At 68.4% G+C, this 56,805-nt stretch carries 50 protein-coding genes (2 of these 50 running past the window's edge); 19 read left to right on the top strand and 31 right to left on the bottom strand.

Features of this window, described 5'->3' with window-relative positions; all coding sequences use genetic code 11:
* On the top strand, positions 1–44 hold the final stretch of the coding sequence (locus BLV63_RS12325; protein WP_066215660.1) for an AbiV family abortive infection protein. Its footprint begins 673 nt before the window's first position; only the last 44 of its 717 coding nucleotides appear in the window; its start codon lies beyond the left edge, outside the window; it ends in the stop codon at positions 42–44.
* Positions 45–151: 107 nt separating this feature from the next.
* Here BLV63_RS12325 and BLV63_RS18795 read toward each other — a convergent pair whose 3' ends face one another.
* Genes BLV63_RS18795 through BLV63_RS12305 form a run of 4 tightly spaced genes read right to left on the bottom strand, consistent with a single transcriptional unit; the run spans position 152 to position 2,976 of the window.
* Entirely contained in the window at positions 152–700 is a 549-nt protein-coding gene (locus BLV63_RS18795) for a DUF2510 domain-containing protein (protein ID WP_066215658.1), read from the bottom strand.
* 41 nt (positions 701–741) lie between these two features.
* Positions 742–1,941: a DUF3644 domain-containing protein gene (locus tag BLV63_RS12315; protein ID WP_254780554.1), complete on the bottom strand. Its 1,200-nt coding sequence runs from the start codon at positions 1,939–1,941 to the stop codon at positions 742–744.
* Positions 1,934–2,215 (bottom strand): hypothetical protein, encoded by a 282-nt coding sequence (locus tag BLV63_RS12310; RefSeq protein ID WP_139244688.1) that lies wholly within the window; start codon positions 2,213–2,215, stop codon positions 1,934–1,936. The genes BLV63_RS12315 and BLV63_RS12310 overlap by 8 nt, the downstream gene beginning before the upstream one ends.
* On the bottom strand, positions 2,212–2,976 hold the full coding sequence (locus BLV63_RS12305; RefSeq protein ID WP_066215650.1) for a hypothetical protein: 765 nt from the start codon (positions 2,974–2,976) through the stop codon (positions 2,212–2,214). Before BLV63_RS12305 ends, BLV63_RS12310 begins: the two co-directional genes overlap by 4 nt.
* A 422-nt stretch (positions 2,977–3,398) precedes the next feature.
* Here BLV63_RS12305 and BLV63_RS12300 point away from each other — a divergent pair, with 422 nt between their 5' ends.
* Positions 3,399–4,466, top strand: coding sequence for a CHAT domain-containing protein (locus BLV63_RS12300; RefSeq protein ID WP_066215648.1), 1,068 nt, complete (start codon positions 3,399–3,401; stop codon positions 4,464–4,466).
* Between the two features lie 710 nt (positions 4,467–5,176).
* On the opposite strand, the gene BLV63_RS12295 is transcribed toward BLV63_RS12300, so the two are convergent.
* From BLV63_RS12295 to BLV63_RS12275, 3 genes are all read right to left on the bottom strand, one after another.
* A complete protein-coding gene (locus BLV63_RS12295) occupies positions 5,177–6,136 on the bottom strand; it encodes a hypothetical protein (protein ID WP_074784276.1) in 960 nt (319 codons plus the stop codon).
* Positions 6,133–7,041, bottom strand: a complete 909-nt coding sequence (locus tag BLV63_RS12290; RefSeq protein WP_066215646.1) for a DNA-methyltransferase — start codon at positions 7,039–7,041, stop codon at positions 6,133–6,135. Before BLV63_RS12290 ends, BLV63_RS12295 begins: the two co-directional genes overlap by 4 nt.
* 2,557 nt (positions 7,042–9,598) lie before the next feature.
* Positions 9,599–10,051, bottom strand: a complete 453-nt coding sequence (locus BLV63_RS12275; RefSeq protein WP_254780553.1) for an Lrp/AsnC family transcriptional regulator — start codon at positions 10,049–10,051, stop codon at positions 9,599–9,601.
* A gap of 138 nt (positions 10,052–10,189) precedes the next feature.
* On the opposite strand from BLV63_RS12275, the gene pdhA reads away from it, so the two are divergent.
* From pdhA to metH, 4 genes are all read left to right on the top strand, one after another.
* Positions 10,190–11,536, top strand: a complete 1,347-nt coding sequence (gene pdhA / locus BLV63_RS12270; protein ID WP_082724232.1) for a pyruvate dehydrogenase (acetyl-transferring) E1 component subunit alpha — start codon at positions 10,190–10,192, stop codon at positions 11,534–11,536.
* Position 11,537: 1 nt separating this feature from the next.
* On the top strand, positions 11,538–12,632 hold the full coding sequence (locus tag BLV63_RS12265) for an alpha-ketoacid dehydrogenase subunit beta (RefSeq protein WP_066215640.1): 1,095 nt from the start codon (positions 11,538–11,540) through the stop codon (positions 12,630–12,632).
* A complete protein-coding gene (locus tag BLV63_RS12260) occupies positions 12,632–14,074 on the top strand; it encodes a dihydrolipoamide acetyltransferase family protein (RefSeq protein ID WP_066215638.1) in 1,443 nt (480 codons plus the stop codon). Before BLV63_RS12265 ends, BLV63_RS12260 begins: the two co-directional genes overlap by 1 nt.
* A 146-nt stretch (positions 14,075–14,220) precedes the next feature.
* Complete coding sequence (gene metH, locus BLV63_RS12255; protein ID WP_066215636.1) at positions 14,221–17,844, top strand: methionine synthase; 3,624 nt, start codon at positions 14,221–14,223, stop codon at positions 17,842–17,844.
* Here the strand turns inward: metH and BLV63_RS12250 are convergent.
* The 7 genes from BLV63_RS12250 to BLV63_RS12220 all read right to left on the bottom strand — a co-directional run bounded on the left by BLV63_RS12250 (position 17,834) and on the right by BLV63_RS12220 (position 26,209).
* Positions 17,834–20,749, bottom strand: a complete 2,916-nt coding sequence (locus BLV63_RS12250) for an ATP-binding cassette domain-containing protein (protein WP_066215635.1) — start codon at positions 20,747–20,749, stop codon at positions 17,834–17,836. The two genes, metH and BLV63_RS12250, sit on opposite strands and share 11 nt — an antisense overlap.
* Complete coding sequence (locus BLV63_RS12245) at positions 20,746–21,315, bottom strand: hypothetical protein (RefSeq protein ID WP_066215765.1); 570 nt, start codon at positions 21,313–21,315, stop codon at positions 20,746–20,748. The genes BLV63_RS12250 and BLV63_RS12245 overlap by 4 nt, the downstream gene beginning before the upstream one ends.
* Before the next feature lie 59 nt (positions 21,316–21,374).
* Complete coding sequence (locus BLV63_RS12240; protein WP_066215633.1) at positions 21,375–21,794, bottom strand: ATP-binding protein; 420 nt, start codon at positions 21,792–21,794, stop codon at positions 21,375–21,377.
* Complete coding sequence (locus BLV63_RS12235) at positions 21,784–22,116, bottom strand: STAS domain-containing protein (RefSeq protein WP_066215631.1); 333 nt, start codon at positions 22,114–22,116, stop codon at positions 21,784–21,786. Before BLV63_RS12235 ends, BLV63_RS12240 begins: the two co-directional genes overlap by 11 nt.
* The gene (locus BLV63_RS12230) at positions 22,113–24,083 is read right to left on the bottom strand and encodes a glycosyltransferase family 2 protein (protein WP_066215629.1); all 1,971 of its coding nucleotides are present in this window, start codon (positions 24,081–24,083) and stop codon (positions 22,113–22,115) included. The genes BLV63_RS12235 and BLV63_RS12230 overlap by 4 nt, the downstream gene beginning before the upstream one ends.
* A complete protein-coding gene (locus tag BLV63_RS12225) occupies positions 24,080–25,234 on the bottom strand; it encodes a PP2C family protein-serine/threonine phosphatase (RefSeq protein ID WP_066215627.1) in 1,155 nt (384 codons plus the stop codon). The genes BLV63_RS12230 and BLV63_RS12225 overlap by 4 nt, the downstream gene beginning before the upstream one ends.
* Positions 25,235–25,321: 87 nt before the next feature.
* Positions 25,322–26,209 (bottom strand): LysR family transcriptional regulator, encoded by an 888-nt coding sequence (locus BLV63_RS12220; protein ID WP_074784273.1) that lies wholly within the window; start codon positions 26,207–26,209, stop codon positions 25,322–25,324.
* Between the two features lie 64 nt (positions 26,210–26,273).
* On the opposite strand from BLV63_RS12220, the gene BLV63_RS12215 reads away from it, so the two are divergent.
* Both BLV63_RS12215 and BLV63_RS12210 read left to right on the top strand, forming a co-directional pair.
* Positions 26,274–27,572, top strand: a complete 1,299-nt coding sequence (locus tag BLV63_RS12215) for an MFS transporter (protein ID WP_139244687.1) — start codon at positions 26,274–26,276, stop codon at positions 27,570–27,572.
* A 282-nt stretch (positions 27,573–27,854) separates the two neighbouring features.
* Positions 27,855–28,265: a PIN domain-containing protein gene (locus BLV63_RS12210; protein WP_074784270.1), complete on the top strand. Its 411-nt coding sequence runs from the start codon at positions 27,855–27,857 to the stop codon at positions 28,263–28,265.
* 6 nt (positions 28,266–28,271) lie between these two features.
* Here the strand turns inward: BLV63_RS12210 and BLV63_RS12205 are convergent, their stop codons facing one another.
* The gene (locus BLV63_RS12205; protein ID WP_066215619.1) at positions 28,272–28,703 is read right to left on the bottom strand and encodes a pyrimidine dimer DNA glycosylase/endonuclease V; all 432 of its coding nucleotides are present in this window, start codon (positions 28,701–28,703) and stop codon (positions 28,272–28,274) included.
* Positions 28,704–28,933: 230 nt separating this feature from the next.
* On the opposite strand from BLV63_RS12205, the gene BLV63_RS12200 reads away from it, so the two are divergent.
* On the top strand, positions 28,934–29,386 hold the full coding sequence (locus BLV63_RS12200) for a hypothetical protein (RefSeq protein ID WP_066215615.1): 453 nt from the start codon (positions 28,934–28,936) through the stop codon (positions 29,384–29,386).
* A gap of 64 nt (positions 29,387–29,450) precedes the next feature.
* On the opposite strand, the gene BLV63_RS12195 is transcribed toward BLV63_RS12200, so the two are convergent.
* A complete protein-coding gene (locus BLV63_RS12195; protein ID WP_066215763.1) occupies positions 29,451–30,806 on the bottom strand; it encodes an RNA polymerase sigma factor in 1,356 nt (451 codons plus the stop codon).
* 11 nt (positions 30,807–30,817) lie between these two features.
* A complete protein-coding gene (locus tag BLV63_RS12190; RefSeq protein WP_066215613.1) occupies positions 30,818–31,195 on the bottom strand; it encodes a YciI family protein in 378 nt (125 codons plus the stop codon).
* Between the two features lie 307 nt (positions 31,196–31,502).
* Here BLV63_RS12190 and BLV63_RS12185 point away from each other — a divergent pair, with 307 nt between their 5' ends.
* On the top strand, positions 31,503–31,742 hold the full coding sequence (locus BLV63_RS12185; protein WP_139244686.1) for a hypothetical protein: 240 nt from the start codon (positions 31,503–31,505) through the stop codon (positions 31,740–31,742).
* 57 nt (positions 31,743–31,799) lie between these two features.
* Here BLV63_RS12185 and BLV63_RS12180 read toward each other — a convergent pair whose 3' ends face one another.
* Positions 31,800–32,912, bottom strand: coding sequence for a mandelate racemase/muconate lactonizing enzyme family protein (locus tag BLV63_RS12180; RefSeq protein WP_066215609.1), 1,113 nt, complete (start codon positions 32,910–32,912; stop codon positions 31,800–31,802).
* Positions 32,909–33,808 (bottom strand): hypothetical protein, encoded by a 900-nt coding sequence (locus BLV63_RS12175; protein ID WP_066215607.1) that lies wholly within the window; start codon positions 33,806–33,808, stop codon positions 32,909–32,911. The genes BLV63_RS12180 and BLV63_RS12175 overlap by 4 nt, the downstream gene beginning before the upstream one ends.
* A gap of 144 nt (positions 33,809–33,952) precedes the next feature.
* On the opposite strand from BLV63_RS12175, the gene BLV63_RS12170 reads away from it, so the two are divergent.
* Together BLV63_RS12170 and cspE are read left to right on the top strand one after the other, a co-directional pair.
* The gene (locus BLV63_RS12170) at positions 33,953–35,575 is read left to right on the top strand and encodes a PucR family transcriptional regulator (RefSeq protein WP_066215605.1); all 1,623 of its coding nucleotides are present in this window, start codon (positions 33,953–33,955) and stop codon (positions 35,573–35,575) included.
* Positions 35,576–35,713: 138 nt separating this feature from the next.
* On the top strand, positions 35,714–35,917 hold the full coding sequence (cspE, locus tag BLV63_RS12165) for a transcription antiterminator/RNA stability regulator CspE (protein WP_066215604.1): 204 nt from the start codon (positions 35,714–35,716) through the stop codon (positions 35,915–35,917).
* Between the two features lie 139 nt (positions 35,918–36,056).
* On the opposite strand, the gene BLV63_RS12160 is transcribed toward cspE, so the two are convergent.
* The 5 genes from BLV63_RS12160 to BLV63_RS12140 all read right to left on the bottom strand — a co-directional run bounded on the left by BLV63_RS12160 (position 36,057) and on the right by BLV63_RS12140 (position 39,632).
* Positions 36,057–36,506 carry an iron chaperone gene (locus BLV63_RS12160; RefSeq protein ID WP_066215602.1) on the bottom strand — a complete coding sequence of 150 codons (450 nt, stop codon included), beginning with the start codon at positions 36,504–36,506 and terminating at the stop codon, positions 36,057–36,059.
* Between the two features lie 94 nt (positions 36,507–36,600).
* On the bottom strand, positions 36,601–37,167 hold the full coding sequence (locus tag BLV63_RS12155; protein WP_066215601.1) for a GNAT family N-acetyltransferase: 567 nt from the start codon (positions 37,165–37,167) through the stop codon (positions 36,601–36,603).
* Between the two features lie 71 nt (positions 37,168–37,238).
* Positions 37,239–37,934 carry a response regulator transcription factor gene (locus BLV63_RS12150; protein WP_254780552.1) on the bottom strand — a complete coding sequence of 232 codons (696 nt, stop codon included), beginning with the start codon at positions 37,932–37,934 and terminating at the stop codon, positions 37,239–37,241.
* Entirely contained in the window at positions 37,931–39,079 is a 1,149-nt protein-coding gene (locus tag BLV63_RS12145) for a sensor histidine kinase (protein ID WP_066215599.1), read from the bottom strand. Before BLV63_RS12145 ends, BLV63_RS12150 begins: the two co-directional genes overlap by 4 nt.
* 7 nt (positions 39,080–39,086) lie before the next feature.
* Positions 39,087–39,632 carry a hypothetical protein gene (locus BLV63_RS12140; RefSeq protein WP_066215597.1) on the bottom strand — a complete coding sequence of 182 codons (546 nt, stop codon included), beginning with the start codon at positions 39,630–39,632 and terminating at the stop codon, positions 39,087–39,089.
* A gap of 184 nt (positions 39,633–39,816) precedes the next feature.
* Between BLV63_RS12140 and BLV63_RS12135 the strand changes: the two genes are divergently transcribed.
* The gene (locus BLV63_RS12135) at positions 39,817–40,425 is read left to right on the top strand and encodes a DUF1349 domain-containing protein (RefSeq protein ID WP_169795527.1); all 609 of its coding nucleotides are present in this window, start codon (positions 39,817–39,819) and stop codon (positions 40,423–40,425) included.
* Between the two features lie 22 nt (positions 40,426–40,447).
* The gene (locus tag BLV63_RS12130; protein WP_139244684.1) at positions 40,448–42,046 is read left to right on the top strand and encodes an FAD-dependent monooxygenase; all 1,599 of its coding nucleotides are present in this window, start codon (positions 40,448–40,450) and stop codon (positions 42,044–42,046) included.
* On the opposite strand, the gene BLV63_RS12125 is transcribed toward BLV63_RS12130, so the two are convergent.
* The 4 genes from BLV63_RS12125 to BLV63_RS12110 all read right to left on the bottom strand — a co-directional run bounded on the left by BLV63_RS12125 (position 42,018) and on the right by BLV63_RS12110 (position 44,995).
* A complete protein-coding gene (locus BLV63_RS12125; protein ID WP_066215593.1) occupies positions 42,018–42,848 on the bottom strand; it encodes a class I SAM-dependent methyltransferase in 831 nt (276 codons plus the stop codon). The two genes, BLV63_RS12130 and BLV63_RS12125, sit on opposite strands and share 29 nt — an antisense overlap.
* Positions 42,849–42,919: 71 nt before the next feature.
* Positions 42,920–43,162: a DUF6457 domain-containing protein gene (locus tag BLV63_RS12120; protein WP_066215591.1), complete on the bottom strand. Its 243-nt coding sequence runs from the start codon at positions 43,160–43,162 to the stop codon at positions 42,920–42,922.
* Position 43,163: 1 nt separating this feature from the next.
* Positions 43,164–43,784: a molybdenum cofactor guanylyltransferase gene (gene mobA, locus BLV63_RS12115; protein WP_066215588.1), complete on the bottom strand. Its 621-nt coding sequence runs from the start codon at positions 43,782–43,784 to the stop codon at positions 43,164–43,166.
* Positions 43,781–44,995 (bottom strand): molybdopterin molybdotransferase MoeA, encoded by a 1,215-nt coding sequence (locus BLV63_RS12110; RefSeq protein WP_066215585.1) that lies wholly within the window; start codon positions 44,993–44,995, stop codon positions 43,781–43,783. Before BLV63_RS12110 ends, mobA begins: the two co-directional genes overlap by 4 nt.
* Positions 44,996–45,164: 169 nt before the next feature.
* On the opposite strand from BLV63_RS12110, the gene fdhD reads away from it, so the two are divergent.
* The 4 genes from fdhD (at position 45,165) to BLV63_RS12090 (ending at position 52,660) form a co-directional block, all read left to right on the top strand.
* Positions 45,165–46,034, top strand: a complete 870-nt coding sequence (gene fdhD / locus BLV63_RS12105) for a formate dehydrogenase accessory sulfurtransferase FdhD (RefSeq protein WP_066215583.1) — start codon at positions 45,165–45,167, stop codon at positions 46,032–46,034.
* 121 nt (positions 46,035–46,155) lie between these two features.
* Entirely contained in the window at positions 46,156–47,661 is a 1,506-nt protein-coding gene (locus tag BLV63_RS12100) for an OFA family MFS transporter (protein WP_066215581.1), read from the top strand.
* An 81-nt stretch (positions 47,662–47,742) separates the two neighbouring features.
* The gene (locus BLV63_RS12095; protein WP_066215579.1) at positions 47,743–50,172 is read left to right on the top strand and encodes an FdhF/YdeP family oxidoreductase; all 2,430 of its coding nucleotides are present in this window, start codon (positions 47,743–47,745) and stop codon (positions 50,170–50,172) included.
* A 136-nt stretch (positions 50,173–50,308) separates the two neighbouring features.
* Positions 50,309–52,660 (top strand): FdhF/YdeP family oxidoreductase, encoded by a 2,352-nt coding sequence (locus tag BLV63_RS12090; RefSeq protein ID WP_254780551.1) that lies wholly within the window; start codon positions 50,309–50,311, stop codon positions 52,658–52,660.
* A gap of 91 nt (positions 52,661–52,751) precedes the next feature.
* Here BLV63_RS12090 and BLV63_RS12085 read toward each other — a convergent pair whose 3' ends face one another.
* Positions 52,752–53,369, bottom strand: coding sequence for a GNAT family N-acetyltransferase (locus tag BLV63_RS12085; protein WP_082724230.1), 618 nt, complete (start codon positions 53,367–53,369; stop codon positions 52,752–52,754).
* The gene (locus BLV63_RS12080; RefSeq protein WP_066215577.1) at positions 53,369–55,501 is read right to left on the bottom strand and encodes a penicillin acylase family protein; all 2,133 of its coding nucleotides are present in this window, start codon (positions 55,499–55,501) and stop codon (positions 53,369–53,371) included. The genes BLV63_RS12085 and BLV63_RS12080 overlap by 1 nt, the downstream gene beginning before the upstream one ends.
* 142 nt (positions 55,502–55,643) lie before the next feature.
* Between BLV63_RS12080 and BLV63_RS12075 the strand changes: the two genes are divergently transcribed.
* Positions 55,644–56,768 (top strand): PQQ-dependent sugar dehydrogenase, encoded by a 1,125-nt coding sequence (locus tag BLV63_RS12075; RefSeq protein ID WP_066215575.1) that lies wholly within the window; start codon positions 55,644–55,646, stop codon positions 56,766–56,768.
* Between the two features lie 9 nt (positions 56,769–56,777).
* Here the strand turns inward: BLV63_RS12075 and BLV63_RS12070 are convergent, their stop codons facing one another.
* Positions 56,778–56,805, bottom strand: partial view of an APC family permease gene (locus tag BLV63_RS12070; protein WP_066215573.1) — the final stretch only. 1,385 nt of this gene lie beyond the right edge of the window; the window shows 28 of its 1,413 coding nt (coding positions 1,386–1,413); its start codon lies off the right edge, out of view — the gene reads right to left on this strand; its stop codon occupies positions 56,778–56,780.

Genomic DNA, 56,805 nt, shown 5'->3' with positions numbered 1-56,805 from the left:
GCGGTGCGTGCTTCCAGGCCGGCGAGGAGCCTCCGGTGGACTGAGGCCGCGAAAAGGTTGACATTAGTAGACGGCGACGGCTTCTAGTTCGACGAGCACCCGGCGTCGGTGCAGGCGATGCTCTGAGCAACGACCCTGCGAGTACACCGCATTACTGGACGTGCTGAGTCCAGCTGCGGCCGTCCCACCATCGGATGCGACCCTGGCTGTCGTGGTACCAGCCTGCGGGGACAGCGGGGGCAACCGCTGCAGCCTGCATTGCCGTCGGCTGGAAGTGATCGGTCCAGGTGCCGCCGTCCCACCACCTCAATAGTTCCGGGCGTCCGTCCTGGTACCAGCCAGCAGGAGGCAGCGAGCGGGGCGCGGGAGGTGCCGGCGCTGCCGACAGCATGGTCGTCGACTGTGGCAGCTCGGATGAAGCTTCGTCCCCACTTTCGTCTTCGGCTTCGGCGTCGGAGCTCTTCTTGCCGAAGATCTTCAACGTGCCGATGACTAGGGCTGCACCACCTGCGATGACAACGGCGTCTTTGAGGGTGAATGGCGTGCTTTCGCTTCCGCCGTAATCCTCGGCATCGGATGTTCTTGTGTAGCTGTCGCAGTCGCAGTCGTACTCGCGGCACTGGTACTCGTGCCAGCACCAGTGGTCGCAGTCGCATTCACAGCTGTACGAGTACTCATGCTCGCAGTCGTCATCCCACACGTCTTGACGGTATCCAGTGTCCTCCAAGGCCTCGCGAGATGTCAGCGTTGGTCAGCAGTCTGAGGTGCTACCGGTACATGTTTGAGTTGCGGCTCCATGCCGGTGAAATCGATAAATCCCTCTCGAGTCGAGCATTTCTTGATGAGGTGGTTCACATAGGCTCGCGTGTACCGATACGACTTCGTCGGTTCGTCGTACTCGCAGAAGTCGGAGTTCGTTCTTGCAGGATTCGGATCCCCGCTCGGGGGACGGACCTTCTTGCGCTTCCATGCAGCACTGAAGTGGTTGACGTTGAAGATGTACGGGAGTCCATTTTCGACCGCAGCTGCAGCGGGCTTGGGCAGGAGCCGCCCGAGGCCGGAGACGAGTAGCTTCCGGTCCTTGGTGATCACCTGTCCGCGCCGCCCGAGCTCAGCAGCGAACTCGCGTTCTTCGTCGGTCATATCTTCGTAGCGCGTGAACTGCATCGCGATTGCGTCTTTGTCTTTCGGTGCGAGCTCGACCATCGCTCGGAGACGGAACTCGTAGCGCGGGTCGCCTGTCACCTGTTCGTCGAGTCCTGCCTCGTAGTCCGTGACGAAGCTCTGGAGATCAGTGGGAAGCGTCTTGCGGAAGCGTCGAAGCGCCTGCTCGCCCTGGGGCGTGAACGTACCAACGAAGATCGGCAGGCGAAGCCGCAGAGCCAGTGACTGGTTCTCGCCGAACTGGTCGGTCAGTTCCGACTCATAGTTGACGAGCAGGGCGTGGGCATGGCCCGCGAGATTCAGCATTAGCGCCTCGTCTGCATGGGCGTGGCGATGTTCCAGACGATTCCGCAGCTTGATGAACAGCGAGATGTTCGCGCGCACCGGGTCCGTGTCTGCAGGCCAGCGTTCCTTCACGGATCGCTCGAGCTCCCACCGCTTGGGTTCCCCGTCGATCTTCACCAAGCGGTTCTTGAGCTTTGGATCCCAGTAACGGAAGTCCACGTCGTCGCGGATGAACTGGGCGTGAAGCAAGTAGAGCCACGCAAGGTGCATGTGGATGACGAAGCCCTCGAACGCGCGGGCCTCTGCGGAATCGTTGTATAGGCGTACCGCCAGGCATGCCTCTTCAACGCTCGCATCGAGCGTTGTTTGCCATCGTGGAGGTCGCGCCATAGCAGGAGCATATCGGCCGCTCGCAAACGAGCAGTATTCGGGAGTAATCCAGGTGCTGAAAACAATTGGCAACAATACCCAGTTGGCGTCCAGGTCAGTCAATGAAGTACTGAATCTGATCGTCGTACGCGAAGTCCAAGGTCTGTGGTGTTGAGGAGATCACCACGCCGGAAATGACAATCGGATCGCTCCGCCGGTACGTGCTGAAGAGAGCGCCTGTGCTGCTGAGGAAAGCAAGGAATTGGCGGCGGTGTGCAGGGCCGTTGATCGAGAGGCGTACCTGACGATCTGTTCCGGTCTCACGAAGGCGGGCGCATGACGTACCGCGCTGATCGTGATACTCCTCGATGTAGCAGGTCACCTTCGCGGTACTCATCCCGAATACCCGATCACGTTGCAGCGAACGATCTCGACGACATCAGCCGGCACGTCAGCAACTGCCAACCGATGCACCGTGCCGAGGCGCGGGTTGAACAGTCCGATGTGGGTCAACGAGTCGAACTCCAACAGGCCGGACTCCTTGCCCATGAGAAAGTACATCAGCACCTGCAGCGTGTGATCCTTGTTTGGCTTCGATGCCGAGACCTTGAAATCCCACAAGGTGTCCTCGGTCAAGAAGTCACCGTCTCCGCTGGTCACAAGCTCCGTGTACCCGCCGCGATCGCCCTCAGCGTGCTTTTCTGGATCTGCGAAGATGAAGCCGTCGCATGTGATCGGCCCGTGCTTCTTGAGGAACAAGCGGGCGCGCTCGACTATTGTGAGAATGTGCGAGGTCGTGACAGCATCCGGATCAAGCTGAGTGCTCTGCGGGTGGTAGAACTGCACGCCGACGCGCAGCCCGACGTCATAGGTCGCCAGTTGACACGCGACGCGCACGGCCGTCTCGTCCACGACGAACGACACTGCACCATGATCGTCCTGGACGCTGCCCAGCTCCCACAGCGCAGACCTCGCGTCAGCCGCGGCCGAGGAGTGCTCGGTGTGCTCGCTGATGCGCATCGCGCCCGCGATCGAGACCCCGAAGACGTCGACCAGTGCTGTGACGATGGACCGTTCATCCGGAGCTCGCCTCAGTTGAGCGAGCCGGGTCAAGTAGTCGACCGCGCTGCCAACGGAACCGCCGGGGAGGTTCTCCACCTAATGGTCGACCGCCCCGAGCCCGTCGTCGAGATGCGCCAGCTTCAAAAGCTTTAGAGGAAGCAGCCCGCCGCGAGGTTGGCCTACCTCGTTGTTGTACTTGGCGATGCGTCGTGTGACGGAAGTCATCATTACCCCACTATTTAGTTGTTGTTCAGTTGTGCGTCGTTACCTTTGTCCTCGGTGTAAGTCGATGCCCTAGGCTGTTTCGGGCCGCCACGCTTGTAGTGATGGTATGCGTGGCTCACCTCAGAGAGGCTGCCTAAGTTCTGACCTCTGACGAAGCGCCAAGAATGGACGGGGCTGATCAATACCTCACAAGTCCTGATTCCGATAGGCGCTCGCCGCCAGCCGGAGAATGTCGGTGGCTCGATCTAGCGTTGTAGGCGACACGAGAGCAAACGAAGCAGGAGCACGTCAGGATGAGCGCAAGTCAGTACCGTGGACAGTTGGACCGCAAGCGCAAGCAACGGATCGAAGCGGACAAAAAGGCGGGCGAGTACCGGTCGAAGGAGTCCTCGAAACGTGCTGATGCCGCTAGAGCAAGGCAGGCTGCCGCAAAGACCACGAGCAGTTCCACCCTCAGTAGCAAGTTGCGAGAAGCCGAGCGACGAGAGAAGGAAGCTGAGGCTGCAGGCAAGGAGGCAAGCCGCTGGCAGACCCGTGCGGCAGGCTACGCCAAAGAGGAAGCCGCGCTACAGACCAAGCTCTCCCGTGCCGAACAATCGGAGGCCGATGCCGCCGAGCGACATCGCAAGAACGAGCAGCAGCGGGCCGACCGTCGCGCGGCGGCTGAACGGGCTGAGCTTGAATCGAGGATCAGTGGTGCCGAAGTAGCCGTCAACACTGCGCTGCGTCACCTTCCAATGCCTAAACCCGAGAAGCTCCGAGTGCTCATGCTGGGTGCCTCCGCTGAGGGCGACCTCCGCGTGGGGCGCGAACAGAAGCGCATCCGCGCTGCCGTTGAGTCCGCGCTACATCGGGACCAAATCGAACTCGACGTCCGGCCTGCAGCAACCACGGCTGACTTGCTGGACGGCATTACGAAGTTCCGTCCTCACGTGGTCCACTTCTCGGGCCACAGTAACGATGACCTGATTGTCTTCGAGGACGAAGTAGACGAACTTCATGAGGGAGTGGTCGTGACAGCGCGAGCGTTCGCTCGAGCGATCAGCGCAACCGACGATCCTCCGCTCCTCGTCCTTCTAAACTCCTGCCGCTCCGCAGCCCAGATCGACGAACTAGTGGCACAAGTCGTACCATTCGCTATCGGGATGGCGGACAGCATTGAGGACGCCGATGCGATCAACTACGCCGCACAGTTCTATGCGGCAGTCGCAAACGGGCAGTCCATCAACTCGTCCCATCTGTCAGGTCAAGCCACTCTTAAACTTGCAGGCCTGGAGAGCGCCGACTTGCCGACGCTTGCCTGGGCACCCGACGTCGATCCATCAACCACGATCCTCGTCAAACCCGGGATCAAAGGCTGACTTCAGGTACACTCACGTGGACGCAGCTCCCAAGGTATATTCCACAGGCGCGCTCACGCTCCAAGCATCTCGTCTTGGGGCTGTTCGGCACTCTTCTTGCCACCGAAAGTGTGCACGCAAGGTCCGGGATTTCGACAGATTCAGCGGGAATCGGCGGGAACGGCCGATGCCCCTCGAGTCCTACTCCCATATGGGATCTACGGGTACTGAGAGCTCCCGAGAGAGATCCTGCCCATGGCTCAAGGGGTCGCAGGTTCAAATCCTGTCAGCCCGACAGAATGCCTCGATCGGAGTTAATTTCCAGTCGGGGCTTTTGTTGTTTCTAAAGCGCTGTACAACACTCGGACAACATGGCGAACGCTGGGCAACTTGAACGACATGGTCAGGGTCTCCCGCCCGACGCTTCGCTCCGGTTGTCCTTGAGGAGGGAGCGGTTTCCAGGTACCCGCCAGACACGCGACGCGACCTGCGCGAGAAGCAGCCCGATGGATCACTCGTGATCCCTGATGACCTGGTGCCCCGCAGGCTGACAGGACATGTGACGAGCTATCGACCGAAGAGCGGGACAGTGATCGGGAGTAGGTGCGTAAGTGCCTGCCGGTCGTCTCGATATTCTCGGCTAACCCAATTATAAAAGTGCAGATGCCCTCCGGTTCTAGAACCGGAGGGCATCTGTTGCGTCTGCTAGTTGCAGCTTCGTGTCCCTGCCATCAGAAAGCAGTTGCGTCCAAAACGGTCTCTCCCGACACCTCTGCGTCTACGTGAGGTGCAGATCTTACGAACTGCGGTAAGTCATCGACGTAGAACCGATCGATCTTGCTGATGTGCGCTGACAGAAGTGGGTCAGTCGCCATCTGCGGCAGGAGATCGCAGTAATACACACCATCGAGTGGGTTCAGCTTGACCGTATAGCCCTTGAAGTGACCGGGGAGAAACGTATTACTTGTGCGGTAATTTGGCTCCTTGCCTCCGCGCTGAACGTCGTTCAGGAAAATCGCAAAGTGAGGCGTCGGGACGCCCGTGAGTCGGTTGTACAAGAACTTGTCAATAAAAACCTTGTCGATCCGGTCTTTACTTGAAGTTTTCACCGAGCCAATCGCCTTCAAATCGCCTTTAACCTCGATCATCAGGTCGTGCTGATAATTCATTCCGAAAAGCTCTTCTCCGCCCTCGTCGGTAACGGGGATCCTTAAGACGCCTGACCTACACTCGATCCCGCAGGCCTCGATCGTTAATCCAATGAATCGCTCAAAAAGGTCACCGTTCACCTTGCGGGCCGTGTTAGATCGTGCTGCTGGCAGCGCATCAAGCGATGCGCCGATCGACTGCTGGCACGTGTAAATAACCCGGTTCAGCGCATCACGTTCCTCGGCTGACGCGCTGGTCCCGTCCATCACGCGGTCGAGAACTCCGTAGAACAGGTCAACGGCGGCCTCGAAGTCATCAGGTCCATAGAGCAGTTCAGTGTTGACCGGGCGGGTCAGTTGGAAATCCGCGTCACTCTTGAATTGAAAGAAGCGGTACTTGGGGTTGTTCCGGGCGACCAGCTCTGCCTGAAATCCCGACTGCGCGCGGTACTCCAGAAAACGCTTACTGAAATCCACGTAGTGCGCGATCGACAAGAACCTGGTCTTGTCAGTTGCCCATTCGCGCAGTGCTTCGGTGCTCATCGGATCGACTCCCTTCGTTGGGAGATAGTCCGGTCATAGTCAAACCACTCACGCTCAGTGCGAACTGGAATGCTCCGCAATCGCCCCGCGGCCCAGTTGTTGTACTCGGCGCTGAGATCGCACGTCAAGAACTTACGGCCGAGTTGAGCCGCGACAACTGCAGTTGTCCCCGAACCTGAGAATGGATCGAGAACGACGTCGCCGACAGCGCTTCCCGCAAAGATGAACTTGCGTACAAGCTCTTCTGGCTTCTGCGTTGGGTGCGGAGTCTTTTCGTTCATACCGTTGCAGGTTGTCGGCACCTCAATGACGTCCTTTGGCTTCGCCCCCATCGGATGCGGAGTCCAGTCGGCGCGCTTTTCCTGTCCCTTTCCAAAGGCTGAGCTGTCAGCTTGAGGATGTCCGGGGTAGCGCAGCGTGTGCGCCCCGTACGGGATCCGCACGTAGTCGATCTCAACAAGCCTCTGACTCTTCGACTTGCGAAAATGCAAGATCGACTCGTGCGAACGGCCCCAGTCGTTTCCGAGATTTGCCTTGTTCTTGTAGTGCCAGACCAGCCACCGGCATGCAGCAAAGTGTTTTGAAGCGGGGTGCTTTAGATCAGCCAAAATCTCTGAGAACCCACAGATATACAGGCTCCCCTTCGGCGTCAAGACTCGGCTTGCTTCAACAATCCACTGCATACTCCATGCGATGTAGGCCTCTTGTGACTCAAAGGTGTCCCAGTCAGCCTTCTTGATGTTGTAAGGCGGGTCCGCGAAGATCATGTTGATAGAGCCGGTCTCGAGCGACTTCAACCATGCAATCGAATCTCCTTGGAAGATCGTGCCTTCTGGGGCGATTACTTGAGGCTGAAATTCGCCCGCACCGAGGACCTCAAAATCCTCGTCGCCGCTCCGGTCCACGACTCTTCGTCCTGTGGCTTCCTCTTCGTCAAAGAGGGTGTTTAGTTTCTCACTTGTCCGGGTCAATCGTCCCTCTTCCTAGTGCGTCCGTTGGCCAGGTCGACCGTCTCGCCAGCCGCCAGCTATCCACTCCCAAGCTTACCTTCGGACACCGACATCACCTCGGAGCAGCGATCACCACGGGCATGCCAGCAGATCCACGATCGAGGTGATCTCCGTGCGCCTCCTACTAGTCCCGGCGACACGTAGTCCCCATCTGTCAGAGGTCGATGTGCACGCTGAGGGCAGACCCCGACGAGAGGAGGCAGGCGTGAGGGTTTGCTGAACCCTTTGGTGACAATGGTTAGTCAGGCAGCAATAGCGCGGGCAAGTCTCCTCGTGGCCTCGAACTCGGCGGGGTCAACTTCCCCAACCGGGCGTGCCTGCGCCGGAGGTGAGAACTCCGCTCGATCCATGTCGCGATCGCGGTCCGCAGTTCCTCCCACGTCGGCCGTAGCGCCTATGCAGGACGTTTTCTTGCAGCAGTGACAAAAAACTCACCATCGTCGCGCCTTCACGTGCTGTGCCAGCTCTGCCCATCGACCCGGCGATGCTTGTAGAGTGCCGCTTCCCGAGAACGAAATTGGCTGTATCTACTGCTGTGAACCACGTAGCTGGCGGTATCTCTGCGCAACGCGGCGGTCTTGTCTATCGCGTTCACGACGAGCCGGGCCTTCATCCACGAGTCGGTTGAGTAGCCGACGATCTAGTTCGTGAACACGTTCTTGATCGCGCAGAAGTAGAGCTTGTCACCGCGCGTCGGGTGCTCGGTGGTGTCGGTCAACTACAGCAGGTTCGGAACATCAGCGATGAACCCGCGTTGCACAAGGTCGTAATGCGCCTGCGGCCCCGCCTTCTTTCTCTCGCCGGGGGGCTTGCTTCTTCCTGAGTGTCGACCACCAGCCGTTCTCGGAGGTGATTTTCCACGCGGTCCGCTTGGACATGTCTTCGTCTGCATCGTCTGCGTCGCGTGCTTCGCCGACAAGGAACCGGTACCCCAGCTCGGCATCGTCACGGCGCGCGTCGAAGAGGGCATTCACGCGAAAGGCCTGGGGCAGGTCCGTGTCTGTAATCGGCTGGCGAACCCGCGGGGAATAGGGCTAACGAGAGAGGCACAGCACCCGACTCGTCACCTCGATGGAAATCCCGTCGGTGGCATTTGCGGTGTCTGAGCGGTCTTAGGCCATGTTTCCGCAAGACGTTTCGCGTGTCTGGGAGCTTCTTGGACTACCGCTGGGGACTGAACCCTACCTGCCCTAGGGAAAAGATCAGTGCGTCTAAGCGAGCATGCACGCCCGTAACCTTCGGTGCGGCCAGCGGTGCCGCAGTTGCCCGGGCAAACGCTCTGTGAATTTTCGAACGCGAACCGTTGTGGATCGAGAAACGTCGCTTGTGCTTCAGATCGAACTCCATCGGAATCATCTCGCTCTTCGTCATCTGCAAGCACAACCCGATCAGTCACTCGAACTGCGCGAAAGCATCAATATCCCATCTCACCTGACGCTGATACATTGCGTAGGGCGACCGAACAGGACCAGCTCAGCCATCAGCGTCTTATCCTTGAATTGGGCAAGAGCTGAGATCTCGTTGTCCATGGCGTTCGCGTCGCTATTTCGTATCAGGTCTGTGTAAGGAGCCATCTCCGCCCCAATCTCATCGATAAGAAGCCCGTGCTGGTCATCGTATCGATCGTTCGGTCCTCGAGTGGAGCCGCTGACGAAATACCGATCGATACGCTAATACAACGATTCCTTGGCAAATGCGGCCTTCCCAGTCTCGGTGTCACCGAACAACCAGATGCACTCAATGGACCGTCCGTCCGCCAGTATCCGAGCGCGCGACTGAGCAGCTTCACAGAGCAAACGAGCCGTCACCATGTCATCGATCTGGCGTATTTGCCGTCCGAGCTGCGAACTCGCGATCTGGGTCACAATCTCGACCCGGGGTCATCGACCCCTCGTGCAGGGTATCCAAAAAATGTCGGAAGTTTCGCCGTGACCTTCGTTCTATGCGCTCCGACCTCGAACGAGGCGAGTTCCGAAACGTAGTCAAAGTTCGCGACTACGCCGGCCGGATCCTATTAGTACCTCGACAGAGCATTGCCGCTTCCATCAGCGGCGACGTTGCGATTGAGCTCGAGGTGAATCTGACGAATGCTTCCCGCGATCGCGGGGTCAAATCGGTTCCGGCGGCGAAAAGTGCTTAGGTACCTTGGCGCCCGAGACGAAAATGAAGGTTAGGCCGCTGTTGTTCAAAACTTCTTCTTTACGTTGTTCCACTCTGAAATATTTGGCTGAGGTTGGCGTATTCGACGCGGCTGGGCATCACTTAATCGCCTGATGTTGGGCTGGATGAAGATTACCTCCTGCGCAACATGGAAACTGAGCGCGAGGAGTCGGATTTCACGATTTTTTGGATGGCGTGCCTCCGAGATTTCAAGAGAGTTCAGGATTTTTGATAGTGCACGTAGTTGACATAACTCGGCCTGGACGCAAGTCAAATGTTGGGCGTGCGCTCATCACCGCACCTCAACATCCTCAAACACCAAAAACGTCTGCGTATCCAGCACCTCCGGCATGTTCTGCAGCTGGTCGAATACCACGCGCCTCAGATCCGCGTTATCAACGGCTCGCACCAGCAGGATCACGTCGAAGTCGCCGCCCACCAGTGCCACGTGGTGGACTTCGGGGATGCCGCTGAGCTTCGCTCGTAGCTCCCGCCACGAGTGCTGGCGGACCTTGAGGGTCACGTAGGCGCTCGAGCGGAGGCCGGCCTTGAGCGGGTCGATTTTGGTGGTGAAGCCCGTGATGATGCCCTGGTCCTGCAGTTTCGCGATGCGGTTGTAGGCGTGCGCCCGGGAGACGTGCACCTTCTCCGCGATCGTCGTCACCGATTGGCGGGCATCCTCTGTGAGCAGCGCGAGAATGGCGCGGTCCACTTCGTCCACGGGACCTCCTGTGATCCAGCTCATATTCGACATTCCGTCTACAAGATACTCACTTTCGAAACCACATTTCCAGGATTCCGCCGATTCGTGGATACGAAACGATCCTCCGGACCATACTGATCCCAACACATCGCTGTCAGGACCATGCTGCAAGGAGGCATCATGACCATTTCCGTCAGCCCGCCCGGAGGCGGCCGGTCCGCCGAGGACACAGGCACCGCAGAGGGCGCGCCGGTTGCCGGCGCGGCTGCGCCCCAGGCCTCGACACAGGACGCGCCACAAATCACCTCGGCACAGGCCACCTCACCGCAAACCACCAGCCTCCAAGAAGCTGTCCAGAACTTCGGCATCAGCATCGAGGACTACCTCCTGCCCGTCCACGGCCAGATCCAGATCCTCGCCGAGGACGGGACGATGCTCCCCGAAGACCGCCGCGGTTCCAGCCCCGGCCACCAGTACCCCGTTCCGCCGGACGAGGAACTCCTCGAGGCGTACCGCAGGCTCGTCGTCGGGCGCAGGGTCAACGACCAGAACTCGGCGCTCGTCCGCCAGGGCCGTCTGGCCGTCTACCCGTCGAGTCACGGCCAGGAGGCCTGCCAGGTCGCGGCAGCGTTGTGTCTGCAAAAAAGTGACTGGATGTTCCCCACCTACCGCGACGCCGTCGCGGTCATGACGCGCGGCGTCGACCCGGTGGAGGTCATGACGATCTTCCGCGGCGACTGGCACGGCGGCTACGACCCGCACGCCCACCACGTGGGCATCCAGAGCACCCCGCTCACCACGCAGCTGTTGCACGCGGTCGGCGTCGCGCACGCGGCGAAGCTCCGTGGCGAGGACACCGTGGTCCTCGCGATGTGCGGGGACGGCGCCACGAGCGAGGGGGACTTCCACGAGGCCCTCAACTTCGCCGCCGTCTTCCGTCTGCCGGTCGTCTTCTTCGTGCAGAACAACCAGTACGCCATCTCGGTGCCGCTCGCGCACCAGACCGCGGCGCCGTCCCTCGCGCACAAGGCCGTGGGCTACGGCATGGCGGGGGAGCGGGTCGACGGCAACGACCTGGTCGCGCTCCTCGCCGTCCTCGACCGCGCCGTCACCCTGGCGCGCTCCGGTTCCGGCCCGCTCCTGGTCGAAGCGAACACCTATCGCATGCAGGCCCACACCAACGCCGACGATGCCACCCGTTACCGCAACCAGGCCGAGGTCGAGGCGTGGGCGGCGAAGGACCCGCTCAACCGCATGCGTCACTATCTCCGCGCCGCCGGGCAGCTCACCGACGACGTCGAGGCCGCCTTTGCGAACGACGCCGAGCAGGTGGCGCAGCGGCTCCGCGAGGGGCTGAGTGCGGAGCCCGACATCGACCCGCAGGACTTGTTCCGCTACGTCTTCACCGAGCCCACCCCGCAGCTGCGCGAACAGGCCGCCTTCCTGGCCGACGAGCTTGCCCGCGACGCCGAGGGCGCCGACAGCACGGCCAGCACAGACACCGCCGACACCCGAAAGGAGCGCTGAGATGAGCACCGTCGCAGAAGCGGCAGCGGCCCGGGCGGCCGCGACCGCCGGGCCGTCTGTTGAGGGACACAGCCCCGTGACCTTCGCCAAGGCCCTCACCACCGCCATGGCGGACGCGATGCGCGCCGATCCCGGCGTCGTCGTGTTCGGAGAGGACGTGGCCACGCTGGGCGGCGTCTTCCGCATCACCGACGGGCTCCAGAAGGAGTTCGGCGAGCAGCGTTGCTTCGACACACCGCTGGCGGAATCCGGGATCGTCGGCATGGCGCTCGGCATGGCCATGAACGGCCTCCGCCCGGTGATCGAGATGCAGTTCGACGCCTTCGCGTACCCGGCGTTCGAGCAGATCGCGAGCCACGTCGCCAAGATGCACAACCGCACGCGCGGGCGCATCACCCTGCCGCTCGTCATCCGGGTGCCGTACGCGGGCGGCATCGGCGGCGTCGAGCACCATTGCGACTCCTCCGAGGCGTACTATGCCCACACGCCGGGGCTCAAGGTCTTCACGCCGTCGAGCGTCGCGGACGCGTACCTCCTCCTGCGCGAGGCCATCGCGAGCGAGGACCCCGTGGTTTTCATGGAGCCCAAGAAGCTGTACTGGTCCAAGGAATCGGTGGACCTGGACGCGTTGCGAGAGGCGTTCGAAGGCGCTGCATCCGAGGGCGCCGGAGCCTCGACCGGCGTTCGCGAAGAGGGCCGGGCCGCCGTCGTGCGTCCCGGAACCGACGCGACGATCATCGCCTACGGCCCCGCCGTCCCGCCCGCGCTCGCCGCGGCCGAAGCGGCGGCCGCCGAGGGACGGAGCGTGGAGGTCGTCGACGTGCGGACCATCGTCCCCTTCGACGACGAGACCATCAGCGCCTCGGTCCGCAAGACCGGGCGGGTCGTGGTGGTCGCGGAGGCTCAGGGCTTCGCGTCCGTCGCCTCGGAGATCACCGCGCGCGTCCAGGAACGCTGCTTTCACTCGCTCGCCGCGCCGATCCGCCGCGTCACCGGCTTCGACATCCCGTACCCGGCGCCCAAATTCGAGCACTGGTACCTGCCCGGCGTCGACCGCATCCTCGACGCCCTCGACGACCTGCAGTGGGAGGACTGATGAGCCGCGAGTTTCTGCTGCCCGATCTGGGGGAGGGCCTGACCGAGGCGGAGCTGGTCCGCTGGCTGGTCGCCGTCGGGGACAGCGTCACGATCGACCAGCCCGTGGCCGAGGTCGAGACTGCGAAGGCCGTGGTGGAGGTGCCGTCACCGTTCGCGGGGACGGTCGCCGTGCTGCACGGCGCGGAGGGCGAGACACTCGACGTCGGCAAGCCGCTCATCAGCATCGACGAGGGCGGCGCGTCGGCCGCGCCGGTTCTGGAGACGGCCTCCGACTATCGCACCGAGGAGCGTGCCGGCTCCGGCAACGTCCTCATCGGCTACGGCACCTCGGGATCGACCGACGGCGGCCGGTCCCGCAGGCGCAAAACCGCGGCTCCCGCGGGGCTCGCCTCAGCCGGGGAGACGCCGCGGATCTCGCCGGCTCCGGCGCAGCGGGACTCCGTGGACGGCGCCGAAGCCGTCCGCGTCGTGTCCCCGCTGGTCCGCAAGCTGGCCCGGGACCTCGGCGTCGCATTGCACGCCCTCGACGGTTCCGGCCCCGACGGGCTGATCCTGCGGCGGGACGTCGAGCAGGCGTCGGCCGGTTCGCCCGCGGCCAGTGCCGCGGCCACAGCCGGTGCTAACGCCGTTGGCCCCGCCACCGCCACGGCAGGCTACGCCGCTGGCCAGGATGCCCCCAAGGGCGCCGGCGCCGACGAGCCGACCGACCACTCAACCGACCCCTCGACCGGCCTGCCGATCGCGGCCCGCACCCCGCTCCGGGGGATGCGGCGCACGATCGCTCAGGCGATGGTGCGGAGCCGCACCGAGATCCCCGAGGCGACGGTCTGGGTGGACGTCGACGCGACCGACCTCGTGGAGCTCCGCGCCGGACTCAAGCGGCGCGACCCGGAGAACGCGCCGAGCCTCCTGGCGTTCATCGCGCGGTTCGTGCTGGCCGGGCTGGCGAAGTATCCCAAGCTGAACACCCGGATCGAGACAGCGGAGGACGGCGGCCAGGAGATCGTCTCCTTCGACGGCGTGAACCTCGGGTTCGCGGCCCAGACCGACCGCGGACTCGTGGTGCCCAGCATCCGCGCCGCCCACCGCTTGAGCGCCCGCGGCCTGGACGGTGAGCTGAAGCGGCTGACCGGCGTCGCGCGTGATGGGAAGGCGAGCCCCGCCGACCTCTCCGGCAGCACGTTCACCCTCAACAACTACGGGGTGTTCGGCGTGGACGGCAGCGCGGCGATCATCAACCATCCCGAGGCGGCGATCCTCGGCGTCGGGCGGATCATCGACCGGCCGTGGGTGGTCGACGGGGCGCTCGCGGTGCGAAAGGTCGCGGAGCTCTCGCTCGTGTTCGACCACCGGGTGTGCGACGGCGGGACGGCCGGCGGCTTCCTCCGGTACGTCGCTGACGCGATAGAGAGCCCGGGCACGGTCCTGGCGGACCTGTAAAGACACGGCGGCGCGTTGCGTGCTCAGTTGTTGCGGGTCTGGACGGCGAAGACCCGCGACAACTGAGCACGCAAGGGGGAAACGGGCCCGCCGTAGCAGTCGGAAACACAAGCAGGCGTGACTCCGCGCGCCCGTAGTCTGGTGCCATGCCTCGTTTCGCGCTCGACATCGACTCCGTGCCCCGCCCCGTCCGAGCCCAGGCGCTCCTGGACGCCGTGAACCAGCGGGTGGTCATCGCGGACGGAGCCATGGGCACCATGCTGCAGGGCCGCGAGCTGTCGCTGGACATCGATTTCCAGGGTCTGGAGGGCTGCAACGAGATCCTCAACGACACCCGCCCGGACGTCATCGCGGACATCCACGACGCTTACTTCGCGGTCGGCATCGACGCGGTGGAGACCAACACCTTCGGCGCGAACTGGTCGAACCTCTCGGACTACGGCATCGATGACCGGATCGAGGAACTGGCCCGCAAGGGCGCGGCGATCGCCCGCGAACGCTCCGAGGCGGCGGAGGCGCAGGACGGCCGGATGCGCTGGGTGCTCGGGTCGATGGGTCCCGGCACGAAGCTCCCGAGCCTCGGCCACACCAGCTACGACCACCTCAAGCAGACCTTCGCTTTGCAGGCGGAAGGACTCATCGACGGCGGCGCGGACGCGTTCCTGATCGAGACCAGCCAGGACCTGCTCCAGACCAAGTCCGCGGTCAACGGCTGCAAGCAGGCGATCGTGAACCGCGGCGTCCGCCTCCCGATCTTCGTGGAGGTGACGGTGGAGACCACGGGCACCATGCTCATGGGATCCGAGATCGGCGCCGCCCTCACCGCGCTGGAACCGCTCGGCGTCGACGCGATCGGCCTCAACTGCGCCACCGGCCCGGAGGAGATGAGCGAGCACCTCCGGCACCTCTCCAAGCAGTCCACCGTGGCGATCGCCTGTATGCCCAACGCCGGTCTGCCGGTCCTCGGCGCCAACGGGGCACACTATCCGCTGACGCCAGCCGAGCTGGCCACCGCCCACGAGCAGTTCGTGCGTGAGTTCGGCCTGGGCCTGGTGGGTGGCTGTTGCGGCACGACGCCGGAGCACCTGGCCGCCGTCGTCGAACGTCTGGCACCCTTCCGACAGCCCGGCGCGGGCGGGCGCACGCCGAGCGAGCAGGACGCCGGCATCGCCTCGCTCTACCAGCACGTCTCCTTCGACCAGGACTCCTCCTACCTGGCGATCGGGGAGCGCACCAACGCCAACGGCTCCAAGGCCTTCCGCCAGCCCATGCTGGAGGAGCGCTGGGACGACTGCGTGGACATCGCGCGGGAGCAGATCCGCGTGGGCGCGCACCTCCTGGACGTCTGCGTGGACTATGTGGGGCGCGACGGCGTGGCGGACATCCAGCAGGTCGTGTCCCGTTTCGCGTCGGCCTCCACCCTCCCGCTCGTCATCGACTCGACGGAACCGCCCGTGCTGAAGGCGGGGCTGGAACTGATCGGCGGCCGCCCCGTCATCAACTCCGTCAACTACGAGGACGGCGACGGGCCGGAGAGCCGCTTCGCCAGGATCATGCCGCTCGTGAAGGAGCACGGCACGGCCGTCATCGCCCTCACCATCGACGAGGAGGGCCAGGCCCGCACCACCGAGGGCAAGGTCGCGATCGCGTCCCGCCTCGTGGATTCGCTCGTGGGGGAATGGGGCATGAAAGTCGAGGACATCATCGTCGACGCCCTCACCTTCCCCATCGCCACCGGCCAGGAGGAGACCCGTCGCGACGGCATCGAGACCATCGAGGCGATCCGTCAGATCACGGCCAAATACCCCGGCATCCACACGACCCTCGGCGTCTCCAACGTCTCCTTCGGCCTCAACCCGGCCGCCCGCATGGTCCTGAACTCGGTGTTCCTCCACGAGGCCGTCCAGGCCGGCCTCTCCAGCGGCATCATCGACGCCGCCAAGATCGTCCCGCTCGCGTCCCTCCCGGAGGAGCAGCGCAAGGTCGCGCTGGATCTCGTCTGGGACCGCCGCGAATACGACGCCGACGGCAACGTCACGTACGATCCGCTCGCGACGATGCTGGACCTGTTCGCCGGCGTCGACACCGCTGCGCTGCGTGACCAGCGCGCCGCGGAACTCGCCGCATTGCCCACGGGTGAACGGCTCCAGCGCCGCATCATCGACGGCGAGGGCAAGGGCCTCGAAGCGGATCTCGACCTGGCCCGCTCCGAGGGCATGACCCCGCTCGGGATCATCAACGACCACCTCCTGGAAGGCATGAAGGTGGTGGGCGAGCGGTTCGGCGCGGGCGAGATGCAGCTGCCGTTCGTGCTCCAGTCCGCCGAGGTCATGAAGAACGCGGTCGCCCTCCTGGAACCGCACATGGAGAAGTCCGACGCGTCCGGCAAGGGCACCATGGTGATCGCGACCGTGCGTGGCGATGTGCACGACATCGGCAAGAACCTGGTGGACATCATCCTTACCAACAACGGCTACAAGGTCATCAACCTCGGCATCAAGCAGCCCATCGCGGACATCATCGCCGCCGCCGAGGAACACGACGCCGACGTGATCGGCATGTCCGGCCTGCTCGTGAAGTCGACCGTGGTCATGAAGGAGAACCTCGAGGAGCTCCAGTCGCGGGGCCTGGCCAAGAAGTGGCCCATCATCCTGGGCGGCGCGGCCCTGACCCGCAACTATGTCGAGGACGATCTGGCCGGGATGTTCGAAGGCCAGGTCCGGTACGCCAAGGACGCGTTCGAAGGGCTGGCCCTCATGGAGCCGCTGGTGCGGGTCGCCCGCGGTGAGGATCCGGAGGCGGTCGGTCTTCCGGCGCTGAAGAAGCGGATCCACCGGGCTGGCGGCGGGCTCACCCTCACCGAGCCGGACGCCATGCCGGGACGCTCCGACGTCGCGACGGACAACGCGGTGCCCGCCCCTCCGTTCTGGGGCACCCGGATCGTGCGCGGCGTGGCCCTGGCCGACTTCGCCGCGTTCCTGGACGAGCGCGCCACCTTCATGGGGCAGTGGGGCCTCAAACCCGGCCGCGGCGAAGGCGGCGCCAGCTACGAGGAGCTCGTGGAGCGGGAAGGCCGTCCGCGGCTGCGCTACTGGCTGGACCGCATCCTGGCCGAAGGCATGATCGATCCGTCCATCGCCTACGGCTACTTCCCGGTGGTCGCCGAGGGGAACCAGGTGGTGGTCCTGCACCACGGTGAGGACCCCGACGGCGTGCTCGGCGTCCCGGGCCTGCTCGCCCCGGACGGCGGTTCTGAAGGTGCTTTGGGCACCGAGCGTCTGCGCTTCGACTTCCCCCGGCAGCGCCGTGACCGGCACCTGTGCCTCGCGGACTTCGTGCGCTCCCGGGAGTCCGGCCAGGTGGATGTCCTCCCGGTCCAGCTGGTCACGGCCGGCGCGAAGATCGACGAGTTCACGGCCAAGATGTTCGCCGCGAACCAGTACCGCGACTACTACGAGGTCCACGGCCTGGTCATGCAGCTCACCGAGGCGCTGGCCGAGTTCTGGCACTCCCGGATCCGGGAGGAGCTGGGCTTTGCCTCGGAGGAGCCGGCCGACAAGGAGGGCCTGTTCAAGCTGGACTACCGCGGCGCGCGCTTCTCGCTCGGCTACCCGGCCTGCCCGGACATGGAGGACCGTCGCAAGGTGATGGAGCTCCTGCACGCCGAACGCATGGGCGTGATCCTGAGCGACGAGCTCATGCTGCACCCCGAGCAGTCCACGGACGCGTTCGTGTTCCACCACCCGGAGGCGAAGTACTTCAAGGTGTGAGGCTCAACCGCTCGGCACGGTCCTCGGACGCCGTGCCGCGGCGGGAGCCGAGACGGGGCGCGGGCGCCGTGACGGGTTTCGCGCGCCGGAGCGCGGCGAGCACCGCCCGGCCCACGACGGCGATCCCCACCACCGTGGTGACGGCCCGCAGGGTGTCCCAGCCCGCCGTCGAGGTCAGCAGGGAGTAGAGCAGGAAGCTCCGGAGGTTGTCGAGCAGCGGCGCGCCCGGCAGGTAGGAGATGCCCGTCCCGGCGCCCACCGCGAACGGCCAGAACCACAGGTTCGTGAGCAGGCCGAAGAGGTAGGACGCCACCACGCCGTACAGGCCGAGCATCCACAGCTCCGCGACTCCTCGGACCCGCCGGGGGAGCAGACCCGCGCCCGCCCCCACCCACGCGCACGCGAAGATCTGGAACGGCGTCCACGGCCCGATTCCGCCCCACACCGCGCTGGACAGGGCGATCGTCGCGGCGCCGAGCAGCAGCCCGAACCGCGCACCGTAGGCCCGCCCGGCCAGGATCAGCAGGATGAACACGGCCTCGACCCCGCCGACTCCCGTGCTCGCCACGCGGACCGCCGACCCGACCGCGGCCAGCACCCCCAGCAGGGCCACGGTCTGCGCCGACCGCACCGAGCCGTCCAGGCAGATCACGACGGCGATCGCGGCCAGCGGCGCGATCGCCAGGGCCGCGTACGGGGTCGCAGCGGCGGCGTCCTCGGGCAGCGCCGTCGCCACCAGGGGCCAGCAGAAGGCGGCGAACGCCAGAAGGTTCGCCAGGAGCAGGGTGACGGCTTCGGCGCCGCGGGGGAGACGGGGGCGTCGGGCTCCCCAGGTGCGCAGGGTGACCCGGAGGGGTCCGGTGGGCCGTGAGGCGGGCGGGAGGGGGTGGGCCCAGAGCTGGTCGATCGAGGACGGCTCCGTGGTTCCCGCGACTCGGACCTTGTCGTCATCTCCGCCTGCGCCCTTGCTCTCCGCGCCGTCACCCGGCAGCGGCGTGACGCCGTCGCGCATCGGCAGGATCCGTGCGCCGAGCCCGTGGGCGAAGTCGCGGTCGTGGGTCGCGAGGAGCACCGCGGCGCCCGCGCCGGCGGCGGCTTCCAGTGCTGTGCCGACCGCTTCCCGGGCCGCGGGGTCCAGGCCGCGGGTCGGTTCGTCGATCAGGAGGACCCCGGGCTCGCCGAGGCTCTGCACGGTGAGGGCGAGGATGCGGCGCTCGCCGGCGGAGAGATCGCGGGGGTGCTCGCCGGCGTCGGGGATCCGGCCGCCCGCGCGGAGCAGCCGGAACCGATCCCAGGCGTCGCTCTCGGTGACGTCGCCGGGCGCGCGCCGCGCCGCGGCCCGGAGTTCGGCGCCGACGGTGTCGCGGGTGAAGAGGTCGTCGGAGGCGTCGGGCACGAGGGCGATCCGGACGCCGCTGGCGGCGACCGTGCCGCGGAGTTCCTTGTCGCGGTGCTTCCCGGAGAGCGCCAGGGCCACGAGAAGCGACGACTTCCCGGCGCCGTTGGGCCCGACCAGTGCCGTGAGGTGGCCCGGGTGCAGATCCAGGGACGCGTCGCGGAGCAGGGTCTTCCCGTGGCGCATGAGGGACAGCCCGGTCGCGGTGAGGACGGGCTCGCCGTCGGGCCCGGCGACCGGCCCGGTCACCTCGCCGAACGTGACCGCGTCTTCCGCCCTAGTCTTCAGGGGCGCGGTATCCGGCACCAGCACGCCGCCGGCGAGGGTCCACCAGTCGTCGGCCACGGACGTCAGCGCCCCGGCGCGGTGCTCTGCGACCAGGACGCACACCCCGTGCCGGTGAGCGAGCTCGCCGAGCACGGCGACGACGCGGCGCCGCGCGGACGTGTCGAGGTCGGCGAGCGGTTCGTCCACGAGCAGCAGCGCCGGTTCCTGCACGACGGCGGCCGCGATGGCCACGAGGGTCGCCTCACCCGCGGACAAGGTCGCCAGGTCGCGGTCCAGGAACTCCGCGACGCCGACGGCCGCCGCGATGTCCAGCACCCGAGCGCGGGCCGCCGGACCGTGGATACCGCGCAGTTCCAGGGCGAGGGCGATCTCGTCACGGACCCGCGTGGTGGCGAACGCGGCGCGGGGATTCTGGAGCACCACGCCCACGAGGCCCGCGGTGTCGCGGGGCGGGACGCTTGCACGGTCGATGCCGGCGACGCGCACGGTGCCGCTGAGGGTGCCGCCGTCGACGTGGGACAGCAGCCCGGCCAGGCCGCGCAGCACCGTGGATTTGCCGGAGCCGGTCGGGCCCGTGAGGACAGTCAGGGTCCCGGGCGCCGGCGCGAAAGCGGGAACGGTGATCGTCGTTCCGCCGATGCCGAAGGTGGCGTTCTCGGCCAGAACGGGTTCGACGAGGAGGGGCTCGGCCGTCCGGCCTCCCGCCGCGTCGTCGCCGGCGAAGCCGCGCAGTTCCAGCGCGGCGGCCACACGGCTCGCGTGCTCGAGGGTGCGCTCCAGGACCGGGACCAGGGCCCGCGCCCCGAACCGTTCACCGCGCAGGACGCAGGCCAGCCGCACCGACCGGACCGCGTCCGCCAGCGCGGGCAGGGCCGCCCACGCCACCACGAGCATCCGGGCGGCCCCGCGCAACGGGCCACGGCGCGCGAGCACCGTGAACCCGCGGCCCACGTCGACCAGCGAGTTGAGCAGCGCGAACGCCAGGATGCCCGCCGCGATCGGGAGGGCCGACAGGATCGCCTCCCAGAGGCCTGACCCGGTGACGGCCCCCAGGAAGGTGACCGAGGAGTACGGCGCCGAGAGCGGGAAGGCCGGCAGGTCGAGGAGGACGGTCCCGCCGTCGTCGGCTCCGTTGAAGAGGACGCGGTAGAGGACCCGCGCCACCACGAAGAAGGCGGCGAGGGCCGCCCCGGCGCGTAGCGGCGCGGGCCGGAAGGTCACGCCGCGGGTGCGGCCGGTGCGCCGTCGACCGTGAAGAGCAGTTCCAGGCTCTGGCCCGGGCTGACCTTCAGCGTGGCGAGACCTTCCTGCGCGTAGGCCCAGGCCCCGGTGGCCGGCTTGACCCAGAGGGACCAGTACGCGAAGGCGGCGGGCATCTTCTGGCACGGCTCACGGTAGGTGCCGCCCTTGTGGGCGATGTCGAAGTCGGCGGCGGGGACGCCGTTGACGCGGCAGACCAGTTCCTTCGGGTAGGCGGTGGTGCCGACCGTGGTCACCTTCGCGTCCGCGAGGACCTTCGAGGCGGCCGTGGGGCCGCTGACCGGCACGCAGACGGGGCCGACGTCGGCGGCGGACTGCTTCAGCGCGCCGGAGGACACGATCACCTTCACGCCGTCGCAGGGGCCATCGGCTGCTGCGGAGGCAGACGGAGCACCCGAGGTGGTGGACGGCGCGGAAGCCGGCGCCGACGAGGACGGCGCCGGGCTGGAACAGGCGGCGAGGGTGAAGACGAGGGCCGCGGCGGCGACAGCGCTCGCGGCGGCGGTGCGGAATGTCGTGGAAGTCACGTCACCAGGGTAGGGGGAGCGGGCCCGGGACGCGGAGGCCGTGGCGTTGTGTGACGAGGTCAGCGGGGTGCTGTGCCGAACGAACGGCGGAGCGTCCACAGATTTCCATCCTCCGTGCCGTCATGCCGGAACTCGTCCAGGACCGCGACGGTCAGCGCGAGCCCGCGCCCGGATTCGCTCTCCGCGTCGGGGAGTTCCGCCGACTCCAGGTCGAGCACGACGGCGGGCGCGGTGTCCCGCACGACCGCCCGCAGCTGCCCCTCGTCGGCGGAGAGCCGCACCTGCACCCGCACGCCCGGCTCACTGTGCTGGACGATGTTGGTCGTCACCTCGCTGACCGCCAGCATGAACAAGGTGCGGTCCTCGGCCGGCACGGAGGGTGCGCTGAGCCAGAGCGTTTCGAGGGCGTCGAGCACCTCGTCGACGAAGCCGGGGGAGGCCTCGCCCTCATGGATCACCGGCTCGCGGTCACCGCTCATCGAACGCCGTCTCCGGCGTCGGGTACTCGCCGAGCACGCGGTCCAGGTTCGTCAGCCGCAGCACGGAACGCACCGCGTCCGGCACGGCCGCGAGGCGGAGGTCGCCGCCCGCCACGCGGGTCCGCTTGAGTCCGCCGATAAGCGCGCCGAGCCCGGAGGAGTCGATGAACTCGGTGCGGGACAGGTCCACGACCACGCGGGAGGTCCCGTCGCCGATCAGATCCTCCACCGCGCGGCGCAGCAGTGGGGCGCCGGAGGCGATCAGCCGGCCGTCGATCGTGACGACCGCGAAACCGTCGTGGGCGGTGGTGGTGAGGTTCATGAGTCTCCTTCGGCGACGGTTTCTTCGGATGCTGCGACGACGGCGGCCGGCCCGCGGTACCGGGCAGCCTGGATGATGACGCTGAGGACCAGGAGGTCGTAACAGACCCAGGCCGTGTTCACGAGCGTACCCGTCCCGTCCGCCGTGCCGGCGATGACGCGGATCACACCGATCACGAGCGCCAGCACGAGCACCGCGATCGCGGTGAGCTGCGGCCAGATCTCCCGCCACGGGATGCCCCGGGTGTCCCGGCCGTCCTTCTTGGTCACGGCGAAACTCAGCGGGCGGCCGAAGGCGACATTCGCCACCGCCGTCCAGCAGGCGCGGATCCAGACGGGGAAGAGCGCCAGCGAGTACTGCTGGCCGCGCCAGGTCTTCATGCCCCGGGCCACCACGACGAACAGCAACTGGTTGACGATGAACGCCGGAAGGAACCGGGCGAAGAAGTCGCCGCTCCAGGCCGTCACGGGCAGGACGCCGAAGACCAGATAGATGACCGGGGCCGCGAGGTAGGCCAGCGCGGCGAAGCCGGAGAGGTAGCTCCACATCGTGGCGAAGTACATGAGCCGCTGCCCGCCGGACAGGCCGCGCTTGACCAGCGGATTGTCCCTGAGCATGACCTGGAGGGTGCCCTGCGCCCAGCGGAGCCGCTGCGTCAGCATGGTGCGCAGGTCCTCGGGCGCCAGGCCCCGGGCGAGGATCTCGTGGTGGTACACGCTCCGCCAGCCCTGGGAGTGCAGCTGCATGGCGGTGGCCATGTCCTCGGTGACGGAAATGGTCGCCATCGGCAGGATGGGCTGGGCCTCGGATCCGCGGTCGATCCGCAGCGCCTCCAGCAGGCGCTGCACGGCCTCGACCGCTCCCAGCGGAGACAGCTCCGCGGCGGCCAGCCGGTCGAGGCGGGTTTCGTCGACCACCAGCAGATCGAGTTCCGCGTCGCGCTCGATCGGCAGGCTCGCGATGACCTCCAGGTCTTCGCGGATGCCGGCGAAGTCGCGTGCCAGGAGGGACTGTGCGGAACGGTCGACGGCGTCGCTCAGGGTCGCGGTCGCCTCGGCCAGCGGGGCGCCGCCGAGCACGGCCTCCCGGGCGCGGACGATCTCCGCTCGCAGAGCACCGAGTTCGCGGCTCAGTTCCGGGTCGTCCGCCGCCCGGGCTTCCCGGCCGATCAGGGAGTCCGCGGCCTTCAGAGCCTTCAGGGTCGACTGCGTGACGTCCTGCACGTAGCCGACGATGCCGAGCCGCATGAGGGCCTCGCGGCGCAGCACCGCGTTGGAGCCGCAGAAGAACGCGGCGTTCCAGCCGTCCTTGCCCTGCTGGATGGGGCCGTAGAACAGGGGCGCCTGGCTGCCGAGCGGATCGGCATCGTCCACGTTGATGAACCACTGCGGGGTCTGGACGAGGGCGACCTCCGGGTCGTCGGCGAAGTAGCCCAGCGTGCGGTGCAGGATGAGCGGGTCCGGCACCTGGTCGGCGTCGAGGATCAGGAGGAATTCGCCGTCGGTCTCGAAGAGCGCGTTGTTGAGGTTGCCCGCCTTGGCATGGCGGGGCTTGCCGATCCAGTCGTCGGAGCGGGTCAGGTAGCCGATTCCGGCCTCCTCGGCGGCTCGCTCCATCTCGGGGCGGGCGCCGTCGTCGAGGATCCAGGTGGTGTGCGGATAGGCGATCCGCTGCGCGGCCCGCGCCGTGGCCATCACGAGCTCGAGGGGCTCGTTGTAGGTGGTGATGAAGACGTCCGCGGTGCCCTGGGGTTCGGACTGTGGCCGGGGCCGGTCCTTGGCGCGCCACATGGTGAGGGCGAAGAGGAAGGTGTCGATCAGGCTGTACGTCTCGGCGAGCACGAGCGGCACCGCGATCCACCACGCGGCCCAGTCCACCGAGGCGAGCCAGCGCCACACGATGTAGTTGACGCCGAGCAGCACCGAGAGGACGGCGAGGATCCTGATGAGGACGAAGCGCGTCGTCATGCGTCCCTCCGGATGATCAGCACGGTGATGTCATCGCTCGCGCGCTCGTCATGCGCCAGTCGGGATGCCTCCCGCGCGGCGCCTTCGGGACCAAGGTCACGGATGACGCGTTCGACATGCCCGAAGGGGTCCTGCGGGTCGAGGACGTCCAGCAGACCGTCGCTGCAGCAGACGAAGCAGTCGCCGGGCGCGAGGGTCGCGACGGCGGGCTCACGTTCCTTCGCCGTGCCGAGCCCCATGCCGAGCGGCAGTCCGAGCGAGCGCAGGTGGTCCCAGCCGCCGTCGGCCCGGATGATGAAGGCGAGACCGTGCCCGGCATCGACCAGTTCCACGCGGCCCGCGCCGGGATGGACGTCGGCGTGGACCGCGGTCACGAACATGCCCGTGTCTCCGAGGTCCTGCTCGACGAGGCGGTCGGCTTCGGCCATCGCCTCCGCCAGCGAGCGGCCGGGTGCGGTGCGCAGTGAGGCTCGCACGCCCGCGGCGACGAGTGCGGGCCCGGTGCCCTTGCCCATGACATCGGCCAGGGTCAGGCGCAGGGTGCCGTCGAGGAGCGCGACGTCGTAGAAATCGCCGGACAGGCGTCCGCGGGGTGAGACCGAGGCCGCGATCGTGTAACCGTCCAGTTCCGGATTGCTTTGCGGGCGGAGGGAGCGCTGGATGACTTCGGCATGGTCGAGCTCCTGGTCACGGGCCAGTTCGGTCTGCACCCAGAACGCGAGATCCCGGAGCAGAGCACCTTGGGACTCGCCGAATTCGCGGGGCGTGGTGTCGAGGATGCACAGGGTGCCGATGGGTTCGCCGCCCGGCGCGTGCAGCGGGTGCCCCGCGTAGAACCGGAGGTGGGGGTCGCCGAGGACGAAGGGATTCTCCGCGAACTCCGGCGTCGTGCTCGCGTCCTCGACGATCACGGTCGCATCCTGCCGGACCGTGTAGTCGCAGAAGGAGTCCTCGCGGGGCGCTTCGGCGCCGCCCAGGCCGATCTGGGATTTGCGCCATTGCCGGTCCCGGTCCAGGAGCGAGACGCTGACCATGGGGACGCCGAACATCTCCTTGGCGAGGCGGGCCACACGGTCCACCCTCTCGTCCGGCGGGGTGTCCAGGATCCCCATCCGGTCCAGTGCTTGCTGGCGTCGTGCCTCGTCGACCATGCAGCCCCCTTCATGTCTTACCTGAGTCTAGACATGTGCCGCGTCCCACGTCAGGGGCATGTCGTCGGGAATCTTCGTGGCTCGGCCTCAACCGCGGAACACACTGACGAACTCGTCCACCAGGGCGGTGCTCACTGGAGGCGTCACGACGCCGATCACGCGGTGCGCGGCGGGATGGTCGATGGCCACTTCGGCGACCTCGAGGCCGGATCCGAGGCTCGGCGGGAGGACGGAGACGCCGAGTCCGGCCGCCGCGAGGCCGCGTGCGTCACGTGTGTCGTCCACTTCGAAGGTGGCGTTCGGCAGCTCGCCGCGGGTCCCGAGAATCCGATGCACCGAGTCATGCAGACCGTACCCGCGGCGCAGGATGATGAGGTCCTGGGTCTTCAGCTCCGCGGCCGTCACGGGCCTGCCGCGGTGTGCGAACGGATGCTGGGGACTCATGGCGGCCACGAGCGGTTCGGTGAAGAACTCGACGGTGCGCAGATCATCGACGTGCGGCGGATCCGCGACGACGGCGAGATCCACCTCACCGCCCCGCACCCGGCTGATGCAGGCGGCCCGCGAGCCGTGGCTGAGTTCGAAGCGCACCTTGGGATGGCGCGCGGTCAGTCGCGCGACGGCCCGCGGGACGTAGGTCTCTCCGAGGACGTTCTGGTACGCCACGGAGATCACGGCGTCCTCCTGCCGGCCGTACGCCCGGGCGGCGGCGACGCCGTCCTCCACCCGCGCAAGGGCGCTCGCGGCCGCTTCCGCCAGGATGCCGCCGGCCTCGGTCAGACGCACCCCTCGTCCCACGCGCTGGAGCAGCGGCACTCCCAGGAGCTCGCCGAGCCGGGCGAGGGACCGGCTCGCCGAGGGCTGGGGTATCCCGAGTTCCTCGGCCGCGGCCGTCACCGAGCCCGTGCGGGACAGCTCGACCAGCAGTGGCAGATGGGGGAGCAACCGGCGCACGAGCAGAGGATTCATATCCATAGTGGATGAGTCTAGGGCGTATTGGCATTAGTCATACCCCCATTGCGTGAGTACCGTCGGGAGGGTGAGTCCTCCAACCTCTCCACCATCCGTCGTGGCGGCGTCCACGCCCGGCGCACCCGCCCCTGGTGACCATCGTGCGGATCCCGGGGGCGAACCCGCGGAGCAGCGCAGAGACCGCCGGATGATGGCGGCTCTCGTGGCGGCCGGCGTCGCGAGCTTCGCCCAGTTGTATGCGATTCAGGGGGTGCTGCCGGGGATCGCCCGGGAGCTGTCATTGAGCGCGTCGACGGCGGCACTGAGCGTCTCGGCCGCGACCACGGGGCTCGCGGTGGGTGTGCTGCTCTGGGCCGCGATCGCCGACCGGATCGGGCGACTGCCGTGCATGCGGATCGCGGTGGCCGGGACCGTGGTGCTCGGGCTGGCGACGGCCTTCGCACCCGGCCTGGAGGTCCTTCTTGGACTGCGGTTCCTCACGGGCCTCGTGGTCGGCGGCGTCCCGGTGCTCGCCGTCGCGTATGTGTATGAGCAGCTGGCAGGTGCCCGCGCGGCGGTCGCGGCGACCGTGTACATCTCGGGAACCACCGTCGGGGGAGCGCTGGGGCGGCTCGTGGCCGGACCGCTCGGGGCGTGGTTCGGGTGGCGGAGCGCCCTGCTCGGCGTGGGGTTGGTGAGTCTGGCGGCCGCGGCACTTTTCCTCTGGCTCGCTCCCCGGGAACGGGGAGCGCGGCCGGCGGGTGCTGAGAGGAGCCCGGGCCGCATCGCCGATTCCGAGCCGGTGCCGGGCCGCATCCGCCAGGCGCTCCGGGCCGCACCACTCGTCGTGCTGTATGTGCAGGCGTTCCTGGTGACGGGCAGCTTCGTGGCCGTGTTCAACTTCCTGACGTTCCGGCTCGAAGCGGCGCCGTTCTTCCTGCCGGCGGCGCTCGCCTCCCTGGTGTTCCTGGCCTATTTCGCGGGGACGGCGTCGTCGCGGCTGGCCGGACGGTGGCTCAGCCGCCGGGGCTTCGCGTGGACCAGTCTGTACGGCGTGCTCGCCATGATCGCGGGCCTCGCGATCCTGCTGGTCGACCGGCTGCCCGCGATCATCGTGGGCCTGCTGCTCTTCACCGCGGGGAACTTCATGTCCCACGCCGCGGCCGTCGCCACGGTCGGAGCCCGGGCGGGGGAAGGGTTCCGCGGACAGGCCAGCGCCCTCTACAACATCGCCTTCTACCTGGGCTCGTCCGTGCTCGGCTGGCTGCTGGGCCTCGCGTTCGACGGCGTGGGCTGGCTCGGGATGACCTGCGGCATCGCCGGTGCGCTGCTCGTCGTCGTGGTCCTCAACGTGGTGGGACTCCGGCGGGCGGCGGGCCGGGCCTAGCCCATGTCGCCAGCTCACCCCGCCCAGGCCATCGGCCTTCCGCTTCGCGGAACCGGATCGCCAGGAGCAACGGGGCGACGTCGAAGGTGCGGATGTTGAGGCTGAGCCGGGCGCCGTCGCGACCACCACACGATCGCCGCGATCAGCAGGGCTGCTGCGAGGAGGATCAGCGTTCTGAGCAGGATCGCCGGGGTCATGGCTCGATGGTACTCAGCCGCCGGGCGCTCAGCCCTGGGCTGTCCGGGTCTGGATTCGGCGTGCTGGATGCCGTGTACTGAACGCATGGACTCACGGCACACCCGCTTCGCCCTCGACGCCGTCACCGCCCGCCGTATCGTCGCCGAGGACCCCACCCTCGGAGCACGACGGGCCCTGGTCGGCCCGGCCGTGCTCCGCAGCGAGGTGCTGGCGTTGCTTTATGGCGAGGCCCACGCCGGACTCCTGGACGACAAGGACGCCCGGGCGCAGCTCACCGGTCTGGCGGCTCTCCGGATCCGCCTCTTGGGGGACCGCGTCAGCCGCGCCACGGCGTGGAGGATCGCACGGCAGCTCGGCTGGGACGACGTCCGACCGGCGGAATACCTCGCCGTGGCGTCCTTGCAGGCCGACGTCCTCGTGACGGCCGATGAGCACCTGATCGCCGCCGCGGACGGGATCATTCCGGTGGTGGCGTATGAGGAGCTGCTCGGCTGAACCGGCCTACGACACCCGCTCCCACGACTCCACCGGCCCCTCGACCACGGTGAACAGCGGATGCGGCACCGGGCTGCTCGCAGCCCACCGCTCGGCGTCGGCGGGGCTGCGGCGCTCCAGCTTGGCGCCCAGATGGGCCCACTCGTACGCCAGCTGGCCGCTCGTGACGGGGATGGCGCCATCCGGTATTCCCGGGCGAAGGATGCGGTCGGCGTCGAAGCGGTACCCACGTGCAGTCGCCTCGGCCTGGACCGCGCTCAGGTACGCGCCGACGGCGGCCAGCGGCTCGGCCGTTGCGCGGAACCGCACCAGTTGCGGATGGTTCTGATAGCCCTGGGTCCGGCCGGACAGCACGGCCTGTGCGAGCAGCGTCTCGCGCCAGCACGCGACGAGCCCGGCCCTGTCCAGTTGGCTGGGATGCACGGACCAGATCCTCACGGGTCACTCACCTCCCGGCGTCGGCGCGCGTCGCGTGAAAGGGTAGGTCGTCTGAAAGGGATAAGGGGGCGCCGGGGAACATGCTGAGAGCCTATCGGGCATCTCCGGCAGTCTCGTCCGGTCCAGCCGCACAACATGTCGGCCGAAGCGGCTCTTGTCAGGGCGGTGACTTCGGCGGAGAGTAGTGTCGCTGACAAGTGACGACATCGCACAGGAAAGCAGGTTCACGCATGGACACGGCCGCCAAGGAACGCGTCAAGGAAGCCCTCAAGGCGCAGGCACTCTCGGAGAACAAGGCTGTCGCGGACGACGCGGCGGCGGAACACTCCGCGGCCGAAGTCGACACCAGTTCCCCCATCGAGCCGGACGACCTCTCCCATTCGGACGAGGAAGGCGAGTTCGTCGAGCTCTTCCAGGGCGTGGAAGCTCACCAGAAGGAGCTCCTGGCGGCCATCGACGCGCTCGATGTCAGCGTGACGGAGACTGTGCGCCCGGGTGCCATCGTCGCGTACGGCGGAGACCACTATGTGGTGGGGGTCGCCTCCAGTTCCTTCGACTGCGACGGTGTCAGCTACGAGGGCATCGCCCCGGGGTCGCCCGTGTTCGACGCGATCCAGGGGCTGCGTGAGGGTGACAGCTTCAGCTTCCGCGGCGCGGATCACCGGCTCGACCTGGTGGTCTGAGGCTCCGGCCCACCGAGCAGGCCTCAGGCCGGTGATACACGCACCGTCGACCTCGTTCGCTGCTTCAGACCCTGCCTGACTGCTCCCGCTGGACCGCCTCCAGTTGAGCGCGGAGATGAACCCGCACCGGTTCGTCCGCCGTCAGGTGAAGGGCCCGCTCCAGGCATTCGGCGGCGGCGTCGAGGCTTCCTGCGCTTCTGAGCGCATCCGCGCGTGCGACGGCGTACGGCTGGAAACGCTCGCATTCCTGCGGATGCTGCTCAGCCAGTTCATCGAGGCGACGGAGGGCGGCCAGGGGTCCGTCCGTACGCCGGAGGACCGCGGCTTCCGCCACCCGGGAGCCCAGCGTCGGCGCCACGAGGTTCAGTGCGGCGTACAAGGTGCCCAACGCGGCCCACTCCGTCCGGCCGGTCCGGGCGCGGTCGGCGTGCACCGCCTGGATCGCGGCTTCCAGCTGAAACCGCCCCGGTGTGCCGCGATCTCCCGACTCGGAGGTCACGTCCGAGGCCCTCCGCAGGTATCCCTCGGCGCGGTGCAGAAGTGCGGTGTTCCAGGAGCCGGGGTCCTGATCCTCGAGCGGCACGTAGGTGCCCCCGACAGGTCGCGACAAGAGAAACGCGGCCAGCGCGGCCAGGGACCAGGACTCCGCGTCGTTGCCGAGGCAGTCGGCGGCGATCTCGGCGAGAAACAGTCCCTCGGACACCATCGGCCAAGGCATGGGATCGCCTTGAACCGGACGGCTCTGAACCGGGTCGCCCTGAACCGGGTCACCCTGAACCGGGTCGTCCTGGGCTGAGCCACCCTGAGCCGAGCCCGTGGTGCCGGCCGGCGCCGCGATGGACAGGCACCCGTACACCGCTTCCAGGACCGAGGGCAGCCTGGAGGCGAGTGCCTCACGACCCGGCAGCTCGAACGGGATCCCCGCGTCCCTGATCCGGCGCTTCGCCCGCACCAGCCGTTGTGCCATGGTGGCGGCCGGGATCGCGAAGGCGGCGCCGATCTGCGCCGCATCGAACCCCAGCACCGTCTGAAGCATCAGGGGTGTGCGGATGTCCTCCGCGATCGCGGGATGAGCGCAGGTCAGCAGCAACGACAACCGCCGGTCCGGGAAGGCCGTGCCCTCCGGTGAGTCCATTGCCGTCACCTCGATTCCCTCCAGCGCGGCTGCCAGCCGGTGCCGGGCGGACTTCCACTCGTCCCGTTGCCGGTTGCGCGCCACGGTGAGCAGCCAGCCTTCCGGGCTCGTCGGCACGCCGTCCACAGGCCAGCGCCGTAAGGCTCGTTCGAACGCGTCGGCCAAGGCGTCCTCCGCGAGGAGCACGTCTCCGGTGCCGGCGGCCAGGGCGGCGATCAGGCGGCCGTACGACGCGCGGGCGGCCAGTTCCGCTGCGGCCCGCGCGTCGGCGTCGTGTTCGGACATCGACCGCAGGGTCAGCCGTTCGGCACCCACACGCCGTCCACGGTATGGGTGGCGCCCGGCCGGATCTCGACCGCGCCCCACTGTGCCCCGGGCGCCTGGCCGGCCCACTCGAGGGCGGCGTCCAGGTCCGGCACATCCAGCACGAAGTACCCGCCGAGCTGTTCCTTCGTGTCGGCGAAAGGCCCGTCCTGGACTCGCAGTTGCCCGTCCCGGACGGTCACCGTGGTGCTGGCGTGGGAGGGCTGCAGCACCTCCGCGCCGAGTAGCACGCCGGCCTGCTGCAGGGTCGCGGCGTAGGAACGCATCGCCTCCTGACCTTGAGCCAGGACCTCCGGGCCGAGCTCCTCGGGGCTCATCTCCGGGTAATGCAGCAACAGGGTGTATCGCATGACTTTTCCTCCTTCACTCGATGGTGGCCCTTGGCGGGCTCAGCTACAAGACGATCGAGAGGCCTGTGGATCGACAGGCCGGAAGAATTTCCACAGAAGTTTCTCGAAATCAGCGCCCGGCTCCGACTCGGGATACTGTCGAAGGCGGAACGGCTTGAGCGACCAGCAGGCGGTCAGCAACAGGCGGACTGATAGGAGGCCGAGTGCGGCAGAGGGAGAGGGGAACCGTGGGACATCCCAGGACAGGCAGGAACCGGACCAGCGAGACAGTACGGGCACGGGTTCGGGCCGAGGCGGTGCGGGGAGCATGACCAGGACCTTTCGCATTCTGTATTTCGTGATCCTGGCGGCCGCCGTCGTCTTCGCGGTGGTCCGGGACGACATGTCCTTCTGGGGCCGGTTCCTCACGGTGCTGTTCCCGCTGTTCGTCGTGATCGTCAACGAGATCCAGCTCTGGCGGGACCGGAGGCGAGAAGCCGAGGTCAAGGCCCACGAGCAGCCCGGGCTCGCGAACGACCTGCATCACGCCTACCGCGAAGAGCGCTGACCGGCCGGGGGTGGGCCGGGGCCGAGGGTTGAACTCCAAGGCCGCCGGCCCGACCTCTCAGGCGGAGACCTCCCAGCGGTCCGTGGTGAGGTCTTCCAGCACGTCCGGATCGACGTCCACGCCGAGACCCGGCCGGTCGGACACCAGGACCTCCGGGATGCGGAACTCGAGGTTCCCCGGTTCGCGGGTGAACTTCACCGGACCGGACAGTTCCGTGGACACGATCGCCGGATGGGCGAGGGCCAGATGGTATCCGGCTGCGGAGGCGATGCTCGTCTCCAGCATCGATCCCACCTGGACCGAGAAGCCGGCGAGTTCGGCCTGTGTGGCCAGGCGGTGGCAGGGGGTGATGCCGCCGCTCTTCTGGAGCTTGAGGTTCACCATGTCCACGCTGCGGGCCTTGACGAAGCGGGCGAGGTCCGCCTGGGCCACCACCGCCTCATCCGCCATCAGCCGGACTCCGACCTGCGCCCTGATCAGTTCGAACCCGTCCACGTCGTCCGCCCGGATGGGCTGCTCCACCCAGTCGATTCCGAACGGCTCGAGTTCCCGGATCATCGCGATCGCCGTGGCGGGGTCGCCCCATCCCTGGTTGGCGTCCACCCGGATGGCGAGGTCGTGGCCGATCGCGGCGCGCACCGCCCGGACTCGCTCGACGTCGAGCCCATCGCGGCCGCCGAGCTTCATCTTCAGGTGACGGAATCCCTCGTCCCGTGCCTCCACGGCCTGGGCGGCCAGGGTGTCGGGGGCGAGGATGCTCATCACACGAGCGATCGTGGGGTTCTCCGGCTTCCGTCCACCGAGCAGTGCATAGACCGGGCGGTCCGCGGCCTTGCCCGCGAGGTCCCAGCAGGCGATGTCGACGGCGGCCTTGGCCGATCCGTTGCCTTTCAACGCGGCGTCCATCCGCTGGTGAATCGCGGTGATGTCACGCGGGTCCAGACCGAGGACCGCCGGCAGCAGCAGGGTGCGCAGGGCCTCCACAGCGCCTCCGGGAGTCTCGCCCGTGACGTGTGCGTCCGGCACGCTCTCTCCGAAACCGACCAGGCCGTCGTCGGTCTCCAGGGTCAGCACGATGCTGGGCATAGTGGCGTAGGTGTCGTAGGACACCACGAACGGTTCCTTCAGCGGAACCTCCAGCAGGGAGATGGAGGCTTTGGTGATCTTCATCGTGCGTTCTCCAGATCATCGAGCTTGGTGGACATGGTCGCCGGGGCGGGGGAGAGGCGGTACCAGCCGTCGCGCGTCACACCGTCGGCGGTCCGTCCCGCAGCGAACGCGGATTCGAAGACCTCCCTCAGCTCCCGGCGCCAGGCCGCGGCCAGGTCCGGACTCTGCGCGCGCAAGGCGACGATGTCCCGGGGAGCCCGAGCCCACAGCGTGTCCTCTGACTGCAGCAAGTGCGCCTCGCCGTCCGGGCCGGCGCCGAGGACGGTGGCGTCGAGGCCGGAGGGGAGCTCCACATCGCGGGGGCGGCCTTCGCTGCAGGCCACCGCGTCGTCGCTGGCGAGAGGCCACACGGCGACGAGGCGGTCGCTCTCGTCTTGGGCGTTGATCTCGTCGTCCATGATCCCGTAGAAGTTCCGGGTGTATTCGATGACGTGCGCGCCCAATTTGGCCAGGTTGAAACGGGCGTTCCGGCTCACGAGCGGGTCGAAGGTCCAGCTCATGGTCTCGATGCCCCGTTCCAGGCACCAGGCCCTCTGGTGTTGCTTGAGAGCGAAGCCCACGCCCTTGTCGCCGATGTCCGGGGCCACCCCTGCGATGAGCGAGTAGCTGCCGTGTTCCGGGGTGACGAGCGCGACCGCCGCACCGCAGACGCGGCCATCCGGCAGATAAGCGGTGGAGATGTTGCAGCCCGCGTGCGAGATGCCCCGGAGCACATCGAACGGGATGGGTGCGCCCTGTGGGGACATGCCCCAGATGGACACCAGGAGCGCCTCGATCTCACGATGGCGTTCGAGGTCATGCTCATCACGGACGGTCACACCGGCGGCGTCGGCGGCGGCTTGCGCCGCTCGCTGCGCCTGAGCCGTCAACGGATGCGGGGAGGAGAGGGAAGACATGGTTCCACTCTGGGGGACGATCACGCGATCCGGCTTCGGTGGAAAGCACTAAGATCGTCTCAATTCGTAGTGCTTCGCCACTAAGGAGAGACCGTCGCGGCAGCGCGTGCGGACATCCGACCGCAGCCAGATCCAGGAGAGCCCATGGAACCGATCGACCGCGCTCCAGCCGCGCGCTCCGTGCGCGACCTCACCGCGGTGCTGAACTCGTCCGGCCTGGCCGTGGATCATCTGGGGCCGGACAGGCCGCTCACTCTGGTGAGCCCTGTGATCCTGGACCCTCTGGAATCGCTTCAGGACGCGCCCGGAGGCCTGCTGCTCGGCGTCGGCGTCACGGAGGACGGGGCCACCTCCACCCTGCGGGATGCGGCGGATGCCGGCTACGCCGCCGTCGTGCTCAAAAGGACGGCGAGCCTGGTGGCGGAGCCAGACAGGGCCCGGCGTCTGAGCGCCGTGGCGGCATCGGCCGGCGTCGCCGTGCTCGTGGTGGAGGGGGAGCTGTCCTGGCGGCAGCTCGACACGCTGCTGGAGTCGGCCCTGGGCGCGGTCGCCGAGGCCGGCGGCGCTCCCACCGCGCTGGGCGCCGGCGATCTGTTCGCGCTCGCCAACGCCATCGCCGCGATGGTGGGCGGCGCCACGACGATCGAGAACCTTCAGGAGGAGGTCCTCGCCTATTCGACGCTGCCTGATCAGCCGATCGACCTGGACCGCCAGCAGGGCATCCTGGGGCGGCAGGTCCCGCATCTTCCGGAGAACGCCGCGCAGTACGCCTCGGTCTTCCGCGCTCGCGGCGCCGTGCGGATTCCTGGTTCGGGTGATGCGATGGGCCGGATGGCGGTCGCGGTCCGCGCCGGAAACGAGCCTCTCGGCTCCGTGTGGGTGGTGGACCCCGGCGATGACCTCCCCGACCACGCCGCAGCCGCCCTCGAACGCGCCGCCGACATCGCGGCCCTCCACCTCCTCAGGGCTCGCAGTGGCCGCGACCTGGCCCGCCTGCGACGCTCCGAAGGCCTGCGCCGGCTGATCCACGGCGACGACGACGCCCCTCTGGTCGCGCGCCACCTGAACCTCGGGCTGCGGCCGCCCTTCGCCGTGCTCGCCTTCGAGCCCGACCCCACCCCGGGCGCTGACGCCGTCACCCTGACCCGCCTGACGGACCTGGTGAGCACGCTGACGGAGTCGCAGCGCCGGGGGACATGGTGCGTGGAGGAGGACGGGGTGATCTACGCGGTGCTCGGCGAGGTGGGTGCGAAGGAACAGCCGGCTCTCCGCACCCTGGCCCGCCGCGTCATGGACCGTGCCTCCGGAGCTCTCGGTGTGACGCTCCGGGCGGCCCTGGGCGCGGTCGTGACATCGGTGACGGCCATCGCCACCTCGCGGCGTTCGGCCGATCAGGCGCTGCTGCTCCTGGACCCGGAGGGGGAGCGCTTCGTCAGCGCGTCCGATCTGCACAGCAGGCTGGCTCTGCTGGAGCTCGGCGCGTTCCTCCAGACGAAGGAGCAACTTTTCTCCCCGGCGGCTCTGGCCATGGTCCGTCATGACGACGACCATGGCAGCGAGTATTCCCGGACCGTCCTCGCGTACCTCGAATCGGGCCGCGATTCGGCGACGACGGCAGCCGCGCTCTCCCTGCACCAGAACACGCTCCGGTACCGGCTGAAGCGGGTCCAGGAGCTGTTCGGTGTGGATCTCCGTCACGCGGACGACGTGCTCCTGCTGTGGATCAGTCTCAGGGTGGTGCATCTGACAGGGACTCCTGTAGACTGAACATGTTGTTGTGTTTGGCATTTTGTATTTCAGTATTTGCGGTCCCCGGATCGCACCTTTCTGAAGCAACGGTGGAGAGCACCCCACACCGGAGGCCCGATCGTCGGGACCAACCTCCCCTTCAGTGAGGACTGAATTATGGCTACAGGTACAGTGAAGTGGTTCAACGCGGAAAAGGGCTTCGGCTTCATTTCCCCCGATGACGGCAGCCAGGACGTGTTCGCGCACTTCTCCGCGATCAACTCCTCGGGCTACCGCTCCCTCGAAGAGAACCAGAAGGTCTCCTTCGAGATCCAGCAGGGCCCCAAGGGCCCGCAGGCTGCAGACATCCAGCCTCTCTGAGACTCTCAGTATCCACCGCAGGGCCGGTTTTCACCGGCCCTGCGGTGTTTTAAGCCCGCGACGTTCTCAGCGGCGTGAGATTTCGCGCGCTGCGGTCACACACACGGCGCGCGAAGCCTCCGAGAGATGGCCGCCGGTCCTAGCCCTCCGCCGTCGCGCGTTTGACCAGCTCCACGATCTTCGCCTCGACCGCCGGCGTGAGCTTCGTGAGGGCGTACGAGGTGGGCCACAGGTCACCGTCGTCCAGGGTCGCGCTCTCCTGGAAGCCCAGCGTCGCGTAGCGGGCCTTGAACTTCTTCGCGTCCTGGAAGAACAGGACCGATTTCCCGGCCTTGTTCGCATAGCTCTGCATGCCGTACCAGAGCTTGGGGCTGAGCTGAGGCGCGTGTTCCAGGACGATCTGGTGGACCTTCTCCGCCAGGATCCGGTCCGGTTCGTCCATGGAGGCGATCTTCTCCTCGACTTCCGCCGCCAGTTCCTCCGGAGTGGCCTTGTTCTTGCCGCGTGAGGCTTTGACCTCCCGGGACCGTTCCTTCATCGCGGCGCGTTCCTCGTCGCTGAAGGCGGGGCCGCTATCCTTTTCTGCCATGCTTCGTCCTCTCCCGGTGGGGCTTTTTCAGCCTAGGCGACGGCGGCCCGGCGGGGAACGGACTCCGGCCTGGAAAGCGCCTGCGCGATCACCCTCAGCGCAGTGGCGAGGCCCGCCACTCGTCCTCCAGCATCGCGAACACGAGCTCGGTGGACCATTCGCCCTCGAACCATTCGTTCTGGACCAGCCTGGCCTCGAGCCGCATCCCGAGCCGCTCGGCCACACGCGCGGAGGCGGTGTTGCGCTCGTCGAGCCGGGCGACCATGCGATGCAGACCTAGGCCGTCGAATCCCAGGCGCAGCATCGCGGTCGCGGCCTCGGTGGCGTAGCCGAGCCCCGTCGCCTCAGGGGAGAGGATGTACCCGACCTCGCCGGCGCGGTGTTCGGCGCTGTGCCAGAAGAGGACGGCGTCACCCACCAGCCGTCCCGTCGCGCGCTCTTCGAGGGCGAGCGTGAGGGACTGGCCCGGTTCGGTCAGCTCGGTCCGGCCCCAGCGTCCGGCGATCCGGTCGGCGATGTCCTCCCGGGTCAAGGGGCCGTAGGGGACGAAGCGGACCACGTCCGGCTGAGATTTGTAGCGCAGCATGGGGTCGATGTCCTGGGCGGTCATGGGCCGCAGCAGGAGCCGGTCGGTGTGGACGGGATATTCGGGGCTCAGCACAGCTCGATGCTAGGCCTCAGCGCGTCACACACCCGGTCGAACGCACCAGCGTGCCTGCCTCGCGCCGAGGATCACGACCTCACGAGGGTGATCGCCTGGGCGCGGTCCCGCACGGCGAGCTTGGCGAAGAGCGAATTGATGTGGGTCTTGACGGTCGAAATCCCCAGGAAGAGCGTCCCCGCGATCTCACCGTTGCTGAGCCCGTCCGCCACGAGTGCCAGAACCTCGGCCTCCCGGCGCGTGAGCTGCGGGAACCGCGTCTGGAGGCCGTCGGCGTCGTCGACCGCGCGGGGAGGATCAGCGGGTGCGGCGGCGCCCTGGCTGAGGGCGGTGACCAGGACGGCGCTCACTTCCGGCGCGAAGGTCGACTGACCGCGGGCGACGGCGCGGACGGCCGCTGCCAGTTCGGCCCGCCCGGCGTCCTTGGTCAGATAGCCGCGGGCGCCGGCGGTCAGGGCGCGGAGGATCGACTCATCGTCGGCGAACGTGGTGAGGACCAGGACGGCCGTGTCCGGGAAGTCTGCCGTGATCCTGGCCGTGGCGCCCACGCCGTCGAGGCCGGGCATCCTCAGGTCCATGAGGACCACGTCCGGACGCAGCTCCGCAGTCCGGGCGACGGCCTCCTCGCCGTCCGCCGCCTCGGCGACCACTTCCAGACCCGGCACAAGGCGCAGCACCGTGACGAGGCCGTCCCGGACGATAGCCTGGTCATCCGCCACCACGATGCGGATCAGGGGTTCCGTCTGCGCGGGATCGTCGTGCGTCACAGCGCAGCCTCCGCGGTCACGACGAAGCGGTCGCCCTGGACCCCGGCCCGCACGGACGATCTGGGCCCCAGTGCCTCGAACCGCTCCCGCATGCCGGTCAGCCCGTACCCGCGGCCCGGGGAATCCCCGGCAGGTGACTCCGTGTCGGGGAGGGGGTTGGAGACGGTCAGGGTCACAGTGTCTTCCTTCCAGGTGAGCCCGGCCCGGACCGGCTCTCCGGGGGCGTGTTTGCGCGCATTGCTGAGAGCTTCCTGCACAGCGCGCAGGAGCGCGTCGGCCGTGCGGTCACTCAGCGGATGCGCCGTTCCGGTCTCGGTGAAGTCCACGACCCCGCCGAGGGATCGGTGCGCCTGCAGGAGCTGTTCGACGCCGGGAGTCACGGCGTCCAGCGCTGCGGCCTGGATGACCGCGGCTGCTTGCGGGTCCCGCAGTGTCGCGACGGCGCGGCGGGCCTCGCTCAGCCCATCGGACGCCAGACGCCTCGCGGCCGCGACCCGCTCGGCCGCCGCGGAATGGTCGCCGGTTTCGAGCAGGGCCTCGGCGGCGTCGAGCTGAAGGACGAGTCCTCCGAGACTGTGGGCCAGCACGTCGTGCAGATCGCGGGCGATCGCGACCCGTTCCGCGTCCTGCCGCATGGCCAGTTCCCGCTCCCGCAGGAGCGCGGCTTGGGCCTCCGCCTCGCGGAACTGCCGGCGGCTGAACCCCCCGACCGCCGCGAGGATCAGACCACCCATCATGGTCACGACGGCGGGAACCGAGGCGTGCACGGGCACCCCGCTCACGGCCACGAGCGCGCAGCTCACGAGAGCGGCCGCGACGCCCCGGACCAGCGGAACGGCCGGGGTTGAGATCACGATGAGGATGCCGATCGCGGCAGGGACCACCGTCAGGCCGTCGGTGGGCCCGGCCGACGCGGCTCCGGTGAGCGCCGCCACGAGTCCCAGCGGGACATCCGCACGCCGATCCCGCCAGACGAGACCGGACAGGCCGCGGACGGCCCACGCCGTCAGGGACAGCCCCGCGAGGATCGCCGCCCAGAGGGGCCGGCCGCCGTCGTCCCCGCGGAACAGGGCATCGCCCACCACGGCGCTGCCGATCACGTTCAGCAGCGGGGCGGACCAGCCTCGCGGTTCGTCGGTGTTCATAGGACTATCATGCGGCAGGAGCGCGGTTCGGCAGAGCCGACGCCTCCGCGGACTGCCGTGCCACGCGTCCCGCGAAGATGAAGGCGCGGGCGGCACGGTTGGCGGCCAGCATCAGCAGGATCACCCCGGTCGAAGCGGCCAGATGGGAGCCTGCCATCCCGGCCAGCACGTCCACGCCGACTCGCACCACGATCACCAGGAACCACAGCGCCAGCCCCAGGCCGCCGGTGCGTGATTCATACGTGGCCAGTGAGTCACCCTTGCGTCCGCTGCGGACGGGGGTCGTTAGACGACGGAAGGAGGCGATGCGCCCCATGGCGGCGCCGATCCCGAGGGAGATGACCAGCTCGACGACCAGCACCGCCAGATCCAGGGGACTCAGGGAGGACGGCGGGGCGGTGTTGAGCAGGAAGGCCACCCCGACGACTCCCATCACCAGCGGAGTGCGCCACAGGCGGCTGATGTCGACCGGCCGCCAGGTCATCTGGCGGTAGCCGATCCAGCCGATCAGCGCGAGAGCGAGGAGTGCGTTGCCGAGCATCTGCAGGGACATGGCCTTGCCTTTCAGGATCTGTGCCGGCAGGTCTTGCCGGTGATTCCAGCCTCCCGTTTCCGGGTCCCGGCCGGGACCACCCCGAGGTGGAACGGCGGGTGGAGATCCAGGGTGGAGGCCCGCGAGCCCTGACCCTCTCGGAGGAGGGGTGCGGTGGGAGGCCGAGCCGGGCAAAATGCTGTGCATGACGTCTTTCCGCCTTCCGGGTGTGCCCGATGAGTTCCGCTCCCTGCGTCCCGGGGAAGGGGAAGCAACCGTCGACGGCGGAACCGTCACCCTCCGCGCGGCCGCCGGAGACGATCTCTTCAACAGGCCCGGCACGGACTCCGTGGTCCAGAGCGCCACGGTCTTCGCGTTCCCCGTGGAGGGCGATTTCATGCTGGAAGCCGAGGTCGAAGTCGACTTCCGGGACTGTTTCGACTCCGCCGTCCTGGTGGGCCACCTCGACGGTCTGCAATGGTTCAAGCTCTGTGCCGAACTCGATGAGGTCGGCCGGCCCCGGATCATGTCGGTCGTCACCCGAGACCGTTCCGACGACGCCACCGGCGTCCACCTCCCCGCCGGACCCGTGCGGCTGCGGATCTCACGGGCGGGCACCATGATCAGCCTGCACTATCACTCCGAGGGCCGCTGGGAACTGGCCCGCTACTTCGGATTCCCCCTCACGGGATCCGAGGGCGGGCTCAAGGTAGGGATCGCCGTCCAGTCGCCCCGCGGGAAGGGCACGACGGCGACCTTCCGCCACGTCTCGTTCCGCCCCACGGGCGTCACGGACGTCCGCTCAGGCGAGTGACCGGCAACCGGCAGGAGAGGCGATGACACCAGAGATGACGCCGCGGCCGGAGCAAGAGCCTGCTGCCGGGACGCTGCCCACCGATGCACTGCCCACCGACGTCCTGATTGTGGGCGCGGGCCCCACCGGTCTCATGCTGGCGGCCTGCCTGCAGCGGCTCGGGGTGCGGTTCCTCATCGCCGACGCCAAACACGGGCCCACCCGGGAATCCCGCGCCCTCGCGTTGCAGGCCCGCAGCCTCGAGATCTACGACCAGCTCGGGCTCGTGCAGCGGGTCCTCAAACAGGCGGCGGTGGCCCCGGCCATCGCCCCTGGATACAGGGAACACCCCTTCGCGACCGTCAGCTTCGGCAACCTGGGAAAGGGCCTCACCCCGTTCCCGGGCATCCACATCCTGGAACAGAGCCGCAACGAACGGCTCCTCGTGGCAGCCCTGGAGGAGCGCGGGGATTCCGTCCACTGGGGTCACCGGCTGCTCGGTCTGGAACAGGGCGGGGGCGGCGTCACCGCACGGCTCGGCGGCGGCGACGGAGATGTCCGCCGGGTCGAGGCCCGCTATCTGGTGGGTGCGGACGGCGCTTCCTCGACGGTGAGGGAACTCAGCGGAACACCTTTCGACGGGGTGACGAACCCGGACACCTTCTATGTGGCCGACGCGCGCGGCGTGACCGGACTGGTCGAGGACGCGGTCAATCTCCGCTTCAGCGCCGGCGACTTCCTGCTCACCTTCCCCCAGGGAGCGGTGGGGCACCACCGGCTGATCGGCGTCGTCCGCACGCCCGACGGCGAACAGGTCACCGAGAAGGAGACCCGCCGGACGGTAGGGCGTGAGTTCGGTGTCGGATACCGGGATTCGAGCTGGTTCTCCACCTACCGGGTCCACCACCGCGTGGCGGCACGGTTCCGCTCCGGGCGGGTGTTCCTCGCGGGGGACGCCGCCCATGTGCATTCCCCGGTCGGGGCTCAGGGGATGAACACGGGGCTGCAGGACGCGCACGGCCTGGCCTGCGCGCTCGCTGACGTGCTCCTCCGAGGTTCCGGAGACGAGCGGCTGGACCGGTACGAGGCCGAGCGGCGGCCCGTGGCGCTGCGCCTCGTGCGGACCACGGACCGGCTGTTCAGCACCATCACGGCGGATTCGCCGCTCGCCCGCGTGATCCGCGCCGGGGTCCTGCCCCGCCTGGCGCCGCTGCTCGGACGGGTGCTGCCGCGCCTGGCACGTCGCGCGAAGCTGTATGAGTACGTCTCGCAGATCCGGATCCACTACTGGATGAGCGCCGACGCCCGGCGCCGGGCGAAGGGCCGTCGGGACCGTCTCATCGGACGGCGGCTGGCCTGGAACGAGGACAATTTCGCGGCGCTCCGGAGCCTGGCCTGGCAGGTTCACGTCTACGGTGCAGCGGATCAGGCGTCGCTCGACCGCATGGGCCGGGAGAGCGGCCTGCCCGTCCATCATTTCGAGACTGTGCGGAACCCGCGGCTCGTGGGAGGACAGGCCGTGCTGGTGCGGCCCGACGGTTTCGTTCAGGACGCGCGGAAGCTGCCCGCCGCCGTCGCGGACTGGGCCGTGCACTCGACCCGCGACCGGGGCGTCAGGATTCCTGCTCCGGGGACGGGCTGAGCGCGGTCACCAGGAGGGCGCTCACCGGCAGACGGAACTCGCCGTCGCCGAAGCGCTCGACCAGCAGCGACGTGACCGAGCCGAACAGCCGGTCCGCGTCCTCGGGGCCGTCGAGCACGAGGTAGTTGTTCGTCGGCGTTCCGAACAGATGCGACCGCGCGATGCCCGCCCCCGTCGTCGGCCCGCTCAGGTGTTCGATGGTCCGCACCAGGACGGATGAGAAGCCTGCGGCTTCCAGCTCGCCGGTCAGCAGGGGTGGGTCGGCCAGGGAGAACGGCACGCGTTCCAGGAACGACGCCGCCTCCTCCTGCCCCAGTTCGTGCAGGGACTCGACGATCGACCGCGGCACCGGATTGTGCTCCAGGCTGTCCCAGACCGTGAACGCGAACAGCCCGCCGGGTCTGAGGACCCTCGCCACCTCCTGAAAGGCCCGATGCCGGTCGGGGAAGAACATGACGCCGAAGGCGCACGCCAGCGCGTCGAACGACCGGTCGTCGAAGGGAAGGCTGAGGGCGTCGGCCTGGCGCCATTCCAGCGTGGCGGAAGCAGGCTGGAGGGATGCGGCGCGGGCGAGCATGGCCGGGTTGAGGTCGGTGGCGGTCAGCAGCGCCTGGGGGAGTGCGGACGCCAGTTCACGCGTGACGACGCCGGTCCCGGCCGCGGTCTCCAGCACCCGGGCGGGTGCCGCAGCGGCGACGGTGGCGGCCAGATCGCAGGCGAAGTCCTGGAACATCAACGGCACCAGGACCTCGTCGTAGACGGTGGGGATCGAACCCACGAATTCCTTGTCCTTGGCATTCATGATCCATTGTCCCGCCGTCGGGGCGACGGGACCAGACCTCCGCGGACCCGGACTTGAGAGCGGCGCGGGCGTCAGCCCTGATGCTGCCGGATGAGCTCGCGCGCGATCTCGGCGGCCTCCTCCGCCGAGGCGCCGCGTGCGACGGCGATCCCCACCAGGTACGTCGTGAGGGGGCCGGCGGGGCGGGTCACGCCATGGGCGGCGTCGCGGGTCAGATCGAGCAGGAGGCCGGTGGGGACATCGAGATCCCCGAGGTTCAGGGCTGCGCTCAGATCGCTGACCCAGGCGTCGAGTTCGGCGGGGGTGGAGCTCATGTCAGGATTCCTCTCGAAGGGTGGTGCTCTGTTGTTCGCGATACTGCTCCACCGCGGACCAGGTGTCCAGATCCAGGGACGCGTCCGCGGTGTCCGGAACGGTGTGAAGAGTCAGGGGCGCCAGGAGCTGTCGCAGGGCTGCGCCGTCCACGTGCCCGAGCGCGGCGACCGCGCGGTGAAGAGCCTCGAGGCGGTACCGTCCGGCGAGCCACTGGGATCGGCCGTCCCCGTCGGCGAGGACGACCGCGTCCGCGCCGGCCGGTATCGGAACGTTCTCCAGCGCCGCCACGATCCGGCCCGCCCGCGGCAGATCACAGGCCAGGACCCAGGCTTCGGCGCCGGGTGTGCGGGCAGGCGAGTCTTCCGGCAGACCGGCCATGGCCTTCAGGGCTGCGGCGAGTGCTGCCACGGGCCCGCCGAAGGGTGGCTCCTCACGCACCACGGTCACGCCGGGCCGCGCGAGCGAGTCCGGACCCACGGCGATGACCGGAGTGCAGTCGGCGACCGCGGCGTAGACGTGGTCGACCAGCCGGCGTCCGGCCACCTCGACCGATGCCTTGTCGGCGCCGCCCAGCCGCGAGGCCCGTCCTCCGGCCAGGACGATCGCCGCCCGCGCGGTCATGCCCACTCCGGCCCGAGCGGCAGGACCGACACCGGGTCGCCCTCGTGCACCTCTTCGACGCCCTCGGGAATGATCACGAACGCGTTCACGGAAGCCGGGGAGATCTTCGGGTCATCGGGTCCACCGTGCCGCAGCGAGGGCCGGACCTCCTCGCCGTCGAGGACGGCGGGGAGGATCTGAGTACGGTGGCGGGAACTGTGCCAGCTCGTGGCGGCCGCCCGGACCACGCGGGGCCGGTCGAGTTCCTGGTGCCCGGCCAGGGCGCGCAGGGCGGGCCTCACGAACAGTTCGAAGGAGACGGCGACGCCCACCGGGGTGCCGGGGAGGCAGAAGACGAGGGTGCCGTCGTCGAGCGTTCCGAAGCCCTGCGGCTTGCCGGGCTGCATCGCGACAGGGCCGAACGTGATGGATCCGTGGCCATTCAGAAGGGCCTTGACGACGTCGAATGCGCCGACGCTCGCCCCTCCGGTCAGGATGATCACATCACCGTCCACGGAGTCGAACGCACGGCGCAGCGTCTCCTCGTCGTCGTGCACGGTGAGGACGCCGGCGAGGTCGGCGCCGGCATCCTGGACGGCAGCCGAGAGGTGGACGGAGTTGGACTCGGGGATCTGTCCCCGGCGCGGTGTGCCGCCGGGGGCGATGAGTTCCGAACCCGTGGCGATGATCGAGACGCGCGGGCGCGGGTGTGCCAGCACGGTCGCGGCTCCCGCGGAGGCGAGGGCCGACAGCTGCCACGGTCCCAGAACCGCGCCGGCCGGCACCGCGACGCTGCCGGCCGCGGACTCCTCCCCGGCCCTCCGGATGTGGGCGCCGGGCGCCGGCTTCTGGAGCACCGTGATCCACTCGGGCGGCGTCGGTCCGGCCGCAGTGCCGAGATCGGTGCGCTCGAGGGGCACGACGGCGTCGGCGGCGGTCGGCACGGGAGCGCCGGTCATGATGCGGGCGGCTTCCCCGGGTCCCAGGGGCGGATCCAGCTCGGTCCCGGCCGGCAGATCCGCGACCACGCGGAGCCGCGATCCTTCGGTGGCATCGAACAGCCGTACGGCATAACCGTCCATCGCGGAGTTGTCGAAGAGGGGGATCGGCCATCGATTGAGGACGTCTTCGGCGAGCACGAGACCTCGTGCCGCGGCGAGCGGGACGCGCACCGGAGACAGCGCCCGCGCACTGGCCAGAACCCTGCTGCGGTGCTGATCCACGGTGATCACGGGCGGCCCGTCCAGGCCGTCGGGAAGGCCTGCGGCACCGGGGTGCGGAGACGCAGGGCAGGACGGGATCCGGAGGGGTGGGGGCGTGGCATGCGACCATGCTAGCGCGCGGCAGGAGGTGCTCCGCCGCCCCGGCGAGGGAGCGGTCAGGGAGTGTAGCCTTGGCACCGTGGGTCAGATCACGAGACGCCGTCCGTTGTTGAAAATCGTCCTGGGCGAGGAGCCCCGCCGCAGGATCGACACCCTTGCGGTCGAGGAACCGCTGGAGATCAGGGTCGCCTCGTCGCCCCTGGCCGTCACCATGCGCACCCCCGGCCACGACGTCGAACTCGCCACCGGCTTCCTCGTCTCCGAAGGCATCATCGCCGACGGCGGGGACGTCAGGACTGCCATCCACTGCGGCGGACCCGGGACGGGCGGCGAGGAGAACACGTACAACGTCCTCGACATCGCCTTGGCCCCTCATGTGGCCCCGCCCAGCCCGGACGCGGCGCGGAACTTCTACACCACCAGTTCCTGCGGGGTCTGCGGCAAGGCCAGCATCGAGGCGGTGGAGACCGTCTCCCGGCACGATGTCTCAGTGGACCCTGTCACGGTGGGCGCCGCCCTGCTGGCCACCTTCCCGAACCGCCTGCGTGAACGCCAGGCGGCGTTCGAGAAGACCGGCGGGCTGCACGCGGCCGCCCTGTTCGACGCCGCCACGGGCGAGCTGCTCGTGGTGCGGGAGGACGTGGGCCGCCACAACGCCGTGGACAAGGTGGTGGGCTGGGCCGCCCAGAACGGCCGCCTGCCGCTGACCGGCACGGTCCTCCAGGTTTCCGGGCGCGCCAGCTTCGAACTGGTCCAGAAGGCGGTCATGGCCGGCATCCCGGTGCTGGCCGCGGTGTCCGCGCCGTCGTCGCTGGCGGCCGAGCTCGCCGACGACCAGGGACTCACGCTGGTCGGCTTCCTGCGGGGGAACTCCATGAACGTGTATGTTGGCGCGCAGCGGATCCGCACCGAGTCGGTGGAACCTGCCGCTGTGTCCTCCGGATCCTGAACGGTCTCGCCGAACACCGGCATTGACAATCGCTGACATCTGAATTGTTATTTTCGTCAGAGAAACTGACCGCTGACGGAACGTATCCCCGGGCCGGACGTTCCGGGTGGCAGGAGTTCAGATGAGCGTGCTCGACCGTGAAGCCACGATCGCACCCCCCACTTTCAACCGCTGGCTGATGCCGGCCGCCGCCCTGGCGATCCACCTATGCATCGGCCAGGTCTACGCGCTGAGCGTCTTCAAGACCCCGTTCATGCAGCGCTTCGGCGCGGGGGACCTCGCGGTCGGGTGGGTGTTCTCCCTCGCGATCGTCGTGCTGGGCCTCTCGGCCGCGGTGGGCGGCACCTGGGTGGAGAAGGCGGGACCGCGCAAGGCCATGGTGGTGGCGGGGACGTTCTGGGTCTCCGGCTTCTGTGTGGCCAGCCTCGGCATCGCCACGGGCCAGCTCTGGCTCCTGTACCTCGGGTACGGCGTCATCGGCGGCATCGGACTGGGACTCGGGTACATTTCGCCGGTGTCCACTCTCATGAAGTGGTTCCCGGACCGCCCCGGCCTGGCGACCGGGCTGGCCATCATGGGGTTCGGCGGCGGGGCCCTGATCGCCAGCCCCGTCTCGGCCGCGCTCCTGAGCGCCTACGGCGGCGGGTCCGCTCCCGCGAACCTTGTGCAGGGTCTCGCGCCGACCTTCCTGACACTGGCCGCGGTCTACGCCGTCGTCATCGCGATGGGCGCGTTCGTCATCAGGCTGCCGCATCCCGGCTGGAAGCCCGGCGGCTCCACCGGCGCCCCCGGACGGGCCGTGGCCGCGGCTCCGGCCGGTGTCTCCGCCGCGAACGCCGTGAAGACCCCGCAGTTCTGGCTCCTGTGGACCGTCCTGTTCTGCAATGTGACCGCAGGGATCGGCATCCTCGAGAACGCCTCGCCCATGATCCGGGATTACTTCTCCCAGATCGACGTGGCCTCGGCCGCCGGCTTCGTCGGCCTGCTGTCGCTGGCGAACATGGCGGGCCGGTTCGTCTGGTCCAGCGTCTCGGACTACCTCGGGCGCAAGCGGATGTACATGGCGTATCTCGGGATCGGCCTCCTCATGTACGCCGTGATCGCGGCCTTCGGCGGTGGGAGCCTGGTCGTCTTCGTCCTCGCGACCCTCGTGATCCTGTCCTTCTACGGAGGTGGTTTCGCAACTGCGCCGGCCTATCTGCGGGATCTCTTCGGCGTGTATCAGGTGGGCGCCATTCACGGGCGCCTGCTCACGGCGTGGTCCGCGGCCGGCGTCGCCGGCCCGGTGATCGTCAACGCGGTCGTGGAGCACCGCACGGCGGAAGGCGCCCGGGGCCCGGAGGTCTACACGACCTCGCTGCTCATCATGGTGGGCGTCCTGGCCGTCGGCTTCGTCGCGAACCTCCTCATCAAGCCGGTCGCTGCCCGGTACGCGGTGGCGGCCTCCGCGGCGTCCACACAGGGAACGACGTCAGGCGATGCGACGACGACGGCGGGCGCCCGGGCGGGGGCGCAGGCCGGCGCGGTGCACACGGTCGTCGCCACGGTGCTGAGCGCCGTCGTCATCATCGCCCTCGGCTACGGGCTGACGCAGGTGACCCTGAAAGCGCTCGCGCTGTTCTCCTGATCGGACTCTCCCCGCGGTCATGGTCGTGATCATGACGCGCCACTCATGGAACCGGCGTGCTCCGAGAGGTAGCCTCGGAGCATGCCGGACAGATTCAATGACGTGAAGTCCCTGGCGAGCGCCCTCCTTCCGGGCGCCGCCGCGCGACACGAGGTGAAGGACATCGACGAGGCGTCGCTCGTCGTGGAGCCGAGGGAGCGGTCCGCCGTCGGCGTTCCCGCGATCACGCACGCCATGGAGCACAGCCTCCAGCAGATGGGCCCCGTGCGCACGGTGCAGACGCTTCTGGGGATCAATCAGCCCGAGGGCTTCGACTGCATGAGCTGCGCCTGGGCCGACCCGGCGCCGGGGGAGCGCAGCCACTTCGAGTTCTGCGAGAACGGCGCCAAGGCCGTCGCCGCCGAGGCCACGCGCAAGCGGGTGCGCCCCGTGATCTTCCAACAGCACACCGTCGCGGAACTGGCCCGGCACGACGACCACTGGCTCAGCGGGCAGGGCCGCCTGACGCAGCCGCTGTTCAAAGACCTCGACTCCGAGCACTATGCGCCGATCGGCTGGGATGAGGCTTTCTCGATCATCGCCGAGCAGCTCGCGGCGCTGGACAGCCCGGATCAGGCCACGTTCTACACGTCCGGCCGCACGAGCAATGAGGCGGCATTCCTCTACCAGCTCTTCGTCCGCGGCTTCGGCACCAACAACCTGCCCGACTGTTCCAACATGTGCCACGAGTCGTCCGGCACGGCCCTCACCGAGACGATCGGCATCGGCAAGGGCTCCGTCGCGCTGGAGGACCTGGAGCGGGCCTCGCTGGTGTTCGTGGTGGGCCAAAACCCCGGCACGAACCACCCCCGCATGCTCACCGCCCTCGAGAAGGTGAAGCGGTCCGGTGGCACCATCGTGGCCGTCAACCCCCTGCCGGAGGCGGGCCTCATCCGGTATCGCAATCCTCAGAAGGTGCGGGGTGTGCTCGGCTCGGGCACCGCGCTCGCGGACCATCACCTGCAGATCCGGCTCGGCGGGGACCAGGCTCTGTTCCGTGGCTTCGGCAAAGTCCTCCTCGAAGCGGAACGCGCCGGGGAACACTCGCCGGGGCTGAGCACCGTCTTCGACCACGACTTCATCGCCGCCCACACCACGGGATTCGACGACTGGCTCGCTCTGGTGGAGGGCACGCCGTGGGCCGACATCGAGGAAGCCACGGGGATCCCTGAGGAACGGATCCGGGAGATCGGCAGGCTCCTGCTGTCCTCGGACCGCACCGTCGTCTCCTGGGCCATGGGTCTCACCCAGCACCGGCACTCGGTGCAGACCATCCAGGAGGTGGTCAACGTCATCCTGGCCCAGGGCAACATCGGGCGGCCGGGCGCCGGCCTGCTTCCGGTCCGCGGCCACTCCAACGTCCAGGGCGACCGCACCATGGGCATCTTCGAGCGCATGCCGGAGTGGTTCCACGACTCCCTGGACGCACGGTTCGGATTCCAGAGTCCGCGACGGCACGGCCATGACGTGGTCGACTCCGTCCGCGGGATGCGGGATGGCCGGATCCGGGTGTTCATCGGCATGGGCGGCAACTTCGTCAAGGCGGCGCCGGACAGTGCCGTGACCGAGGCCGCGCTCGCATCCTGCGACCTCACCGTCCAGGTGTCGACCAAGCTCAACCACTCCCACTTCCTCACGGGCAAGCGAGCACTGATCCTGCCGACGCTCGGCCGGACCGACCGCGATCTGCAGGCGAGCGGCCCGCAGAGGGTGACCGTGGAGGACTCCATGAGCATGGTGCACGCCTCGCAGGGCCGCCTCGAGCCGCCGTCGCCGGAGCTGCTGTCCGAGGTGGCGATCGTCGCCCGGCTCGCGCTCGCGGTGCTGTGCGACGCCGAGGGGCGGCCGAAGCCCGGCACGCCGCAGATCGATTGGCGCGCCGCGGCGGACGATTACCGGCTGATCCGCGAGCACATCCAGGCCGTCATCCCCGGATTCGAGGCTTTCGAGGAGCGCATCGACGTCCCCGGCGGCTTCAAGCTTCCGCACGGTCCGCAGGATTCGCGGACCTTCACCACCACGGATGCCAAAGCCCATTTCACGGCCTCGGAGCTTGACTGGATCCCGGTCCCGGAAGGATGCCTGATCCTGCAGACCCTCCGTTCGCACGATCAGTACAACACCACGGTCTACAGCCAGGACGACAGGTACCGGGGCATCCACGGCGGCCGCCGCGTGGTCTTCCTCAACGAGACAGACTGCCGGGAACTCGGCGTGGCGGACGGGCAGTTCGTGGACCTCGTGTCCGTGTGGGACGACGGCGTGGAGCGCCGGGCGCCCCGCTTCCGCGTGGTCGAATACGACACGGTCAAAGGTTCTGCCGCGGCGTACTACCCGGAGACCAATGTGCTTGTGCCGCTCGACTCCCAGGCGATCGGATCCGGCACCCCGGCGTCGAAATCGGTGGTGATCAAGCTGGAGCTCAGCGCGGTGCAGAAACCGCTGGAACCGCTGGTCGAAAGCGGTTTCTGAACGGCGCGGCCACATGACACGGGCCCGGTGTCGGCCTTTGCCGGTGAAGGCGGTCCGCCGCCGTGCCGGACGTTGAAACGGGCTGTGCCAGGTGAGAAGGTGAGGTGACCGGATCACGGGATTGAAGGAGCCTGCAGTGGGAAGTCTTGATGAATCGACGGCGGGACGCGCCGCGTCCGATGGCCTGATGCCGGAGGAGCCGCGGCAGGGTGGTTACGGCCCCGTCGCCAAGGGCGAGCCCTCCCAGCATCCGTACCATCACCCGGCCGCGGCCTGGGGCGCGGCGACGTCGGTGATGAAGGTCCTCATCCGTGAGAAGGAACTGCTGGCCGGCTCGAAGGCCATGTTCAGCATGAACCACCCGATCAAGGGCTTCGACTGCCCCGGGTGCGCGTGGCCGGATGACAACAAGGGCCTCAAACTGGACATCTGTGAGAACGGCATCAAGCACGTCACGTGGGAGATGACCCACAAGCGGGTGGACCGCGAGTTCTTCGCCGCGCACACGGTGTCCGAGCTCGCCGACTGGACCGACTTCGATCTGGAGAACCAGGGCCGTCTCACGGAACCCATGGTGTACGACCCGGAGACGGACCACTACGTGCCGATCACCTGGCAGGAAGCCTTCGCCCTGGTGGGCGACGAGCTGCGGGGCCTGGACAGCCCGGATGAGGCCACCTATTACACCTCGGGCCGTCTCAGCAATGAGGCCACCTTCCTGTACCAGCTGATGGCGCGCGAACTCGGCACCAACAACCTGCCGGACTGCTCCAACATGTGCCACGAGGCTTCCGGCCGGGCGCTCAAGGCCTCGATCGGAACGGGCAAGGGGACGGCGGACCTGGAGGACTGGGAGACGTGTGACGCCCTCTTCATCCTCGGCGTCAACGCCGCCTCCAACGCTCCGCGCATGCTGACCGCCCTCTCCGAGGCCGTCAAGCGCGGCGCCGAGGTCGTGCACATCAACCCGCTCATCGAGGCGGGCGCCACCCGGACGATCGTGCCCCACGACATCGTGGACATGGCCACGTTCAAGACGCGCCCCACGAGCACCTTGAACCTCCAGGTGCGTCCGGGCGGCGACCTGGCCCTGATCCGCGCGATGGCGAAGGCCACCCTCGAGGCGGCGGAGCAGGATCCGTCGGTCCTGGACGCCGGATTCCTCGAGAGCCTCACCGAGGGCTTCGACGAGTACCGTGAGCTGCTCGCCCGGACCAGCTGGGCCGAGCTCGCCCTGCAGGCCGGCCTCAGCGAAGCCGATCTGCGCAAGGCCGCGGACATCTACCTCAAGTCCGAGCGGAGCATCATCAGCTGGTGCCTCGGTGTGACCCAGCACGAGCACGGCGTGGACACGGCTCGCGAGATCGTGAATCTGCTGCTGCTCAAGGGCAACATCGGCCGCGAGGGCACCGGCCCGTCGCCCGTCCGCGGTCACAGCAATGTGCAGGGCAACAGGACCTGCGGCATCGACCACCGCCCGTCGGACGAGTTCCTCGACCGGCTCGCGGAGGTCTGCGGCATCACTCCTCCGCGCCACCACGGCCTGGACACGGTGCGCACCATCCAGGGGATGCTGGACGGCACCGTGAAGGTGTTCGTGGGCATGGGCGGCAACTTCGTGCTGGCTGCGCCCGACACCGCCCGCACGGCGGAAGGTCTGCGTCAGTGTGAGCTGACGGTCCAGGTCAGCACCAAGCTCAACCGCAGCCACCTGGTGCACGGCCGCAAGGCCCTCATCCTGCCGTGCCTGGGCCGGACCGAACGCGACCAGCAGGCCACCGGCCTCCAGGGGGTCACCGTGGAGGACGCCATGAGCATGGTGCACCTCTCCATCGGCCGTAAGCAGCCGGCGTCGACCCATCTGCTGTCCGAGCCGGCGATCATCGCCGGGATGGCCCGCGCCGCCCTGCCGGACAGTGCCACTCCCTGGGAGTGGTACGTGGAGGACTACGACCGCATCCGCGATGTCATGGCCAAGGCCCTGCCCGGCTTTGAAGGCTTCAACGAGCTGATCCAGCAGCCGCTCGGTTTCCGCATTCCGCAGCCCGCCCGGGAGCGCGTGTTCCTGACGCCGTCGGGCCGCGCCGAGTTCTCCTTGGCACCCCTGCCGGATGTGATCCCGGAGGCGGAGGACATGCTGGTTCTGCAGACCATGCGGTCCCACGATCAGTGGAACACCACGATCTACTCCAACGATGACCGCTACCGTGGCGTCAAGAACCTCAGGGAACTCGTGTTCCTGAACGAGGAGGACATGCGGGCGCGCGGCATCGAAGAGGGGTCCCTGGTGGACATCGTCGCCACGTCGAAGGATGGTTCGGAGCGCTCCGTGCGCCAGTACCGCGCGCTGCGCTACGACCTGCCGCGCGGCAGCGCCGCCGGGTACATGCCGGAGATGAACGTCCTGATCGGTCTGGCCGACTACAGCACGCAGAGCGACCAGCCCCTGATGAAGAACGTCAAGGTGCGCGTCGCGCCGTCGGCCTGACGGAAGCGCTGCGGCCGATCCGCAGCCGAAACCATGGTGCCGGCGTCCTCCCGTGGAGGGCGCCGGCACCGTCGTGTCCCGGGGCGTGCCGTCAGGACAGTGGGTTCCCGACGGCGGGCAGCCGCTCGAACACCTCGCGGCGGAGGAAGAACAACTGGGCCTGCTTGTCCGGCAGCTCGATGACCGGGCCGGGCTCGAAACCGCTTCCGGTCAGCCGCGCGAGGGCTTTGTCATTGCGGACATCGGGTTCAACGACGATCCGGCGCGCACCCGTCGTCGCGAACAGGTGCCCGATGAAGTGCAGGACCAGCCACGGGGTGAGCCCCGGCCGTGGCTCCCGCGCCGGCGCCATGAACAGGTGGATCCCTAGGTCGCCCACCTGCGGCTCGTAGGCCTCACCGACCGGGTCGTGGAAGGGGTCGTAGCTCTGGAACAGCGCCACCGGTTCCTCGTCGAGCGAAAGGAGGAAGGCGTGGTGGGTCGGCAGTGAGTCCAGGAAGCGGTACACCTCCACCACCTCGTCCCGCGTGTACTCCGTCATCCCCCAGAACCGGGCGCGGTCCTGCGTGACCCACGAGTGGATCAGATCGCCGTCCTCCTCGGGCCGGACCGGCAGGATGCGGACCCGGTCCGAGGAGCGCTCGGTCGCGGTGGATCCGCCGGTCTCCGGCGCGCGGCCGTCCGTGGGGTGCGTCGTGGTCTCGGGCATCAGGTCTCCAAGGTGAGTCGGTCCCAGTCGGTGATGACGGGGAGGAGTTCTCCAGCGGCCCAGAGCGGCAGCTGGTCGAGGAAGTGAGGGCCTGCGGGGGTTCCGTCGGCGCCGAACGGGACGATCCAGCGGCTCTTCTGCCGGTCCGAGAGATCCCAGACGTAGCGGGCCGCGGAACCCCGGAAGCACAGATGGCCTCCGCCCGGCACGCTCTCGTTCGCCATCACGCACGCGGCGTCGCCGGCCAGAGGAGTCGAGGGCAGCGAGGCGGCCGCGGACGCGGGGAACCGGTGCAGAGGGTGCAGGCGGTGCAGTTCACCCCAGGCCGGGGTGCCCGCACCGTCGGCCAGCTGCACCGGGAGCGCCGCTTCGAGGGCGGCCGCCGCTTCCTGAGGCAGATCGAGGCCGTCCGGGACCGGGCCCGCGATGAGGGTTTCGAGGGCGAGGCCGAGCCGCCCGGTGAGTGCCAGCCAGGGTGCGAACACCGGGGAATGACCGGTGGGTGTCCGGAGCGGCTCGAACACCGGGTGGGCCGCCAGGCGGTGGACCAGCGTGTCCCGCCAGAGGGCGAAGACCGCCGCTGTTCCGCTGTCGGCGTCCATGTGGCCGTCCCAGGTCAGGAGGTCGTCCAGGGTCCGTCGGGCCGCGGGGGACAGCGTCTCGGGATCCAGGCCCGCGAGCAGAGACCGGAAGGCGGGCAGCGAGCCGAGCCGTGTGTCGCTGTGGATGCGGCGCATGTCGTCGGGTCCGAGCAGCGGGACCTGGGCGCCGTCGTCGTCCGCGTGGAGAAGGCCGGCGATGCGCGCGGCGCGGTGAGCGGGGGCGAACTCGAGTGCGATGTCCGCTCCGAGGGCGGCGGCGCGGTCGTTGGCGCTGACCGCCACCGTGTCCACGTCCCGCGAGGGGAGAGGCAGGTACGTGCCCTCCCACTGATGAGCCTCCGACCACGCGGGGACCGGCGTCACGCGATTCTCCGGCGAACGCTGCGGGACCTTTCCGGCGAGGACATGCCGCACGGCACCCTGGGTGTCCGCCACGAGCATGCTGTTGACGGGTTCCACCCACGCGTCCAGGGCGCGTTCGACGTCGGCGGCCCGGGTGCTGCGGAGCATCGGCAGGAGAGCCTCGAACCCCAGCTGCGAGGTCACCCGGGCGGGCGTCCGCAGGCTCAGCCCCGACGCGGACTCCCCGTCGGCTGGACCGGGGAGTCCCGCGATCAGCGGTCCTCGGGACGTCTCGGCGATCTCGACCGTCACAGGATCAGCGCCCCGGACGAGGACCTCCTCGGTGCGCGTGGCGACCGGCTCCCAGCCGCTTGGACCGAACGCCTCGAGCCCGGTCGGCCCGGAGCGGCGCAGCTTCTCCCGGAAGAGGTCTTGGTAATCGGCCATGGAGTTCGTGATCGCCCACGCGACACCGCCTGCGTGACCGAAGTGCGGCAGGCCCGGGACTCCGGGGAAGGCGAGCCCGACGACGTCGAACTCCGGGCAGGAGAGGCGTACCTGCTGGTAGACGCCCGGTATCTCGAGGAGACGGTGTGGATCGCCCGCGACGAGCGGGGCGCCGTCGGTGGTTCGTGAACCGTGCACGGCCCAAGCGTTGCTGCCGGAGAGCACCGGGGCCTCCTGGGAGAACAGCGCGACCGCCTCCGGCCCCAGGGTGTCCGCCACGTGCTCGCGGAAGAGCTTGTGGGGGAAGGTCGAGAACAGGATGTGGTTGACCAGGAACACCGCCAGGGGTGTCCATGGCGCCCACGGCCCGGGTGCGGTGCCGCTCTCGGTGAACTCCGCGCCGTTCCGCCGCCCCTCCGCGAGGGCCTGGTTGACCCCGTCGACGTAGCGGCTGCACCAGCGGCGCGTCCCGTCGTCGAGGGCGTGGAAGCAGGCCCGGGCGGTGTCCGTCAGCATCGCCTGGCGGGCGAAACGGTCCCACGCGACGCCGTCGGGCCCGGTCATCTCCGCGACCCTGCCCTCCGCATGCCAGCGGTCCATTTCGAGCTGCCAGGACCGGTCGCATGCGGCGTTCCAGCCTTGGAGGAACGCGAGGTCATCGGCCGAGTCCGCCCGCAGGTGGGGGATTCCCCACGGGTCGCGATAGACGGCAGGGGAGGGCCCGGAGGAAGGGGCGGTCATCGGTCACGCTCTCAAGATAAGGTTAGGCTTACTTAAGATGAGAAGGTAGCCTGAAGCGTGAGAACCGGGCAAATCGGCGTTAGTCTGGGGCCACGAAAGGCCTGAGCCGCGGAGGCAGGCAGGTGCTGCGGAAGGGGGCGCCATGGGCGAGGAACCGACCCGGCGCGGTGCGCTGGCGGCAGGAGCCCTGCTGGCGGCCGGCTTTCTGACGTCCTGCACCTCGGGTCCGGGAGGCGGAACCGGCGCGACCGCGACATCCGGTCCTGCGCCATCCGGTCCTGCGCCGTCCGGTCCTGCCTCCAGCCTGGCGCCCGAGGACGTCGTCACCGGTTTGAGCGCACCCTGGGATCTCGTGTTCCTCGACGGCTCGGCCCTGGTGAGCGAACGGGACAGCGGGCGGATCGTGGAGATCGTGCGGGAGGGCGACGGCCCGGCGCGCACCCGCGCCGTGGGCACGGTACCCGGTGTCACGCACGTGGGGGAGGGTGGCCTGCTCGGTCTCGCCGTCGGCGCCGGGCGCACGCTCTACGCCTTCTCCACCGCGAAGGACGGCAATCGCCTGCAGCGGTTCCCTCTCACCGGAGCCGCGGGGTCCTTCGGACTGGGCCGCGCCGAGACCATCCTGAGCGGCATTCCCGCGGCGAGGTTCCATCACGGCGGCCGCATCGCTTTCGGTCCCGACGGGATGCTCTACGCCGGGGTCGGGGACGCCCAGGAGCCGGACAAGGCCCAGGACGTCCGGTCCGTGCAGGGCAAGATCCTGCGTCTCGCACCGGACGGGACGGTGCCCGCGGACAACCCGTTCCCCGGTTCGCTCACGTACAGCTACGGCCACCGCAACGTCCAGGGCCTCGCCTGGACGCCGGACGGCCGTCTCTTCGCCAGTGAATTCGGGCAGAACACGTGGGACGAGCTCAATGAGATCGTGCCGGGCGGAAACTACGGCTGGCCGCTCGCGGAGGGGATCGCCCACCGTTCGGGGCTCCGTGATCCCGTGCAGCAATGGGTGCCGTCGGAGGCGAGCCCGAGCGGCCTGGCGTTCCTGGACGGGGCGTTCTACCTGGCCAATCTCAAAGGTCAGTCGCTGCGCCGGGTGCCGCTCGCCGACCCGGGCCGCTCGGAGGTTCTACTGCGCGGGGACCTGGGCCGTTTGCGGACGGTCGTGCCCGCTCCCGACGGTTCCCTCTGGATCCTGACGAACAACACCGACGGCCGGGGCTCGCCCCGGGCGGGAGACGACCGCGTCGTGCGGCTCCCGCTGCGGTGAGGCGCTCGCTCACGCCGGCGCGACGGCGGGCTCCTCG

The organism is Arthrobacter woluwensis (assembly GCF_900105345.1).
Lineage (GTDB): Bacteria > Actinomycetota > Actinomycetes > Actinomycetales > Micrococcaceae > Arthrobacter_E > Arthrobacter_E woluwensis.
This window is presented reverse-complemented; position numbering and strand designations above follow the sequence as displayed.

What these genes read in the sequence shown, in the direction of transcription:
- BLV63_RS12310 (WP_139244688.1), bottom strand. Translation starts at nt 2,215, where the DNA reads ATGAGTACCGCGAAGGTGACCTGCTACATCGAGGAGTATCACGATCAG.
- BLV63_RS12300 (WP_066215648.1), top strand. Translation starts at nt 3,399, where the DNA reads ATGAGCGCAAGTCAGTACCGTGGACAGTTGGACCGCAAGCGCAAGCAA.
- BLV63_RS12295 (WP_074784276.1), bottom strand. Translation starts at nt 6,136, where the DNA reads ATGAGCACCGAAGCACTGCGCGAATGGGCAACTGACAAGACCAGGTTC.
- BLV63_RS12275 (WP_254780553.1), bottom strand. Translation starts at nt 10,051, where the DNA reads ATGAGCTGGATCACAGGAGGTCCCGTGGACGAAGTGGACCGCGCCATT.
- pdhA (WP_082724232.1), top strand. Translation starts at nt 10,190, where the DNA reads ATGACCATTTCCGTCAGCCCGCCCGGAGGCGGCCGGTCCGCCGAGGAC.
- BLV63_RS12265 (WP_066215640.1), top strand. Translation starts at nt 11,538, where the DNA reads ATGAGCACCGTCGCAGAAGCGGCAGCGGCCCGGGCGGCCGCGACCGCC.
- BLV63_RS12260 (WP_066215638.1), top strand. Translation starts at nt 12,632, where the DNA reads ATGAGCCGCGAGTTTCTGCTGCCCGATCTGGGGGAGGGCCTGACCGAG.
- metH (WP_066215636.1), top strand. Translation starts at nt 14,221, where the DNA reads ATGCCTCGTTTCGCGCTCGACATCGACTCCGTGCCCCGCCCCGTCCGA.
- BLV63_RS12240 (WP_066215633.1), bottom strand. Translation starts at nt 21,794, where the DNA reads ATGAGCGGTGACCGCGAGCCGGTGATCCATGAGGGCGAGGCCTCCCCC.
- BLV63_RS12235 (WP_066215631.1), bottom strand. Translation starts at nt 22,116, where the DNA reads ATGAACCTCACCACCACCGCCCACGACGGTTTCGCGGTCGTCACGATC.
- BLV63_RS12230 (WP_066215629.1), bottom strand. Translation starts at nt 24,083, where the DNA reads ATGACGACGCGCTTCGTCCTCATCAGGATCCTCGCCGTCCTCTCGGTG.
- BLV63_RS12225 (WP_066215627.1), bottom strand. Translation starts at nt 25,234, where the DNA reads ATGGTCGACGAGGCACGACGCCAGCAAGCACTGGACCGGATGGGGATC.
- BLV63_RS12220 (WP_074784273.1), bottom strand. Translation starts at nt 26,209, where the DNA reads ATGGATATGAATCCTCTGCTCGTGCGCCGGTTGCTCCCCCATCTGCCA.
- BLV63_RS12210 (WP_074784270.1), top strand. Translation starts at nt 27,855, where the DNA reads ATGGACTCACGGCACACCCGCTTCGCCCTCGACGCCGTCACCGCCCGC.
- BLV63_RS12200 (WP_066215615.1), top strand. Translation starts at nt 28,934, where the DNA reads ATGGACACGGCCGCCAAGGAACGCGTCAAGGAAGCCCTCAAGGCGCAG.
- BLV63_RS12195 (WP_066215763.1), bottom strand. Translation starts at nt 30,806, where the DNA reads ATGTCCGAACACGACGCCGACGCGCGGGCCGCAGCGGAACTGGCCGCC.
- BLV63_RS12190 (WP_066215613.1), bottom strand. Translation starts at nt 31,195, where the DNA reads ATGCGATACACCCTGTTGCTGCATTACCCGGAGATGAGCCCCGAGGAG.
- BLV63_RS12185 (WP_139244686.1), top strand. Translation starts at nt 31,503, where the DNA reads ATGACCAGGACCTTTCGCATTCTGTATTTCGTGATCCTGGCGGCCGCC.
- BLV63_RS12180 (WP_066215609.1), bottom strand. Translation starts at nt 32,912, where the DNA reads ATGAAGATCACCAAAGCCTCCATCTCCCTGCTGGAGGTTCCGCTGAAG.
- BLV63_RS12175 (WP_066215607.1), bottom strand. Translation starts at nt 33,808, where the DNA reads ATGTCTTCCCTCTCCTCCCCGCATCCGTTGACGGCTCAGGCGCAGCGA.
- BLV63_RS12170 (WP_066215605.1), top strand. Translation starts at nt 33,953, where the DNA reads ATGGAACCGATCGACCGCGCTCCAGCCGCGCGCTCCGTGCGCGACCTC.
- cspE (WP_066215604.1), top strand. Translation starts at nt 35,714, where the DNA reads ATGGCTACAGGTACAGTGAAGTGGTTCAACGCGGAAAAGGGCTTCGGC.
- BLV63_RS12160 (WP_066215602.1), bottom strand. Translation starts at nt 36,506, where the DNA reads ATGGCAGAAAAGGATAGCGGCCCCGCCTTCAGCGACGAGGAACGCGCC.
- BLV63_RS12145 (WP_066215599.1), bottom strand. Translation starts at nt 39,079, where the DNA reads ATGAACACCGACGAACCGCGAGGCTGGTCCGCCCCGCTGCTGAACGTG.
- BLV63_RS12140 (WP_066215597.1), bottom strand. Translation starts at nt 39,632, where the DNA reads ATGTCCCTGCAGATGCTCGGCAACGCACTCCTCGCTCTCGCGCTGATC.
- BLV63_RS12135 (WP_169795527.1), top strand. Translation starts at nt 39,817, where the DNA reads ATGACGTCTTTCCGCCTTCCGGGTGTGCCCGATGAGTTCCGCTCCCTG.
- BLV63_RS12130 (WP_139244684.1), top strand. Translation starts at nt 40,448, where the DNA reads ATGACACCAGAGATGACGCCGCGGCCGGAGCAAGAGCCTGCTGCCGGG.
- BLV63_RS12125 (WP_066215593.1), bottom strand. Translation starts at nt 42,848, where the DNA reads ATGAATGCCAAGGACAAGGAATTCGTGGGTTCGATCCCCACCGTCTAC.
- BLV63_RS12120 (WP_066215591.1), bottom strand. Translation starts at nt 43,162, where the DNA reads ATGAGCTCCACCCCCGCCGAACTCGACGCCTGGGTCAGCGATCTGAGC.
- mobA (WP_066215588.1), bottom strand. Translation starts at nt 43,784, where the DNA reads ATGACCGCGCGGGCGGCGATCGTCCTGGCCGGAGGACGGGCCTCGCGG.
- BLV63_RS12100 (WP_066215581.1), top strand. Translation starts at nt 46,156, where the DNA reads ATGAGCGTGCTCGACCGTGAAGCCACGATCGCACCCCCCACTTTCAAC.
- BLV63_RS12095 (WP_066215579.1), top strand. Translation starts at nt 47,743, where the DNA reads ATGCCGGACAGATTCAATGACGTGAAGTCCCTGGCGAGCGCCCTCCTT.
- BLV63_RS12085 (WP_082724230.1), bottom strand. Translation starts at nt 53,369, where the DNA reads ATGCCCGAGACCACGACGCACCCCACGGACGGCCGCGCGCCGGAGACC.
- BLV63_RS12080 (WP_066215577.1), bottom strand. Translation starts at nt 55,501, where the DNA reads ATGACCGCCCCTTCCTCCGGGCCCTCCCCTGCCGTCTATCGCGACCCG.
- BLV63_RS12075 (WP_066215575.1), top strand. Translation starts at nt 55,644, where the DNA reads ATGGGCGAGGAACCGACCCGGCGCGGTGCGCTGGCGGCAGGAGCCCTG.